Genomic DNA, 57,671 nt, shown 5'->3' on the forward strand with positions numbered 1-57,671 from the left:
TCGCTTGATACAGGGCAGTACTACGTGCATACGCGATTGGGAGCTTGTTCAACTATTTTTTACCTGCTCGGTTCATAAACGGTTTCCGCTCTGTTTTTCTTGCTGCTGGAGTCGCTTTCTTCTTAAAGGGGAAATTCTTCTTGGGTTGTGAAGGTAATGCGGAACTAGGCAAGTTGTGATTGGGTTCAAAATCTTCAATTTCTATCCGTTCCAATTTACGCTTAATTAATTTTTCGATGGCTTGTAATTGTCCGACTTCATCAGCACTAACCAAAGAAATAGCTTGGCCAGAAGCTCCTGCGCGGCCTGTTCGACCAATGCGATGAACATAGTCTTCAGCAACTTGGGGTAAATCAAAATTTACTACACATGGAAGTTGATCTATATCAATTCCCCTAGCGGCAATGTCGGTAGCCACTAAAATGTGTAATTCGCCTGATTTGAAATCAGCTAACGCTTTAGTGCGTTGAGATTGTGATTTATTGCCATGAATAGCAGCAGCATAAATATGCTCTTCTGCCAGCTGTTTAACTAATTTATTGGCTCCATGTTTGGTACGCGAAAATACCAGGGTTTGGCCCCATTTATTTTTATGGATTAAATGACTGAGTAACGCCGATTTGCGAGCTTTATCAACGGGATGAACGGTTTGTTTTACAGCCACTGCAGTCGTATTGCGGGGTGCAACATCTATTTCGACTGGCTGATTCAATATACCTTTGACTAAGGCGCGAATTTCTTCAGAAAAAGTAGCTGAGAACATTAAATTTTGTCTGTTTTTGGGCACTAATTTAATGATACGTTTAATATCGTGAATGAAGCCCATATCTAACATACGATCTGCTTCATCTAAGACCAATGTATCTATTTCATCAAGAAGAATGGCACGTTGTTGATGCAAATCCAACAACCGCCCGGGAGTCGCAACCAGTATCTCTACACCACCACGCAACTTCATCATTTGCGGGCTAATTTTTACTCCGCCAAAAACAACCGCAGAACGTAAGGATAAATGACGTCCATATTGAACAATACTTTCGTGCACTTGAGCAGCTAACTCGCGGGTTGGGGTGACGACTAAAACTCGCGCACGATTACTTTTAGCGCGTGGTTTATCATGGATTTTTTGTAGAATCGGTAATACAAAGCTGGCAGTTTTACCAGTTCCGGTTTGTGCAGAGGCTAATACATCACTACCACGTAACACGGCAGGTATTGCTTGTACTTGAATGGGAGAGGGTTCTGTATATCCCAATTCACTAACAGCCCGAAGTAAGGGTTCTATTAGACCCAAAGATGTAAAATTCATGTTGTTTCCTTAGTGTACCATTCTGACACGAAATGGATGTTTTACTCAATTCAATGTGACTATTTTTGATGCAATTATATCATGGATTTGATTAAAAAGTGCGGTATGAGGAAATTAAATAAAATGAGATAAATTAGTCCCACTTCTGTCTTTTTTTAAACTAATGGAACGACAAAATAAGACCTGGATTTTTTTCTTGACTCTTAATATTTTCTAAATTGTGTGTTTTTTGTTCTTAAAAGGTTTAATCCCAATCTACAAATGTTTCAATATTCAGATCGGTTTTCTGTTTCTTAAGGATCTGTTTGGGTTGCGTTTGGAGGTTTGCACAACGAATAGGATCTTTAAATGTGTTTAAGGCCTCTTCCAGAGTAACAAAAGTGTAACCCTTTTGTTTATAAAAATTAATAAGATCAGGTAAAACATAGGCGTTTAGTAAGTTGGCGTGGATTAATAAGATTTGTGCCTGCTCAGAACGTTGATGATATTGGGTATGTTCTTCGGCCTTTAAGGTTTGCTGCCAGATAAAATCAAGATAAAAGGGTTTTAACTCATTGAGATAAGCACGTCTATCCATTTCCGGTACTGATAATAAGCGTTGATTAAAAACAAAATCTTTGCTGTCAACAGTAATGGGAGCTACTTGATAATTATGCTTGGCAAGATAGCATAAAATTTTATTTTTTTTACTTCCTGAACTCATTGCTAAATAGGGATATCGGAAATATTTTGGTTTAGTTATAACAGGGGATAAAATGGTATCCGCTTCTTTAATCTCATGGATGTAATCTTTAACTTTGAGTTTATTTAAATTTGCATGAGAGAACGTATGATTCCCTAATCCAAAACCTGCATCACGAAATCTATGCAGCGCCTCCCAATTAGAAGAATGTATTTCCCTGGCAATTATAAATCCCGTAGCAGGTACCTGCTGTTCTTTCATTGAATTTATGATCATATTTAAATGAAAATTTCGGTACTCCCCGACGAAAGGAAGGTCATCTATAGTGATAGCAATTGTTTTTTTCTGCGCCGAGCTTACGGTTGGAAATACTAACGGTGATAGGATCAAGAGAATAGATGTTATAAGTGACTTGATTTTCATTGGGAGTTCTGATGAATAGGTTAATATAAAACCACCATTGTAACAAAAATTAAGCTAAATGGCTTAGTTCAAGGTACATAGTAGTAAGGAAAAATAATGGTGATGGTTATTATCGTAGCTGAAGTACATCTTAAGTTGTAAACAACTACGATAATAACTTAATTTAAAAAAAGAAGCATGAACCTAGACTACTAATCCAGTGGATGGTTCATCAACAATTTTCTCTTGCTCTTTTGTTTCTTCTTCCAAATCATTGATTTCATCTTCTACTTCTTTTGTTGCCGTTACGGTTTTCCCAAACAAACCACCTATATTCAGATATCCATAAGCGGAACTGGGCTTTGGAGGCAGACTATCTTCAAGTGCTTTTTTATGCGCGGTAACACATCGGTTAAGTGAGTCGATACGACAGTGTTTAATTAATTTTTCCATTAAATCCAATACGGGAACCAAATTAAAACCGGCCACCTGGCTAAAAAGATGCTTTGCTCTAACACTTTCTTTTACCACACCTCCTTTATATTCGTTATGTTCAACGGACATATGTACCATGAAATGTTTGGCGGAAGTTATTAATGCTTCAGCGTTCTCTCGGCTCATTTCCTTGGTTTTTAATATTTTAGTCAGTCCAGTGTGAACAATTGAACCAGGAATATCATCATTACTAAAAGGATGTTTCCCGTATTCCTGACCAATTTGCTCATGAACAAGCAACATCATTCCTGCAAGGATCCCAATTTTTTCAGGAGCTTTAATTCTAGAGGCGCTAAGCGTTTCGGCCATAGTGAGAAGCGATTGAAATTGTGCTGATCTGGTTTTATTGGCAAGAAGATCTATCTTGACCACGTTTTTATTAGCAATCTCATCCATTCTTAAATTATCAAGCGCTTTGGTTAAGGTATCAAAGGTTTCAAACTGAGCAATAGCTGATTCGGGTATATCATGCGTTACCGTAAGGCTATTAGCATGTCCCTCTGTTTTTCCGTCAGCAAGATAGCTTTCAGTTAGTTTTTTTCTGGCAGTTTCTTCCAGCTGATAGCCTTTAGCGATTAAGGCAGTTAATTTATCTAAAGGAACTGAACTGAGAACATTGGGGATTAGAAGGCCATTTCTGGAGTCGCCTTCTGGATATACAAGTTTTAAGAAATTATTCAATTTACTAATATGTCTGACTTGTTGGTAGAGATCCGGGTGATTAGTTTCTGTAATTCCCATCCCATCACTTAATCTGCCATGTAGTAATCCCTCGCTTTCTCCCCAACCACGGTTATCCTCAATATCTTGTTGGATCAGTGCTTGGGCACCATAAAATATTTCCGCGTAGGGTTTTAAACTTTTTGGAGCATTTTCAGTGATCCGATTTTCTAATTCAGTTAACACTGCTTTTAAGAATAAGGTTTCCTCTTTTCTTTTGGTTAAGTCGTTAATTGTATGTTTTTCTGGCTCTTTTCCGTCACGTTTTAGTAAGACTGTAACTGTATCATTAAAATGTTTTTTTAAAGCTTCAAAATCCTTTGGGGTAAACGTCATGTTAATATCTCCTGGTTCCAAACAAAATAATGTAAGTATTACTTACAGGAATCAGTGTAAACTAAACTGATCCGCTAGTCATGTATTTTCATTATACAATTTTATTTTAAAAAAAATCTCAATTTTTTCAAGTATGTTAGAAAAAACTCGTAAGTAACATTCAGTTCAGAATGACCAGTTTCTCATGCATCTTACCGAAGTTGCGTATTTTCAAACCAAACATTCAAAAACCCAATGAAATTATATGAATGTGTCTAAAGAGTAAAATATGGATATTATTTACCGTTGAAACATTATCGGTTTCTAGTAGACACAGAAAGATGTTTAAGTCAGAAACAAAAATGGCAAGCAACGGCATCGGTTTCAATTTTTCTATCCCCATCCCGCATCAAGTAGAAAATATCTTGCTTCATTGTCCTGTTCTTAATTGTTAACTCATAGTAAAGTAGTCGGCTTGTTTATATTGATGACGTTTATGGCAAAACTTTACTTCTACTATGCTGCAATGAATGCAGGAAAAAGCACGGTATTATTACAATCAAGCCATAACTACAGAGAACGAGGAATGCAGACTTTGTTGTTTACGCCGTCTATAGACACTCGTTATCAATCAGGTACCATCTGTTCTCGTATTGGATTATCCGAGCAGGCTTTTGCTTTTAAAGGAAGTGATGATCTGTATGAACTCACCTTGAGTCTGCAACACAATAAACAGAGTTATGCCTGTGTACTCATTGATGAAGCTCAGTTTTTGACTCGTGAGCAAGTTCATCAATTAACAGAAATTACTGATCAAATGTCAATTCCGGTATTAGCCTATGGACTAAGAACAGACTTTAAAGGAGAACTGTTTCCTGGTAGCCAATTTTTACTTGCCTGGGCAGATGAGTTAATAGAACTAAAAACTATCTGTCATTGTGGACGTAAAGCGATTATGAATATGAGAATTAATGCTCAGGGTGAAACTGTGGTTGAGGGAGAACAGGTATTAATCGGAGGCAATGAAGCTTATGTAGCCACTTGCAGACTGCATTATAAGCAACGTGAGGCGGGCGTTTTGACCTCTAATAAGATATTGTTCAATAAAGATACCAATCTTCTTTAAATTTTGATATAATTTGCCGCAACTTTTAGGCCTTGATATAGGAGTAACAGTGTCACATTCTGTCGCAGTAGATTCGAGGGTTTTTGTTCCTCGTGGTGACTTGATGGCTTGGATTGTGTGCCTGTCAGCCGGCCTGTTCTTTATGTATGAATTTTTTCAGCTCAATATTTTTGATGTAATTAACCAGCCTTTACGTGATGAATTTCATATTGATGCTGCTCAATTGAGTTGGATGTCCAGTACCTATTTGTGGGCTGATATTCTTTTTCTTTTACCTGCGGGTATTCTTCTGGATCGTTTTTCAACACGTCGCGTCATCCTGATTGCCATGCTGGTTTGTGTTTTAGGTACCTTGGGTTTTGCTATTACGGAATCATTTGCTTTGGCTTCGCTTTTCCATTTTCTTTCCGGAATAGGTAATGCATTTTGCTTTTTATCTTGTGTTGTTCTGGTATCTCATTGGTTTCCACCACGGAGACAGGCGCTGGTAATTGGTTCATTGGTCACGATGGCCTTTATTGGTGGCATGATGGCTCATACTCCTTTTGCTTATCTCTACGATCTTTTTGGATGGCGTCGTGCTTTATTAATAGATGCCGCTGTCGGTGCTGTTTTACTTTTATGGATATATATCACTGTTCAAGATAAACCTGCACTTTCTCCAGGACGAATTCATACGAATCAGGGGCAAATAATTGCGGGTTTTAAAAAGGCATTAGCTAATCCTCAAAATTGGCTGGCAGGATTTTATACGTCCTTTCTTAATCTGCCTATTATGGTTTTGTGTGCTTTATGGGGTGCCAGTTATTTGCAGGTAGCACATCATTTGTCGGACATTGCTGCCAGTAATGTGGTCAGTTTAATTTTCATGGGCAGTGTGATTGGCTGTCCCTTGGTGGGGTGGCTATCCGATACTCATGGACGTCGTAAACCGTTAATGATTATTGGTGCTCTTGCTACGCTGATTACGGTGGTTCCTTTATTTCTGCATATAGCCCTATCGCAAATGGTGCTTGGTATTATTTTTTTTGCATTGGGATTTTTTACCAGCACCCAAGTAATTTCCTATCCTTTGGTGGCCGAAAGTAATGAGGCGCAGAATACAGGTGCTGCAACAGGAATTGCCTCCGTTCTTATAATGGGCGGGGGTGGCGTCGGACAGGTACTTTTTGGTTGGCTAATGACACATCATGCAGGCACAACGAGTGCACACTATGCGATTGCTGATTTTCAGTTTGCCATGTGGATGTTCCCTATTGCTGCAATTGCGGCTCTATTCGCCGTATTAATGACCCGTGAAACGTACTGCAAACGATAAGGTTGAGGAGTGACTATGCAGCAGTTAGTAGAGGAATTTAAAGGATCTGATGATATAAAATCATCTTTATTACCTTGGTTAGTATGTTTTGCGGCAACAATGTTTTTCTTTTATGAGTTTATCCAGGGGAATATGTTTGCGTCTATAGCGGCAAATATTATGCAGGATTTTCAAATACAAGCTGATAAAATGGCTTATTTATCGAGTATTTATTATCTATCCAATGTTATATTTCTGTTTATCGCGGGTATGGTGCTTGACCGTTACTCCATTAAAAATACTATTTTAATAGCCATGTTTTTTTGTGTGATCAGCACGTTCATCCTGGCTTTCTCCCATTCTTTTTACATGGCGTTGTTTTGTCGATTTGTCACCGGTATTGGCAGTGCTTTTTGCTTTTTAGGTCCGGTTCGGTTAGCTTCTCACTGGTTTCCCCCCAAACGTATGGCTTTGGTCACAGGAGCTATAGTGACTATGGCAATGACTGGGGGTATGCTTGCTCAATATCCTTTGACTAAACTGGTTGCTTATGTGGGATGGCGTCAAGCAGTTTTAGACATTGGTTTACTTGGATTTGCGATATTGGTTTTGATGATTTTTTGGATAAAAGAAAGACCCGAGGTTGCTGTGAAAAAAGAAGGTCAGCCAATAAAAATTTTATCAGCAGCTAGAAAAGCTTATTTTAACACCCAGTACTTGCGAGCTGCGCTCTTTACCAGCTTGATGAATATGGCGATTGCAGTGTTTGGGGCTATGATGGGTACTTTGTATCTTGAGCAACGTTTGGGCGTCAGTCCTGAACAAGCCTCTGTAGTGAATGGGATGTTATTTTTTGGGGCTATAATAGGCGCTCCTTTAGTAGGTTGGCTCTCCGATAAAGCAGGTTTACGTATCATCCCGATGAAAATAGGTGTTCTTGCATCGATGCTCACTCTATTAGCTGTTCTGTATCTCCCGGTTTCGCTCAACCTAATGACTGTATTATTTTTCCTGCTGGGTCTATTTACTTCAGCCCAGGTGATTAGTTATGCATTAGTTGCTGAAAGTAGTTCACCCATGATGACAGCGACAGCTGTCAGCGTTATCTCCATATTAACTCAAGGCGGTTTCCTGATTTATCAAAATCTGTTTAGTCTGCTTTTAACTAACTATGGTGGAATGCACCTGATCAACGGTGTGCCTGTATATCAGTTGGAAGCTTATCAGCATGCTGCAATTATATTGCCAGTAGGATTATTAATTGCCTTTTTACTACTCTTCGGGTTGAAAGAAACCCGTTGTCGTCAGGTTGAGTATTAAATATGTCGAGAAGAGTTTGTATCTTGTTAATGGATTCTTTAGGTATTGGTGCCAGTCTTGATGCGTTTCGTTATGGTGATGAAGGAGCTAATACCTTTGTTCACATCCAGGAAGCTTGTAACCGAGGCGAATGTGATATTAACGGTGTACGTCAGGGACCATTAACTCTCCCTAATTTAGCGAAATCAGGCCTTTACCATGCTGCGCTTTCAAGCTCTGGTTTGCCATTTGTTAATCTGGCTACCTTACCAGAACCTGTGGGTTATTATGGCTATGCTGTAGAACAAAGCTTAGGTAAGGATACTCCCAGTGGGCATTGGGAATTAGCAGGGGTTCCGGTAACGTTTGAATGGGGTTATTTTCCAGACAAACCTAATTGCTTTCCTCCTGAATTAATTGAAAAATTTATAAAGCAGGCAGGTTTACCCGGTGTATTGGGTGAGAAACATGCCTCTGGAACCACCATTTTAGATGAGTTGGGTGAAGAGCATATTCGCACTGGCAAACCAATAGTTTACACCTCTGCTGATAGCGTATTTCAAATTGCAGCTCATGAGGAGACATTTGGTTTACAGCGCTTGTACAACATTTGTGAGATTGCGCGTCATTTAGTTGATGAGTATCAGATTGGACGAGTCATTGCCCGCCCTTTTACTGGAACATCGGGAATTTTTAAAAGAACTGGAAATCGTAAGGATTATTCAACGCTACCCCCTGATAAAACCTTGCTTGATTACCTTAAAGCTGCAGGTCGTGAAGTTATTGCTATTGGAAAAATTGCAGATATTTATGCCCATCAAGGCGTAACTCAAACAGTTAAGGCTGATGGTAATATGGCCTTGTTTGATGCTACTTTAGCTGCCATGAAGACTGCACCAGAAGGCAGTTTAGTTTTTACTAATTTTGTTGATTTTGACTCTTCTTACGGGCACAGACGTGATGTAGCTGGTTATGCTCATGCCCTTGAGGAGTTTGATGCTCGTCTAACCGAGTTAGATGCACTATTACAACCTGGAGATTTGGTTCTTATTGCTGCTGATCATGGTTGCGATCCAACTTTCCCAGGATCTGATCACACTCGCGAACATATTCCCGTTCTTGCCTATGGACCTGATTTTAAAGGACATTTTATTGGCCGACGTGATGGATTTGCTGATATAGGTCAAAGTCTGGCAGAACATCTGGAGTTGGCTCCCTTACCCCATGGCATATCTTTTTTATAACCAGGTGAATTATTATCAGGCATTTTGACTTGCATCATTACCCTGGCTTTTTAGCCCATAGTTGTCAATTCAAGGGAAAAATCCCGCTGCACCCAGTATAGGCCGAGGATACCTGCGCAGAAATTTTTACCTAATCCCATTGATATTTTATTTATAATCCCCATTTATAGGTTTTCGGTATGATTTGGGGACTAAATTTTGGAACAATTTCGTGGGACAACAATACTATCCGTCAGACGCGGCAATCAAGTCGTTATTGGTGGTGATGGTCAGGTTACCCTGGGTAATACTGTCATGAAGGGTAATGCACGTAAAGTACGACGACTCTATAAAGACAAAGTCATTGCTGGTTTCGCTGGAGGAACAGCGGATGCATTTACACTATTTGAACGTTTCGAAAGCAAATTGGAAATGCACCAAGGTCATCTAGTAAGGGCGGCAGTGGAGCTTGCCAAAGATTGGCGAACGGACCGAATTTTAAGACGGCTTGAAGCAGTGCTTGCTGTTGCTGACAGTAAAGCGTCTTTAATTATTACTGGTAATGGTGATGTGATTGAACCAGAGGAAAGCTTAATTGCTATAGGTTCAGGCGGGCCTTTTGCTCAGGCTGCTGCAAGAGCACTGATGGAAAATACCAAATTATCTGCAAAAGATATAGTCAAAAAATCATTGACTATAGCTGGCGAGATCTGCATTTATACCAATAACAATTTAACCATAGAAGAGTTAAACAATGACAGCAATTAACAGTATGATGATGACGCCTCGTGAGATAGTTCAAGAACTGGACAAACATATTATCGGCCAGGATGATGCGAAACGAGCCGTGGCCATTGCGCTGCGGAATCGCTGGCGGCGTATGAAGATCCAGGACCCTGTTTTACGCAGTGAAATAATGCCTAAAAATATATTGATGATTGGCCCGACTGGAGTGGGTAAAACGGAGATTGCTCGACGCTTGGCTAAATTGGCTCATGCACCCTTTATAAAAGTAGAGGCAACCAAATTTACTGAGGTAGGTTATGTTGGGCGAGATGTCGATTCTATTCTCCGTGATTTAACAGATATCTCTATAAAGCAAGAGCGTGAAACTGCAATGAAGAAGGTTGCCCATTTGGCTGAAGATGCTGCAGAAGAATGTGTTCTCGATGTGCTGCTTCCTCCAGCTCGTGGCGCATTAGTTCCCGCTGAAAAGGATAGTACTGCAAGACAGGTATTTCGTAAGCAATTACGTGAGGGAACTCTTAATGATAATGAGATAGAAATTGATCTGGCTGCTACTCCGGTAGGCATAGAAATTATGGCACCTCCAGGCATGGAAGAAATGACAAGCCAGCTGCAGTCGATGTTTCAACAAGTGGGCACTCACCGCACAAAAACTCGTAAAATGACCGTTGAAAAAGCAATGAAAATATTACGTGAAGAAGAAGCTGCGAAATTGGTTAATGAGGAAGACATTAAAACCAGAGCTATAGAAAGCGTTGAGCAAAATGGAATTGTCTTTATTGATGAGCTGGATAAAGTAGCAAAACGCTCTGAGAACAGCGGTGGTGGGGATGTTTCACGGGAAGGGGTGCAAAGAGATTTACTACCTTTGGTTGAAGGAACTACAGTCTCGACTAAATATGGTATGGTTAAATCAGACCATGTTTTATTCATTGCCTCCGGTGCTTTTCATGTGGCCAAACCATCTGATTTAATTGCCGAATTGCAGGGTCGTTTACCTATTCGTGTCGAGTTAACTGCACTTTCGGTCGAGGATTTTGTGCGTATTCTCACTGAGCCTAGCGCTTCATTGACGTTACAATATACCGCTTTAATGGATACTGAAGGTTTGAAACTGACCTTTGATGAAACAGGTATCAGGCGTATTGCTGAAGTAGCATGGCAAGTCAATGAACGTATGGAAAATATAGGAGCGCGACGTTTATACACTGTTATGGAGCGCTTATTGGAAGTAGTTTCCTTTGAAGCAACTGATAAATCTGGTGAAACAGTTCATGTAGATAAAACTTATGTTGATAAAAATCTTGGTCAGTTGCTGGCTGATGAAGATTTAGCACGTTATATCCTTTGAGATTATTGTGTCGGACCATTTTTAACACACGAGAAGTTAGACCTCTCGTGTGTTTTGTGCTGCTAAATCCGGAATATTCCAGAGTTAGAACCATTATTAGTTATGTTGTGGATTTAAATGACCAAAATCTAGTTTTTATCGCTTTTCTTGAATAATTCCTCCAGGCTAATACTGAGCGATTTTTGTAATTCTTCATCATTTCTTCTAAAAGCAGCTCTCCATTGTTCAGCCAGCGATGATTTTGAATACTGTAGCTCCAGGTCAGTAGGGAGGCGATATGGTAATAGCTGTGTCAAATCATAGAGAGTAACCTGGTTAAGGTCACGGCTCAACATGTAATGTCCTTCTGCAGTAGCATGAATGAGTTCTTGATAAATTAATGCATTGATCATTTCATCTACATCTACCGAAAAAGGTTGGCTACTTGAATCGATAAGCTCATTAAAAGTTAAACCTTTACCAATTTGCTGGACTATCCATAAATGATAAAGCCAGAGTAAGGCATGGGAAAATCCATCAAGAGCTTTGCCCCCACGCCTTTGATGATGTACCGAAAAAGCATAACTGATTTCAGCTCCCAACAGAGTTATAAGCCATACCCAATAAATCCAGATAAAAAATATAGGCACCGATGCAAAAGCACCATAGAGTAACTCATAAGTATCAAAACGAGTTAAAAAATAAGCAAATCCTTTTTTAGCTGTTTCAAATAAAACAGCAGCAAATAACCCGCCCCAAAAAGCATGGCGAAATTTAACTGGACAATTAGGAACAATCATATATAAAAAAGTAAAGCCGACCAAAGAGAAAAGAAAAGGGGTCAAATGAAGCAGAAATGAGGGTGCATGATGATCAATCAAGAGAGGAATAGAAAATAAATAAGAACTGGCAACAAGGCTCAATCCGAGCATCACAGGAGCTAAAGATAAAATAGCCCAATACAATAAAAAAGCAGGTACCCCATGTCGTGAGTTATTAATCCGCCATATTTTATTCATCGCATTTTCAATAGTAAACATGACTAAAAGTGCCGTTATAATCAAAAATACTAAGCCCCAGGTTGAGAGTTTTGTGACTTGTGAAGAAAATTGCTGTAAATAACCCTGAATTATTTTTCCTGTAGAAGGAACAAAATTATCAAAAATAAAATTTTGTACTGGGTCTGCCAAACCATGAAAGACTGGAAATGTAGAAAATATAGCAAACCCAACTGACATCAAGGGAACAACTGCAAGTAAACTGGTAAAGGCTAATGCGGAAGCAATGTAAGCACACTCATCTTGAATAAAATGCTGGATAACAAAACGAAAAAATCGGTCACAAGAATAAAATTGATTAATTATGCGAGCTTTAAATTCCATGAAACACCTTTGATTCTATCTCATACATAACTATAGCGTTCAAGCACCTCTATTGTACACCCTCAACCTCTTTGGTTCTTAAACTAATTCAGTCTCTTTCATGTTCAGAAAATATTGAGAAAAGTATATTCATCATCTTCGATGTCAGGTCATGTTGTTTAATATCCAGATTTTTTGTTATCACCGATAGATTTCACCACGATAAATAATATGTTTATGTAAAACGGTCTTTACAATTCAGCAATTATCAAGCCGATGCTTATTTATTATTATTTTTAATAAAAAATTTTTCTGCTAATAAATATATTCTTTAGTTACAAAAGTCTTAGCTGGAAAAGCCATAAGAAAAAAAAAATTATTGAAATAGTCTAACATAAAATCAAAATGATTTAATTGTTTACTCTTTTGTTACAAATAAAAGTACTTATGATAGCGAGCGTGGGCTATGATTAAATTGGAGAGTTGTTTTGAGGAATGTTGGCATGTCTATCCTGGCTATTATCGGTGTGGTTCGATCTCTAAGTGGATTATTAGAAAAGGTTAATCCCCAAGGAGGAATTCAATTAATTAAATCTGGAGCTCCCATACATCAAGGAGATGTACTCACTTTATTGAGTGGTGAGGCTTATATTCAGTTTATCAATGGATTTCCTGAAGCTTTGTCGTTAAATAAACCGCTAAGTCTGGATAGGATATCTCCATCCTTGAAATTTGCTTCCATTGATATAAACGAAGAGTTGATTAAAGAGGCCATAGCCAAAGGTATTGATCCTTCTTTAATTCTTAATACTCTTGGTGCTGCCACAGCCGGATCAGAAGCTATGGGTTCTGGTGGTAGTACTTTTATACTCGATCCAATGTATAGTTCTGGCCTGGTTACCTCCGGATTTAGCGTTACTCCTGTATCAACCAACTATGCATCAGGATATGATCCGACACCTATGTTTTTTACTGAGGCATCTACATCAGGAATCAGTACTGAAACTGCCTCTCCTTCCCTTACTCCTATTGTTCCTGTTGCTCCGCTCCTTAGCCTTGCAGATGATACAGGATCTTCAGTTTCCGATAGAATCACGAATAATGGTCAAGTCAATGTTAGTTCATTGATTTCAGGAGGCACTTGGGCCTATTCAACAGATGGTGGTTCTAATTGGAACGCAGGCACAGGAGACAGTTTTACCCTTCCAGAGGGAGCTTATGATGCTGTTCAAATAAAACAATTTGATGAAGCAGGTAACGAAAGTGCAGTAACGCGTATGGAGCCAGTGATTGTAGATACCACCCCACCAGCTCCTGTTATCACACTGGATGCGATTACAGCAGATAATGTTATTAATTCAGCAGAAGCTGACGATATGATTGAGATTACCGGGCAGGTTGGCGGCGACGCACAACCGGGTGATGCAATTATTTTGATTGTGAATAAAGTGGAATACACCGGTATTGTTACAGAAGACTATACCCTTAATATCAGTGTGAATGGTTCAGATTTGGCGGCAGACTCAAATGTTAGTGCAAGCATCACCTCTGTAGATGTGGCCGGCAATTCAGGAACAGCAAGAACAGTAGAACCCTACATAATCAATGCTGTCCCAATCGCTGACGATACCACCTCCTCAGGGTTCGAAGATCCTGCTTTGCCTGTAACGGTGTCGTTAACAGGCGCAGACACCGATGGAACTGTTCATTTTTTTACAATCAACAGCTTACCTTCAAACGGTATTCTATACACCGATGTTGGAATGACACAGCCAGTTTTGACAGGAGACACTGTAATCGCAGCGAATAACAGTGCTTCGTTATATTTTCAACCCACGGCTAACTGGAGTGGAGAGACTGCTTTTGATTATACTGGTACCGATAATCATAATGATCAATCTGCTCAAGCTACGGCGACGGTAACTGTTACTGCTGTTGCTGATACACCCAATCTAACCATCAGCGCCACTACACCATCCGATAGTGGCTTTACTAAATACACCTGGAATAATAACCAATTGCAATTCACTCGAAATGGTAATGGTGAAAATCCTGCTACTTTGCAAACCGTTATCGATAACGCTTTCCAAAACGATACTGTACCCCCCGCCAGTACAACGACAGTAACCAATCCTGAATTAACGGGTACTAATGCGGTATCAGTGGGAACCGCATCATTGCAAACAGGCTTTATTTATCTTGTGGCGAATACACCTTATACCTTTAGCGGGTATGGTGATGACAGTATCAGAGTTGTTGTAGGTACCACCGCAGTTGCTAGTGGTACCTGGGGTAATAATCAAGGCCAGTTTAGTGGCACGTTTACACCTGCAACTACAGGTTATTATCAAATTAATATTTACCATAACAATTCAAATGGCCCGGGTAACTATGATGTTAATTTAAATGGTCAAGACTTAAGTACGTCAAATTATGAGATTTATAAAGATGTAAATGACATTACTTCAAGCGGCATTGTGTTATCACCTTCTGAGGATGGTGGATATTATGAAGGGTTTAATTTAAATCATGGTAACGAAGATACGCCTATAGCCTTGAGTAAAATTTCCGCGAGTCTTGCAGATACTGATGGTTCAGAAACATTAAGTGTAACAATTAACAGTATTCCTGTGGGCGCGGTACTCAGTGATGGTACACATACCTTTACATCGACCCCTGGCAATACGGAAGTAAGCGTTACAGGTTGGAACTTAGATGCATTAACTATTACGCCTCCCTTAAATTTTAATGGCAGCTTCATTTTACAAATCACAGCGACTTCCACCGAAGGTTCAAATCAGGATTATGCCTCTAACTCTGCAGATATAACTGTAGAAGTTTATCCAGTTAATGATCCTGCGGTGATCAACGGAACAAGTACTGGGGATGTAGTCGAAGCAGGCGGATTAAATAATGAAGTGGTTGGAACGCCTAAAGCTAGTGGTACGTTGACGAATACAGATGTTGATAATGTCTCCAATCTCTTTACTGCTGTACCAATTGCTACCACGAGCCTTAATGGTCTCGGTACCTATACTGTGACTGCTAATGGGGTATGGACTTATACCTTAGACAATAATAATGCTTTTGTGCAAGCTTTAAACGTTGGTGGATCGCTCACCGACAGCTTTATCGTAACCACTGTTGATGGCACCGCACAGGTAGTAACGGTTACCATTGATGGCACCAACGATGCGGCGGTGATTGCCCCTGCGGTAGTCAGTTTAACGGAAAGCGATGCCGTTTTAAGCACGGGCGGAACTTTGGCGATCAGCGATGTGGACAGTCCTGCGTCATTCATCGCCCAGACCAATGCTGCGGGCAGCAATGGGTACGGTCAGTTCAGCGTGGCTGCGAACGGGGTGTGGAGCTATGTTACCGACAGCGCCCATAATGAATTTGCCCAAGGCACCACCTACAGCGACAGCTTAACGGTGACCTCGGCAGACGGTACGACCTCTACCATTACCGTGAACATATTAGGCACCAACGATGCGGCGGTGATTGCCCCTGCGGTAGTCAGTTTAACGGAAAGCGATGCCGTTTTAAGCACGGGCGGAACTTTGGCGATCAGCGATGTGGACAGTCCTGCGTCATTCATCGCCCAGACCAATGCTGCGGGCAGCAATGGGTACGGTCAGTTCAGCGTGGCTGCGAACGGGGTGTGGAGCTATGTTACCGACAGCGCCCATAATGAATTTGCCCAAGGCACCACCTACAGCGACAGCTTAACGGTGACCTCGGCAGACGGTACGACCTCTACCATTACCGTGAACATATTAGGCACCAACGATGCGGCGGTGATTGCCCCTGCGGTAGTCAGTTTAACGGAAAGCGATGCCGTTTTAAGCACGGGCGGAACTTTGGCGATCAGCGATGTGGACAGTCCTGCGTCATTCATCGCCCAGACCAATGCTGCGGGCAGCAATGGGTACGGTCAGTTCAGCGTGGCTGCGAACGGGGTGTGGAGCTATGTTACCGACAGCGCCCATAATGAATTTGCCCAAGGCACCACCTACAGCGACAGCTTAACGGTGACCTCGGCAGACGGTACGACCTCTACCATTACCGTGAACATATTAGGCACCAACGATGCGGCGGTGATTGCCCCTGCGGTAGTCAGTTTAACGGAAAGCGATGCCGTTTTAAGCACGGGCGGAACTTTGGCGATCAGCGATGTGGACAGTCCTGCGTCATTCATCGCCCAGACCAATGCTGCGGGCAGCAATGGGTACGGTCAGTTCAGCGTGGCTGCGAACGGGGTGTGGAGCTATGTTACCGACAGCGCCCATAATGAATTTGCCCAAGGCACCACCTACAGCGACAGCTTAACGGTGACCTCGGCAGACGGTACGACCTCTACCATTACCGTGAACATATTAGGCACCAACGATGCGGCGGTGATTGCCCCTGCGGTAGTCAGTTTAACGGAAAGCGATGCCGTTTTAAGCACGGGCGGAACTTTGGCGATCAGCGATGTGGACAGTCCTGCGTCATTCATCGCCCAGACCAATGCTGCGGGCAGCAATGGGTACGGTCAGTTCAGCGTGGCTGCGAACGGGGTGTGGAGCTATGTTACCGACAGCGCCCATAATGAATTTGCCCAAGGCACCACCTACAGCGACAGCTTAACGGTGACCTCGGCAGACGGTACGACCTCTACCATTACCGTGAACATATTAGGCACCAACGATGCGGCGGTGATTGCCCCTGCGGTAGTCAGTTTAACGGAAAGCGATGCCGTTTTAAGCACGGGCGGAACTTTGGCGATCAGCGATGTGGACAGTCCTGCGTCATTCATCGCCCAGACCAATGCTGCGGGCAGCAATGGGTACGGTCAGTTCAGCGTGGCTGCGAACGGGGTGTGGAGCTATGTTACCGACAGCGCCCATAATGAATTTGCCCAAGGCACCACCTACAGCGACAGCTTAACGGTGACCTCGGCAGACGGTACGACCTCTACCATTACCGTGAACATATTAGGCACCAACGATGCGGCGGTGATTGCCCCTGCGGTAGTCAGTTTAACGGAAAGCGATGCCGTTTTAAGCACGGGCGGAACTTTGGCGATCAGCGATGTGGACAGTCCTGCGTCATTCATCGCCCAGACCAATGCTGCGGGCAGCAATGGGTACGGTCAGTTCAGCGTGGCTGCGAACGGGGTGTGGAGCTATGTTACCGACAGCGCCCATAATGAATTTGCCCAAGGCACCACCTACAGCGACAGCTTAACGGTGACCTCGGCAGACGGTACGACCTCTACCATTACCGTGAACATATTAGGCACCAACGATGCGGCGGTGATTGCCCCTGCGGTTTCTTCCGGCTTTGAAGATCCTACTTCTCCAATAACAGTAACTTTAACAGGCTCTGATATTGATGGAATAATAAACTCATTTACAATCAATAGCCTGCCATTAAATGGTACTTTATATACCGATGTTGGAATGACACAGCCAGTTTTGACAGGAGACACTGTAATCGCAGCGAATAACAGTGCTTCGTTATATTTTCAACCCACGGCTAACTGGAGTGGAGAGACTGCTTTTGATTATACTGGTACCGATAATCATAATGATCAATCTGCTCAAGCTACGGCGACGGTAACTGTTACTGCTGTTGCTGATACACCCAATCTAACCATCAGCGCCACTACACCATCCGATAGTGGCTTTACTAAATACACCTGGAATAATAACCAATTGCAACTCACTCAAAATGGTAATGGCGAAAATCCTGCTACTTTGCAGACAGTTATTGATAGCGCTTTTCAAAACAATACTGTTCCACCTGCCAGTACAACGACAGTAACCAATCCTGAATTAACGGGTACTAATGCGGTATCAGTGGGAACCGCATCATTGCAGACAGGCTTTATTTATCTTGTGGCGAATACGCCTTATACCTTTAGCGGGTATGGTGATGACAGTATCAGAGTTGTTGTAGGTACCACCGCAGTTGCTAGTGGTACCTGGGGTAATAATCAAGGCCAGTTTAGTGGCACGTTTACACCTGCAACTACAGGTTATTATCAAATTAGTATTTACCATAACAATTCAAATGGCCCGGGTAACTATGATGTTAATTTAAATGGTCAAGACTTAAGTACGTCAAATTATGAGATTTATAAAGATGTAAGTGACATTACTTCAAGCGGCATTGTGTTATCACCTTCTGAGGATGGTGGATATTATGAAGGGTTTAATTTAAATCATGGTAACGAAGATACGCCTATAGCCTTGAGTAAAATTTCCGCGAGTCTTGCAGATACTGATGGTTCAGAAACATTAAGTGTAACAATTAACAGTATTCCTGTGGGCGCGGTACTCAGTGATGGTACACATACCTTTACATCGACCCCTGGCAATACGGAAGTAAGCGTTACAGGTTGGAACTTAGATGCATTAACTATTACGCCTCCCTTAAATTTTAATGGCAGCTTCACTTTACAAATCACAGCGACTTCCACTGAAGGTTCAAATCAGGATTACGCCTCTAACTCTGCAGATATAACTGTAGAAGTTTATCCAGTTAACGATCCGGCGGTGATTACCCCTGCAGCAGTCAGTTTAATAGAAAGTGATGCCATTTTAAGCACAGGTGGTATTTTAGCTATTAGCGATGTGGACAGTTCTGCTACTTTTGTGGCTCAAAATAATGTAGCGGGTAGTAATGGTTACGGCCATTTTACCCTGGATTCCAACGGGGCTTGGACTTATGTCACCGACAGTGCGCACAATGAATTTGTGGCTGGTACTACTTATACTGATACATTGAATGTGACTTCAGCTGACGGTACTACGTCAACGATCACGGTCAATATTTTAGGTACCAATGATGTCCCTGTAGCAATGAATGATACCTTACCGACAATTAATCAATCTAGTATGCTTACTGTAAATGGATTAGCGTCCAGTTTTTACAATTATACTCCTAATGCCAGTGGCCCCGCATTGAATAGCCTGTATCAAGTAAAAAATTACATTAACAGCGGAGCAGAGGCTGATGCTAATTTTGTCGCCACAACTGTGAAGTATGGGAATAGTACCTACTCCAATAATCTCGGCAGTTATATAAATCCTGCCAGTGATAATCTAAAAACATGGTTAGGTACTGATGCCACCTCCTTGGTTAGAAATGATGGTTCTGTACAGTCAACATCTCAAGCAATTGTTCACATGCAAGGGTTAATTCAACTTGAAGCAGGGACCTATAATTTTAGAGTAACCGGTGATGATGGTTATAATATTATAATAGATGGAGTGATAGTAGCTGCGTTTACTTTGAATCAATCACCAGCTACTGCTGTTTATCCATCATTTACTATCGCAACCTCTGGATTGCATCAAATAGAAATTGAATATTGGGATCAGGGTGGCCAATACGTACTTCAGGCTGAACTACAAAAAGGAAGTTCCGGATATCATTATCTGGGTGAGTCTGATGCAAACGGGAATGGTGCTGTGGTGCGTACTGATGCAGTTTTAATTAATGCTTCTGCATTACTTGCCAATGATACGGATGTAGATAACCCTCAAGCCTCATTAACTGTTGCAAACGTTAGTAACTCCAATGTGGGAACAGTTAGCCTTGATAGTAATGGTCATGTGGTTTTAAGTAATCTCCCAAATGGGTATACAGGAAATGTGACCTTTAATTATCAAACAAAAGATCCCGGTGGTGCTTTATCTAATGTAGCTACAGTAACCGTTTATGTGGATCTCATGGCACCTAATCCTATTCTCAATATTGCTCGCAAAGCTATCGGCATTGAGCAGGCTAACACTTCTGTCACTGTTGATTTATTAATTACAGCTTCTATTGCTCATGCAAATCCAGGGGAAGCATTAGCAATTGCTATTTCTGGAGTTCCTGCGGGGGCTATATTGAATCATGGTACTTATGATTCTGTGGCTAATGTATGGAATTTAACCGAAGATCAGTTATCCGGTTTACAACTGACAACCACAACTCCGACCACTGCTAATACGAACAGTAGTTTTAATCTGGGAGTCACTGTTACTGCAAGTGATGCAGCAGGAAACCAAGACGTTATCAGGGATACAATCAATGTAGAAATTGATAGTACCCGCTCTGGAAGATCTACTTCTGGAACTTCAGGTAATGATTATGTTGAAGGTTCGAATCCAAATGCTACCATTAATACTAATGCTGGCAGTGGTAATGATCTTATATTAGGAGGAAGAAAGGTTGATAAACCAGTTGGTGGAGATGGAGATGATATCATCCATGGTGGAGATGGAAATGATGAATTGAGTGGAGGGGCTGGTCATAATATTCTGTATGGTGATGAGGGCAACGATACTTTAACAGTGGGGAATGATGGTGGAAATCTGCTCTATGGCGGGAGTGGAAAGGATACTCTAATTGGTGGTAGGGGAAGCGATTTCCTTATTGGGGGGGAAGGGGATGATAAGATGACTGGCGGCGGCGGGCTTGATACGTTCGTTTGGATGCAGGGAGATAATACCGGTAGCGCTGCAAATGGAAAAGTTATAGATACTATTACTGACTTTAAGCCGAATCCTGTTGGTAGCTCAACTGATGCCAGTATATTAAATTTATCTGATTTGTTATCTGATGAGCATTTAGATGCCAATAGTTTGGATAATTATCTGAGTATCAGTGTTACAGGAGGTGATACAACAATTAAAGTAGATCCTACAGGCAGTGGCAGTTTTGCTTCTCCAAGTCAGACTATAATTTTAAGTGGTGTTGATTTAACTGCAGTATTTTCAACAACCAGCTCTCATGATATTGTTGATCATTTAATTGCCAATGGTAATTTAATAACGAGTAGTTAATGATTTTATAGTTGAGACATCCTGATATATTCAACATCCGCTAAAAATTTTCTATGTTGTTGTATCGACAAAGGATACGATTGTTGGGCTTTTATTTCTCTACCTCTATTGAATTTAATTATCTATTGTATGTTCTTGATCGACAGAAAAATCTACTCGCACCACTTTTCACCCTGCTATATACTCTTCCATATTTACAATAAACATGGAGCTTACTCAATGTCCGATCCTTATATTTTAGTCTTATATTACTCCCGAACAGGCTCAACCGCCCAGTTAGCTCACTATATTGCTCGAGGTATTGAGGGTGTTGGGATTGAAGCTCGACTGCGAACAGTTGCACCTGTATCCACTACTTGTGAAGCAGTGGATAAAACTGTTCCAGATAATGGAGCACCGTATGCCACGTTAAATGACTTACGTCATTGCCATGGGCTTGCTTTAGGGAGTCCCACACGTTTCGGAAATATGGCTGCTCCATTGAAGTATTTTTTGGATGGTACTTCTTCTTTATGGTTAGCTGGCGATTTGGTGGACAAACCTGCTTGCGTTTTTTCTTCTTCAGCAAGCATGCATGGTGGTCAGGAAACCACTTTAATTAGTATGATGCTGCCTTTAATGCATCAGGGCATGATTATATTGGGTCTTCCGTACACTGAGCCCGCATTAAACAATACTGTCACAGGTGGAACGCCTTACGGAGTTACCCATGTTTCAGGTGTGGCAAATGATCATCCAATAAGTCAGGATGAAATCACTTTGGCTAAATACTTAGGATCGCGCTTAGGGCGTGTTGCATTGACTTTAGAAAAAAATAAGCCCCTGTAGCCATATTGGGGCAGTCGGTAATAGCTCATGGGAGTTAAATTATGATCCCATATTATGCTGTTTCAAATAGACTACGTTTTAATAAAAATTGAGAACTCTTGTTGAGGTTAAGCAGATAATGAAAGTTATTAGTTTCAATGCCAATGGCATACGGGCTTCAGCCCGGAATGGGTTTTATGAGTGGCTTGCAGGACAGGCTGCTGATTTTGTCTGTATTCAGGAAACCAAGGCTCAGGTACATCAGTTAGTTCCCGAAGAGGTTTACTATCCACGTGATTATTTTTGTGATTATTATGATGCGCAAAAGAAGGGCTATAGTGGAGTAGCAATTTATGCTCGTCAAAAACCCTTGCGTGTTGTGAGGGGCATGGGTTTTGATTATTGTGATAATGAAGGACGCTATATTCAATTTGATTATCCCAAATTAAGTATTATTTCGCTTTATCTGCCTTCAGGTACTAGTGGAGAAGATCGTCAGTTGGTGAAGTATGATTTTCTGGATCAATTTGCCAAGCATTTAATTAAATTAAAAAATGAAGGGCGAGAGCTGATTATCTGTGGTGATTATAATATTGCTCATAAGAAAGCAGATCTAAAAAATTGGCGAGGGAATCAGAAAAATTCAGGATTCTTACCAGAAGAGCGTGCCTGGATGGATGAGTTGTTTGGAACTATGGGCTTTGTTGATGCTTTTAGAGTTCATAATCAGGACGAAGATCAGTATACCTGGTGGTCTTACCGGAGCAAGGCGTGGGAAAAGAATGTAGGATGGAGAATCGATTACCAGGTGGTTACTCCAGGCCTCACTGAGCATGTAGTTAATAGCCAAATTTTTCGCGAAGCACGTTTGTCTGATCATGCCCCTTTAATGATTGAATATAATGGAGATTGGTGTGTTTAAACTCGCTAGCTGGAATGTTAATTCACTAAAAGTTCGTCTTGATCAGGTTTTGGGGTGGTTAGAGTCTTCTCAAGTAGATGTGCTTGCATTACAGGAAACCAAATTACTCGATGAGAATTTTCCTGCTGCGGCTTTTATAGACAGAGGTTATCACGTGGTTTTCGCAGGGCAGAAAACATATAATGGAGTAGCCATAATCAGCCGACATCCATTGACCGAGGTCATCACGGATATTCCTGGTCTGGAGGATCCCCAGCGACGTATCTTAGCAGCAACAGTGGCAGGGATACGAGTGATTGATTTATATGTGCCTAATGGAGCAGAATTTACTTCAGATAAATATCAATATAAATTAAATTGGCTGGAAAAGGTAACCTCCTTTATTGAACAACAATTAATTTTATATCCTAAATTGGCAGTAGTAGGCGATTTCAATATTGCTCCGGAGGATAGAGATGTTCATGATCCAGCTGTATGGGTAGGGTGTGTTCTGGTAAGTCCTGCCGAAAGAAAAGCGTTTGTTGATTTATTGGGTTTGGGATTACACGATAGTTTTAGAAATTTTGAACAAGAAAAAGAAATGTTCAGCTGGTGGGATTATCGAGCTGCGGGATTTAGGCGAAATAGAGGATTGCGCATTGATCATGTGCTTCTGAGCGATCAGCTTAATATTTCATGTCAGCAATCCATGATTGATAAAGAGCCTCGTAGAGTAGAAAGACCTTCAGATCATGCGCCGGTATGGGTTGAACTGGAACTATAGCGCAGGAAGATTAAATAGGCAGAATAGTCGGATTGAATTTTCTGTAAATTGCGTTAATATTAAAGAGTGAAATTGATCCACTCTGACAGAAAAAATTGATTTGCAGAAATTTTTCTGCTATTGTTTTGTGTCATTTGTTTAGAGTATGGTGCTTGGCAATTAGTTCAGGTGGCGATACTCATTTAGAAGAGAGTAGTATTATGAAAGCATCTGTTCACCCCGATTATAAAGCGGTTAAAGTCACTTGCAGCTGTGGCGAAGTGTTTGAAACTCGTTCAACTTTGTGTAAAGATTTGAGCATTGAAGTATGTTCACAATGTCACCCGTTTTATACTGGTAAGCAAAAATTAGTTGACACTGGAGGACGTGTTCAGAAATTCCGTGATCGCTATAACATGCGTTCTGCTCAAGCTACAGCAAAAGAATAATTGAACCAGGATTTAGATTTATTTATAAAATAAGGCACACTAAAATTGTGCCTTTTTTTGTGATTAATCATTTAAAATCATAGTGTTAATTTATGTTTTTTTACCAGTGGTCTAAAAAGAGAGAGTAAGCACTTTGGATAATGATGTATTTAAACAGCGTGCGTTGGATTATCATGAGTTTCCTGTACCAGGAAAACTTTGTGTTAATGTTACAAAACCAACGAATTCCCAGGATGATTTATCTTTAGCCTATACTCCCGGTGTGGCTGCACCCGTTTTGGCTATAGCAGAAACTCCGGAAGATGCCTACCGTTATACCAATAAAGGTAATTTGGTTGCGGTGATGACTAATGGTACTGCAGTTCTTGGTTTAGGCGATGTTGGCCCCCTAGCCAGCAAGCCGGTTATGGAGGGTAAGGCCGTATTATTCAAACGCTTTGCTGATCTGGATGTTTTTGACATAGAAGTCGATGCTGAAAATCCTCAGGCATTTATTGCTACTGCAAAGCGAATTTCTCCTACTTTTGGTGGTATTAATTTAGAAGACATCAAAGCTCCTGAGTGTTTTGAAATAGAACAGGCTTTGATTGAACAGTTAAATATCCCGGTATTTCATGATGATCAACATGGCACTGCTATCGTAGTTGCTGCCGGCTTGTTGAATGCTCTTGAATTACAGAAAAAAAAATTATCTGAAGTAAGAATCGTCTGTATAGGCGCTGGAGCCGCAGGTATTGCTTCCATGCGACTACTCGTTGCTTTGGGTGCTGACAAAAAAAATATGCTGCTTCTTGATACCAAGGGTGTTATTCATTCTGGCCGAGTTGATTTAAATGCTTATAAATTTGCTTTTGCTCGCACCACTGAACGTCGGACTTTACGTGATGCATTAGTTGATGCTGATGTGTTTATTGGTGTTGCCAAACCCGATTTATTAGATGCGGACTTATTGAAGTTAATGGCTCCTCATCCTGTTATTTTTGCTTTATCCAATCCTGATCCTGAAATCAGACCTGAGCTAGCTCATAAAGTACGTTCTGATATAGTGATCGCTACAGGGCGCAGCGACTATCCCAATCAAGTGAATAACGTATTATGTTTTCCTTATATTTTTCGTGGAGCCTTAGATGTACGTGCTACATGTATTAATCAATCAATGCAAATTGCAGCCGTTGAAGCAATTCGTCAATTAGCGCATGAAACTGTGCCTCAGGTAGTGAAGGATAATTATCCTGGAGTTACCAATTGGGATTTTGGTCCTGACTATATTATTCCAAAGCCAATAGATCCTCGCTTAAAAGAGAGGGTTCCAGCTGCTGTAGCTCAAGCTGCCAAAGCAAGTGGTGTGAGTCAAGTTGATAATTTAAAATAACAAAAACAGAGTCGAAATTTACCTCTTCGAGGAAGAGTGTGCTCGTGCTTAACCCTATCGTTAAGGAGATTACTTTGCATTTTGAAAACCGTAGAGATTACACAATATTTGGTTGGCTCATATGCGGACTTGGGGCTGTATTTTACAGTTATGAATATTTATTACGTATAGCACCCAGCGTAATGGAAGATGCATTAAGAGAGCATTTTAACTTATCAGCTACAGGCTTTGGTTTGCTCTCCTCTTTTTATTATTTTGCCTATGTTCCTATGCAATTACCGGTTGGTGTATTGCTTGATAGATATGGCCCCAGAAGATTACTAACCTTTGCTTGTTTGATTTGTGTTGTGGGGACATTTTTATTTACTGCCACTCCAGTATTTTGGATAGCAGCAACAGGGCGGTTTTTTGTTGGTTTCGGATCAGCTTTTGCTTTCGTAGGGGTATTAAAACTTGCGACCATATGGCTGCCTGAAAACCGACTCGCTATGGTTTCTGGTATGACTTCGGCTTTAGGACCAATTGGTGCTATGTTGGGTGATAATTTCCTGGAAATGTTCGTTGAAAAATTAGGCTGGATTAAAACCCTAAATATAACAGCACTATTTGGTATCGGGCTGGTTTTTGTTTTATGGCTGGGGATTCACGATAAAAAGGGTCAACACAGACAAAGTGGTACTGTTTCCAGCTTTAAAAAAGGGATGATAGATTTAGGGATCATTATCAGGAACAAGCAGATTTGGGTCAATGGAATGTATGGTTGTCTGGTTTATCTTCCGACCACAGTTTTTGCTGAGTTATGGGGCATACCTTACTTAAAACATGCCCATGGTCTCTCTGCGCAGGCTGCTGGTTTGGCAAACTCATTACTCTTTTTTGGGTTTATAATTGGTGCACCATTGATGGGTTATATTTCGGATAAAATATCTCGTCGAAAATTTCCTATGCTCATTGGCGCCACGGGTGCTGCAATAATTATGATGATGATTTTATATCTTCCTGGATTAAGTGAGACAAATATCCAGTTTCTAATGTTTTTCTTAGGTTTATTATACAGTTCTCAGGCTATTGTTTTTGCAGTTGGTCGAGAATTGAGTCCTGGTGAAGCTGCAGGTACGGCAATGGCAGTAACGAATATGATCGTTATGCTAGGTGCTATGTTCCTGCAACCTTTAGTTGGACGTTTATTGGACTTTAGTCTGTCAACCCATTTAGGGAGTGTCTCCGTAACTGGGGTAACAGATAATATACAAAGGTTATACACGATCGATGATTATCAATTTGCCTTATCTGTTATACCACTTGGTATATTGATTGCAGCCCTATTAACATTCTTCTTAAAAGAAACTTATGCCCATGCACCTAAATAATAAAATTACTAAAAAACAGACAATGTACGGTATTTTAATCTGCTTTGTTGGCGCATTATTTTACTGTTATGAATTTATTCTACGGATTATACCAGGCGCGTTACAAACAGAATTAAGTACTGCTTTAGGTCATATTTCTGCCACTACCTTTGGGCAGATATCAGCCTTATATTATTTTGCTTATTCGCCGATGCAAATGCCTGTAGGCATGTTGATGGATAGATTTGGACCAAGAAAACTTCTAACATTTGCATGCTTATGCTGTACTCTGGGTTCATGGATGTTTACCTTAACTTCGTCAATGTTTCTTGTAGGATCAGGACGATTTTTAGTGGGATTTGGTTCCTCATTTGCTTTTGTGGGCGTACTCTCTCTGGCGTTACATTGGTTACCACGTCGTTATTTTTCATTGGTAGCTGGCTTGATTACTACTTTGGGTATGTTGGGTCTAGTTTATGGCGAGGTTAAAATAACTGAGTGGTCGGTCAGTATGGGGTGGGAACGTGTATTACTATTTATCGCTTTCATTGGCTGTGGGCTGAGTGTTTTGATGTTGCTCGTGGTTAGAGATGGGCCAGAAGGTTATCAGCATAATAAATATCCTCTGCCCGAATTTTTTCATAATGTTCTTAAGGTATTGATGTCACCAGAAGTTTGGTTAATTGGTTTTGTCGGTGCTTGTTTGTATACTTCCCTATCTGTTTTTGGTGAACTTTGGGGGAAGACGTATTTAGAGCAGGCCCATCATTTAACCAAAGTTGAAGCTGCTAAAACTGTATCTGCAGTCTTTCTGGGTTGGGCTGTTGGCGCTCCAATTGCAGGATATTTATCCGATAGAACAGGAAGAAGAGTCCTGCCTTTGGTTACCGGTGCTATCTTGGCATTGATTTGCATCAGCATAGTACTGTATTGGCCTGGCTTATCTTATCTTAGTTTAAATATTCTATTATTTTTGTATGGTGTATTTAGCGCTACAGAAATTATTGTTTTTATTATGGCCAAAGAATGCAGTGGCGCCAAGTTGTCAGGTACAGTATTTGCTGCAACCAATATGATAGTGACTCTTGGCGGGGTAATTTTTCAGCCTTTAGTGGGCAAACTACTGGATACCTTTGGCGATAGTGGGATCGTGGGTGGTGAGCATATTTATACAGTAGAAGATTATCAGGTTGCTTTATCAATACTGCCGATATCATTGTTATTGGTTACTATTTTGGCATTTTTTATCAAAGACCACAAAGAACCAACATTCAATTAATTAATCCATAAAGACGGCAATCAACTCCTTAGCTGGTTGCCGTTGTTCCGCATTGCAGTTAATCCAGCGCGAAACAGGAAAACTTCTGATTTGTGCATTTTGATAATGGCGGCGAGTAAACTCAGTATCATGGTTGGAAATAATGACTGGGATCCCTCGCGCTGCTGTTTTCCTGGCTAACTCAGCTAACTCTATTTGATCTTCTTCAGTAAATTTTTTTTGGGTGTAGGGCAGCGGTTTTGTCACTTTGGAAAGTGGAACATAGGGGGGATCACAATAAATGACATCTCCAGGTTGTGCTAAAGAAAAAGTCTTTCTAAAGTCATTCTGAATGAATTGTGCCTCCTGGCTTTTATTGTGAAAGAGGAGCATCTCTTTACGTGGAAAATAGGGTTTAGCATATAGCCCAAATGGTACATTGTATATTCCCTTCGAGTTATAGCGACACAACCCATTATATCCATGCCTGTTGAGATAGAGAAAAAAAGCTGATTTCTGATAAGAATCGCTTAAGCTATTAAAGTCAGTTCTTCTTTCATAATATTTTTCTTTGCAATTGTCATCGGGTTGAAAATACTGTTGGCAATAGTCAATAAATGCTTCGCCATCCTTTTGCAACGTTGTGAAGATCTGAATTAGATCAGGATTACTTTCTGCCAGAATATAAGAAGAGTAATTCGTATTCATAAAAATCACCCCGGACCCAGCAAAGGGCTCAATTAAGCGAAGACCAGAAGGTAGAGAGGAGATAATTTCGTTCAAACAATTATATTTACTTCCCGCCCATTTAAGAAAGGGCCTGATTTTTGTCATGGTCTTTATTGTTATTTATTTTGAGTGAAGTATCGCTTATTTTTAAGAGAAAAAACAGAATAAAATGCGTACTATTTGGCATGGAAGTATCTGTTTATGGAGTCAGTGCTGTCGCAGTATCAAGTTGAGATAATTACAGCAACTGTTTTTTCTGATTTAGATATAAGCTAAAAATTGGGAACAATGTAATTAACTATTTCAGTAGTGCTTCCAACTATTTTCTTGGAGCATGAGCTGAGTAGGCATCCGGGGGGAGCATAGCGATACCTATTACAACAGGTTGCTTGTCCGATAGCCTATAAAAAATATAATTAGGTATTTTTATGAGTTTTGGGAAGCGTTCTAATACTGATTTGGGTAAGTTGGTATGCGCCATACTTCCTTTGTCCCAAGTGTAATAACCACCTTCATCCCAGATAAAAAGTCCACCATATTGATGTAATTCATTTTCATTAATCCAGGGGCTGTCCTCTGAATCCCAGTTTAAATAGGGGATGGGAGTATCTGTCATATAGGGAATAATCCCGGTTACAAGATAATTTGATCCTGCAAGGAAAGGCAGTGGGGTATGATATTGTTCTTGCCATAGCCTGGATAAAGTCATAGCTATTTGATAATTGGGGAGAAAAGCATCACTCTGGGATCTGGGCACAAGGGTTAAGGTGCTCATTCTGGCGAGAAATAATAAAGAACTAAAGAGGATTAGGGTGGCTGTAAACTTTCTTAATTTTTTTTTAGAAAGAGTGGGGCTTAAATGGGCTACGGCTAAAATACCTAGGGGGAAAAAATAGGGAGTAGACCATCGAGGAGGAAAGTAGTCACCGCTGAGGAGACAGAGAATCAGAGAAAGAATAAAAGGTCCTAATCCGAGAAAAATCAGAAATTGCCATTGGAAAGATTCTAACCGCAGTTTAGCTTGATCCTTACTATAAAATGGCCAGAGTAAAAGAAACAAACCTGCTACATTACCGATACTATTTATCATTGAAGCCAAAGGATGAGTGAGCTGAGTAAAAAGGGTTTTGTTTTGAGTGTACTCTGAAGAAATTTGGGCGGCGTAGGTCAGAGTAATAAAATGATGTTGATACAACCAGATTAGATGGGGTGATATTAACAAGAAAAAAGTCCCTAGTGCATAATAAATTCCTGGTTGTGCAAAACTCTTACGAGCAAGTGGATTAATTAAACAAAATAAAAACATTGGTAAAAATAATAAAGCTACCTGATATTTGGTACAGACACAAAGTGCTGCAAATAATGCTGCAGACAGCCAGTTCATTAAATTCTGTTTCGTCAGAGATTGATAGAAAAATAAGCTTAGCAAAGCCCATAACGGAGATTGGAGTGTATCAGGAGTAAAATTAAAGGAATTAATATTATAAAACAGAATCCCTTCCAAGATTAAGGTAGCGATAAGGGCGTGTCTTAGAGGAAGAATTTGTTGAGCCAGTTTCCAAACGGCGATAAAGGTAACGGATACAGCCAGTTGAGCCAAAAGATAAACTGGCCAGCCAACACTCCCAAATAATTTAGTTACGCCAGCACAAAGCCAGGCTGTCAGGAATGGATGTTTGTTATAACCTAGTTGCCATTGAAGACCCCAGGTGATTCCCTCTAAAGTGTCGTGAGAAACAGTTGGTCTTAACAGGGAAGGCCCAACGGTCCAAAGCAGGGTATGGATAAGTATAAAGAGCCAGAAATAATAATGGGGTTTTCCCACAGCTTCGGCCTTGAATTTTTGCGCAAATTCTGAGTATTTTAAGCTGATTGTTTCAGCCGGGTAGTTTCCAGACATTTGTTTGTTAGATTCTTGTTGAAATAATGAACATTTAAATACTTTAGGAATTATCTGTTAAATTGTTCTATTACACAAGTAAAAGCTATCTTAGCCTTTTTCGTGAACTTTAATTTAAGTATGCCTTTATCTTTTCTTTTCATCAAAATCGGGTGCGGGAGTGCGCGTAAGTGAGGTAGGTATAAAAACGGAAAATTTTAAAACCTGAGCCGATTAATAGATTACTGCGATAATAAGCAACCCTATGGCAATAAAACCGATCAGGCCCAGGCTGGGATTTCCCCCGGGGATCATATGGCTTTCAGAAGGTGCGAGTACACAGGTTTTTCTTCCTCTCCATGCCATAATTGCGGGTAACAAGAGCAATAAAACCACGCAGCAAATACCTGCATAACTCAGTGCATGCAAGTAAATTCCAGGATTAAATAAAACTACGGCTAAGGGAGGAAGGAAGGTTAGCGCAAGAGTGTATTTACCCTCATTGCCTGATTTTTTAAGTTTTAATCCATCTGCCAGGAAATCAAATAAGCCAAGAGAAACACCCAAAAAGGCAGTGACCATACAAATAGAGGTAAAAAAACCAAAAAAACCACTTATCCATTGACTCTGCACTGAATGATTTAACGCCTCTGTTAAACCACTGGTTGCATGTTCAGAGTTCATTAAAGCGATTAGGCCATCTGTACCTTCACGTGATACAACTCCCATAATCACTGCATCCCATATAATATAACAAACTAAAGGGATAAGAGAGCCAAACAGGATCACACGTCTTAATGTACGAACATCATTATCAAAATAGTCACGTAAACTGGGTACTATAGAAGCAAAGCCAAACGAGGTAACTAAAATCATGAGTGTTCCCGTGAACGCTCGGGCGGAACCACCAACTAAACCAACAGGCGAGATATGGGGACTTATAATAACAACCAGCAAAACATAGACACCAAGTTTACCAAACATCAAACCACGGTTTACATAATCTACAGACCGTATTCCTTTATAGACAACAATGCTGAATAAAGCGGTAAAAACGATAGAGGTAATCCAGTTAGGTAAATCAATATGTACTTTATGTAATATACTACTAAATACATCACTACCCCCTGAAATATAGGCAGCGAGTAAAGTATAAAGTAAAAACAGATAGGTTATCCAGGCAATAATTTGTCCTGGAACGCCCAAAGTTGATTTAGCCATGGAAATCATATTACTACCAGCAGGTAGACGCAGATTTACTTCAAGAACCAATAAGGCACCGGCAGTCATTACCAGCCAACAGAAAAAAAGGAAAAATAAGGAGTTGCTAAAACCGACTTCCGCTGTAGAGACTGGAAGAGCGAGCATTCCACCACCTATTGATGTTCCAACTATAAGTAAAATTCCACCAATTAGCTTTGAGTTGAACAATTTATAATCCAAATAGTGCAAATATAGAGCAATATGGTACTTAATTTTGCAAAAAAAGTCAACTTATTTCTTGCTGGATGCTGAAATTTGCATCTAAGCTAAGAACCCCCAAACCTCATGAATCAGCAGAGCAATTGACGCGATAATTACTACAAGCTGAGAGACCTTACCGCCTGGAGCTTTGAAGACTGAAGTATAATGTCTTCGACCAAAATAACACATTAACGCCGGTAAAAGTAATAATAATATAACACAGAAGATACCTGCGTAATTCAGAGCATGAATATAGGCTCCAGGATAATAAATTACAATCAGTAAAGGAGGAACGAACGTTAGAAAAAATAATCCTGCGCCATGTGATCCATATTCTCTCAATTTTAAGCCATCAGCAAGAAAACTGTACAAACAGAGTGATACGCCCAAAAATGCTGTCAACATACAAATTGAAGTGAAAAAATTAAATAAAGCGCTAATCCAAGGGCTTTGAATTTCATCCGATAATAAGCTGGCAAGGGCACTCGTTGCACGAGGATTTTGCATCAGGCTTACCAGTCCTTGACCTCCTTCTGAGGGCAAAGCACCCAGGATGATTGCATCCCAGGCTATATAGCAGATCAAGGGAATGAGTGAGCCAATAAATATTACCTTCTTTAGCGTCTTGATATCATCATTAAAATAATCCCTTAGATTGGGAACAATAATAGCGAATCCAAAAGAAGTAATTAAAATCATAATGGTACCGCCAATATAACGCATATCACCATGTTGAAAATGCTGCATTTCAATATGAGGCGAAATAAACAGGACTAATAAACAATAGACAGCTAATTTACCAAACATCAGCACGCGATTGGTTAGATCGACATAATAGATGCCACCATACACTATTAAACCAAAAATTAGTGTAAATAGTGAACTTGCCTGCCATTCACTAAGGTGAAAGCCAGCTTTAAACAGCAAACTGTTTAATACGTCTGCACCTCCAGATATGTAAGCTGAAAGCAGGGTATATAATAAAAAAAGGTAACTGATCCAGGCTGCTAAGAGACCGTAATTGCCTAAAGTGGCTGCTGCCATGGATACCATGTGTTTTCCTTTAGGCAAATAAAGGTTCGCCTCAAGAATAAAAAACGCTCCAAAAGTCATGAATGCCCAACAAATAACCAGAAAAAGGGAGGATTGCCAAAACCCTGTTGCCGCATTAGCTACTGGCAGGGCGAGCATCCCACCTCCGATTGAGGTACCAACTATTAAAAGAATTCCGCCAATAAATCTTGAATGCATTAATAAACCTTATTTTACAAAAACTGCCTGATGAGCTTGGGCAATCAGACCAGTAAACCATTGAATCTCAATACGTCTGTTTTGGGCACTGCCATGAATCAGCTTATTTTCTGATACTGTATTTTTATCCCCATAACCTTCCGGCTTAAGTCGATATGCTTGAATTCCATTGGCCCAGAGAAAAGTAAGTATGGTTTCGGCCTGTGCCTGAGAAAGCATTCTTTTATGATAACGTGATCCTACATTATCAGTGAAGCCAGCAACATAAATAGGGCTTTGTGGATAAAGTTTTATTAATCTCACTATATTATTTAAACCCGGATAACATAATTCCGTAAGACGTGGACTTTGAAACATAAAGTACTTATCGGTAGGGACGATTAAGGTCATCGTATCGCCATATTCTACAAATTGAATATTTTGTTTGCTTAATTCTTTAACAATATTGGGCTTGCTGTCTTTATATGTACCTATAACTGCACCTATAGTCCCTCCAATGGCTCCGCCAAGAAGTGCTCCAGTTAAGGTACCGCTGGTCAAAGCACCAGCCGCAGAGCCAAAAACAGCACCTCCTGCAGCTCTTCGAGCAGTGCGATGATCGGTTCGAAAATTATTATAGGGTGGGTGGAAGCAACTACTTAGTAAGCAAATCATTAATCCATAACATAGGATTCTTGTTTTAGCTAAATTGAGTGACATATCCACTCCAATAATCAATGATTTTATCATTATTAAGCATCTGGTTTAATTTCGCAATGCAACTTGAAATTAAACTTCCTGTATTCCTATGAATATTCCAAACTATTTAATTCCGTTCGAGGAAACGTTTGTTCTGAACATTAGCCTGGTTTTGTTTCAGGTAATAAATACAACTGGTTATACAACTCCTTTTGGTTAATTGGGCTGTGTAAGATCCCGATATATTTATCAGGTCTAACCAAAAGAAGTGATGGCTGTGTTATTCCAAAATGTTGATGTACGTGCTGTTGCTCATCAAGCCAGGTTCTCAATCGTTTATTCGTAGTTTCCAGTTTGCTTTGCAAAACCAGATGTGTTTGAAGGGTATGGGGATATAGTTCTGCTAGAGAGTCTGCAAGGTTCATTACCTCCGAAACTCTTTTTGAATCATCACCGCTAAAAATAATAAGATGATGCTGGGTGCCTTGAATGATGCTATTCACTGGTTCCATTTTTTGTGTTGTCTGATCAAGCAACTGAAAATCAGGTAAGAATATCCCGACTTTCAAATGTTTCAAGGAGCCTGACTGATGCACTATGGAGCTATTTGCGTAGGTGATATCAAGCTCTGCAATATCAGTGATTACCATTTTTCTAATTTTCTTAAAAGAGGTGATAAATTGGATAAAGGCATTACGCAGTCTTGTTACAAGAGGATTGGTCAAGAGTATCATTCGGGTCATTATGTGGGTTTTTTTTAGTACTGCTTGACCCACTGCAAAGCGCTCTTCGTGATAACTGTTTAATAACTCTGGTTTCGCTTTTCCTTTTTCAACCAGGGCGAGTTTCCATACCAGATTATAAATATCCTGAATTCCAGTATTTAAACCTTGACCTCCCATCGGGCTATGGATGTGCGCGGCATCTCCAGCAAAAAAAATCCGGTCATACCTATATTGCTGTATTTGGCGATGATGAATGGAAAATGGGGTTATCCAAAAAGGATTGGATAAGATTGCTGGATCGGAGCTGCGCTCTTTAAATACTCGATCAATATCATCTATTGAGGGGGAAAGAGTGTTGTCTTTGGGAGCTGTCATGACCAACCTGTAACGTTTATTTCCCATTGGAAAACAAGCTAAAGGGCCCTTGCTGCTAATGAATATGGCCATTTGATCTTCTGGAACAGTCCAATCAACTAACAGATCGGCAAGCCACCAGGTTTGTTGATAAGATGAGCCTTTAAATTTTCCATCTACCTGATGCCGTACTGTACTGTGGGCTCCATCGCAGGCGATGAGCCACCTGGCTTTAATAAATTCACTCTGGCCACTCTTTATTACCGTCGCAGAAATTTCAGTTTCAGTTTGGGTTACATGAGTTAATTCAGTTTCCCATTCTACTTGAATGCCCCTGTTTTGAAGATGCTGATGCAAAATAGTCTCAGTTTGATTCTGAGGAAGATCGATCAAATAATGTCTACTTGCTTCAATTTCTTTTAAATTTACGTGAAACAGAGTTTTACCTCTGGATTTAAAAATTGCGCCAATAACTTGTTGGCCTTGCTTTAAAAACTCATCAATCAGTTCACAATCATCTAAAACATCCAAGGTACGAATATGAATACCCAAGGCTTTTGATTTATCGCTGATGGTTTTTTTCTTATCAATGATTCGACAAGATAATCCATGCCGCAACAGTTCATTTGCACAGAATAGGCCTACTGGTCCTCCTCCAACAATAAGGACATCAATGTTATTTTGTACCACGATTAAAATTCCTTGTAATTGTCAATTATCCACATATTTTAGGTATACAGATTAACCATACATTATTTGATGTATTTTTTTAATCGTTTGGAGAAACTGTTTTGAGTATTGGAGATACATCAGACAGTGTAGTTAGCAGGGTTAAATTGATGAGGATCGTGCAGGGCTTGTCGGCAGGATCCTCTGATAGTGGAACACTAAGTCCCGTGGCAAAGCTATGACACGTTAATAAACAGGTTCTATTGGCCATGGGCTAGTACCTGTCATGTATAAATTGTAGAATTATATGAATCTACATTTTCCTCAGCATCTGTTTCGTTTAATTTTGGAGATGGTTGACGACTAAAAAATGAAATTACATCCTTTTCTCTGCTGTTTTCAAAATTAACCCGATCAAAAGTTTTAAATTCATCAAAACAGTCACTTGCATTTGTTATGGATACAGCGAATAAAATAGCGGTTCCTGCCGTGATTGTAAAACCAATAAGCGGTTCAAGAAACATTAAAGGAATGCCCAATGTGAGACCGGCTGAATATGATGCTGCTGCTACAGCAGTCCAAAAAATGAGTTCACATACTTTAAAAATGTTGTACTTGAGAATATTAAATTGTCTGTCTTCGGTTACGTCATCTATTACACGATTGGCTTCTGCAGCTGTTAATTGCCCTAGCTGTACTTCTGAAGCAGTAGTGATAAATTGCTCATATTGTTGAACAATTTTCAGAGCGGTATTTTCATTTGATGTTTTATCAAAAGCTCGTTTATAAAAATATTTGATCTGACTTGCTTGTTCCTTGAGTTTTATATCTGGATTCAAGTTAGTAAAAAGAGAGTCCAATTCGCGGTTACAGTCTACTATTTTTTTTTTCAGTAATTCTGCATTCTCAAATGAAGGCATGATTTATCTCTCTGGGTTAATGAATATTGATTCAGTAACCATGGGATAATGGTTACAGGAAAAATAACACGTGGTTTTATAGCATAAGTAATTCTAAAAATAAAGTTAGCAAAATGATGCAGTTACATGTTCACTTACTCAAACTTTGTTGAATGGCTTTGTTCAAATGACTTAACGATAAGTTGGATTCAAGACTCTTTTTTAAGCGATCTATTTGTAGACATTTTGATCCTTGCATGAATTCGCGCTTCATCGGACTGGCTCTTTCCCATGCTTGTTCCCAGGACTCATAGGGAGCTGGTTTAATACCCAAAGCTTTGGCAACCTGTTGTTGAATAGTTCCCATCGGTTGAGGATCACCATCCGCAATATTATAGAGAAAGTGTGGCCTCTGGCATTGCGCAAGCAAGTAAGAGATGGCTACTAGATCTCTTACGTAAATATGATTGGTATAGGGGGCTTTATCTTTTTCTATTACCGGTGTTTGATTCTTCGCTGCCTCTACAGGTAAACGCTCAGGTCCATAAACCCCTGCAATTCGCAGCAGTATTGGTTGCATTCCATTTTGGTTGCAATAGCTCAGCCATTGTTGTTCCGCATCAAGGCGGCGCAGCTGACGTGAGTTATTAATGAAACAGCGTGAATCTTCATTTACCCACTCGCCTTTATGATTACCATAGACACCACTTGAACCAAAATAAATTATCTTTTTAGCTCTAACCACACTGTGACTGAGAAACTGGCTTAAAAAAGTATCTTTTTCTCCCTGCGAGGGTGGGGGGATCAAATAATAAATAATAGTATCGGATTCTGTCCAGTTTAATGGTTGATTTAAATCATGAATAAGATGCCTTAGTCGGGGCAGTTTCAGCTCAGGATTTAAATGACGAGATAAAGCCGTAACTTGTTGATTTTTATTTAACAACTCTTGGGCTAAATAGTAACCGCAATAACCATATCCCAGGATTAAATGATGCATGATGACTCTCTATTGATTAATTTGAAAACGGCAAAGATTCTGAAAATCACATTGTTGACAAACGATGGAGTTAACAGGTTGTGGCACGATGTGACCTTGTTGAAATTCGTTGGCCAAAAGAGTTAATTGTTGTTGCCAGTTGTTTCGATAATTTTTCCATGTTTCATCTTTTTTTAATGACGAAACGCCACTAAGTTCCAGTTTTTCTTCACTCAAGCCACTGCAGGTAATGTTTCCTGTTTTGAGTTGCATCAGTAATAAGGTATTGATATCTTTATCCAATAAAGCATAAAGCAATAATTGAGGTTCTTTTGGTCTGTCTTCGTTCCAGGGTTTGTTGGACGTAAAGCCGCTTTTATAGTCTATGACCCATTTCTTGTCTGCAACTTGATCCAGACGGTCAACACGAACTTTGAAATCGACACCAGCCAAATTGATAGAGTAAGAGTGCTCTATAGCTGCAATGGTGAAAGGAGGGCGTTTCTTTTCCCATTCCAGGCTTGCAAGTACCAATCGTTTTAATCGAGTGTACTCTACTTCCTCCACTAAATTGGAGAATGAGTCGCGCTGTAATTGTTTGAGAGGACTTAAGGCCGTATGAATTGTTTTGTCAACAAGGTGATCTAAAGCCTTAGAACTCATATTGACTAATTGTTCCTGGCTTTGCAGGGTTTGCCAGAGTAGCTCCATGACTTTATGAATAATCTGACCTTTTTCTAAATTATTCAGGCCATCTGATGCAGAAATGGAGGGTCTTGCTTTAAGTCGATGCTCTGCAAATGCTTTAAAAGGACACTTTGCTTGATTAGCTAATAAAGCCGTACCGCCTGAAACGCGCTCCTCGGAGCGCAGAGGCGCATTATAACTCTCTTCCCTTCTGATTAAAAAGGACTGCACTACGGGTTCAAAAATTGGAGGTAGTGTTTCAAAGTTAGGAAAATGGGTAATTAAAGAGCAAGGCAAATTGGGGTTATCTCCCTGGAGCCGGGAGTAACTGAATACCGTTTCAGAACTGCCTCTTTGTAATCGTTGAAGGGTTTGTCTGGCAAATTGTAATTCGCGTGCTGGAACACTATGCGGCATAAATAAGTCACGTTGCATCTGAGGTGGAATAAAAGCAGATAGTCGTGTTTTTTGGGGCAGACATTGATCAGTTAATCCCATGACCCAAAGACTATTAAATTCACAACCTGATGCTTCCAGCAAACCTGAAATTTGTATGGGTGCATTCTTTTTTTGTGCTTGAAATATAGTGTTATCGGTCAAATGAGAGAATGCATCAATTGCCTCTTTGGTAGTTAAAGTGGGGCTGATGAAACTTAATTGTCGAAACTCATCAAAAATTACGGAAAAACGAGTAAAGCACTGATGGTTTTCTGAGTCCAATCCATAGTCACCGGGAAAACCTATAGAATTCAAGCGTTCTTGAAACAGTTGTATCCATTCTTGAGGTGAGGCTTTATCAGGATAAGGAATGATACGTTGTAAAAGAGTGGCGAGTTTCGGCACAGGTGTATTTAAATCGGTGATTAGGGCATCTAGTGAGAGTTTTTGATTCAGTAGCGTGCTGTCTTGCAAATAGTGTGACCTGGCTATAAATTCTTCTTTTGCACTGCCAATATAAGGGGATTGAAGAAGCAGGGATGCCTGATGGTGGTTTAAGCTTGTACAGTCAAGGTTAATCCAGGTAAGTGCATGAGCAACCAGAGGATACTCACTTAGTGCTTGGCCAAGTGATATATTAAACAAAGTAGAGTCAAAGTGATGCTGCAATATTCTATGCAAAGAACGGGACTCTTGTTCTAAATTTGGAACAACCACACCGATACGCTGCTCCCCTTTGTCTATTTTTAAATTCAACCAAGACATTAATTGTTGATATTCCTCCTTGCTGTCTTTTGCAGCTAATAATTTTGGTATATTCGACTGTTCTTTTAAATCATAACGATACTGGGTTAGGCCTTGATTATTAAAATAGTGCTGCAGACTTGATTGCTGGGGGTTAAACTCGTCAAAACATGCCCAAATGACAGGTTGAAAAAACAAAGGATGATCCGCATTAATCAAATGAGGAACCAATTGCCGCTCCGTGATGGCATCAAGATTTTTGAGTTGATTATCAAAAATTTGCCACCATCGTTGGAATGTTTGAGTTTGCGGGGTGTATTGAAACGCTTGATTTTCAGGATTAATCTGCCATTGTAGGCTGTATTCCCATGCTTGCATTACTGCATTTAGCAAGCCTTCACTGAAAGTGATATGAGCTTCCGATTTTATAATAGTATGCCATAAGTGGCGGCATTGGGCTTCATTTAACAAAACAGGATAAGTCCGTTCGGGACTTAGAAATTTTAATCGTTGATAGGTATTAATAATTAGAGTGTTGTAGGGTACGCATGTAGGCTTGTCTACTGTCTTATGATTGCAATAACTGAAAAAATACTCTAATAGAGCTGCGCTTAATCTATTGTTTGGGGTTATAACATTTGCCCCTTGAACTAATAAATCAAGAAGTTTATTTTTACTATCCAGATCGTGCATTTATTAAATTTACCTACCTGCAATGTTAAGAAAATTTTGCTAAATATCATCTTATCGATGGGTGATACGTACCCTGTCAGAATGTTCTATTTTGCTTTTTTCAATTGGTGATTCTGGTAATTTGTCTATCTGCTCATTGGGTTGATATGTGGATAAAATATCGTAAACCAATTGACCGCGTAAATACATCGTCGCTAATCCTGAGCCTATTGCCAGTGCGATACCGAAAAGAATATAACTGTAGGCCAGAACATAAAGATAGAAATAAACCATATTATGTAGTTGCGCAATGTATAATATACTGGAATTTTCGTGGTACATAAAGAAAACCAGACCCAAATCAAAAATAGGTATAGAGGCGATGACCATAGAAAACCCCATTAAAAATGTCTTGGCTTTGTACGGCTTTTCACAATGAATAATTCGCTCCCCCATCACTGCCCCAGTGCAAGAAGCTATAAGCATCCCTAAAATTATTGATTGATGGACGGGAATTTTTTCTTCAATTCCAAGGGATGTAAGAAAAGCATTGATAAGTATCGTACCTACAACTGATAATAATCCGAAGTAAATGGCTGAGATTAATCTCGGGTTAGGGCATGTTAGTGCTGGATCGTTATTGTTCATGATGCACCTGATATAGTAGTTTCTATCTATAATTTTAGTACATTATTGGTCCCCCAGTTAATTATTGAGATCTATTTTTAACCTGGTCAAAGAAACGTCATCTTGGGATGACGCTTTACCTGAATTTCCTGGCTTTGAGGATGGGGGTTGTTATAAAATTTTTTAATCCTCAAAAATCTTTTTAATTTTTTCTAATCCTAACTCATGGAGAGTAGCACTATTTCTTTGGGGGATTATTTCAGTATCACCGTATGCGGAAATAGCTTTTTCCAGGTTATCTTCTCGTAACAAATGTACCATAGGATAGGGGGAACGATTGGTATAATTGGATATATCTTCAGGTTCGGAATCAGCAAAATAATAATCAGGGTGAAAGGTCGCCAGCTGATACACTCCTTCATAGTCCTGTTCCTGAAGCAATCGTTCGGCTATATCGACAAAATCCAGATAGGTGAAAAAAAGTTTAAATGAATTTGCAAAGACCAATAAGGTTGTTTCTACTTCTGGATGGTTATCTAAATACTTAATTTCTGTCATCAAATCTTCAAGAGCCTGTGCCTTTTTTGAGGTATTCGATACAGCCACTCTTAATGTTCCTTTATTAACAGGTCCCTTGGCAAAGGGACAAAGATTATATTTCATGATAAATGAACGTACCCAGTTGAGGGTTTGTTTCGTAATTAAGGAATCAGATTGAGTCATAGTCAGATTTATTTTTTGCACTAGCGCGAATTGTACAGATCCACTAAGAAATGACAATTGTTTTCCAATCTCTTATTTTTACTAAAACTGATATCAAATTAACTGATAATCTGCTTATACTAAAAAAAACAACAATAGATTTTTATTATGGGAAAAATTTGTCGTTTTATTTTAAAATTAATCGGTTGGAAGATTATTGGGGAGATACCCAAAGATAAAAAATATATGGTTATTGTGGCACCTCATACCAGTAATTGGGATTTGATTATTGGTTTATTAGGTCGTTTTGCAGTGGAAGTCAGGATTAACTTTCTAGCCAAGCATCAATTGTTTTTTTTTCCTCTGGGTAATTTGTTAAGGGCTTTGGGAGGTATTCCAGTTAATCGTTCCAAAAGAGCTAACAGGGTTGAGGAAGTAGTTGAGTTATATAGTCAAAGTGATAATTTAATACTCGCAATCACACCAGAGGGCACTCGAAGTCCTGTGACTCGCTGGAAAGAAGGTTTTTACCATATCGCATCACAAGCACGTATTCCCATTGTAATGATAGGCTTTGATTATTCGACTAAGGAAATTCGAATTCATGAACCTTTTTGGCCTAGCGGGGAGATCAAAAAAGACTTTTCCCAGTTTAATGCCTATTTTAAAACGATTAAAGGCCGTTATCCGAAAGTGATACCTGATTATCATCCTAAAGATAAGGACTCGTAATGAGGCAATTCAAATCAAAAGTGCTTACGCAAAATATCAAGCTCGTTGCGCATTTCTTCCATTTCTTCCAATAGCTCCAGCGCTAAAGCTACACCTGGCAGATTAATTCCCAGGTCTCTATGGAGGCGAAAAGCAGACTCCAGACGCCGCAGGGCCTTTTGATCCAAAGCGACTTGCTCTATCTGGGTGGCTTGATTATTGAATAAACCCTGCTCTATCATTTCAATCAATAGCTCTTTAGGGATATTGTATTTACGACATACTTCATTGAATGAAATAGTAGTAGTTTCTTCAATAAGCACGCCAACTAAAAAAGTGTCTTTGCTCATGTTTATACTCCCATTTTTTCACGTGGATTAAAGGGCATAACCTGCGCCATTTTTTGATACAATTCTTTGGCTTCTTCCGTTGAGGCTGGCGGAGTAATTATTTTTAAAAGTACATATTGGTTACCGGGGGCAGAACCGGGTAATCCGCGATTTTTGATTCTTAATTTTTGTCCTCCCTGAGAACCTGCAGGAATTTTCAAATCAATTTTTCCTCCGAGGGTTGGCACTACTATGGTCGCACCTAAAGCAGCTTCCCAAGGAGTAATTGGAAGGGTGAAGTAAATATCATTGCCCATCACATCAAACAAGGGGTGTTTCATTACTTCTACGGTTAAATAAATATCTCCTCGGGGACCACCACTGATGCCTGGAGCACCTTGTCCAGCTAATCTAATTTGCTGACCTGATTTAATTCCCGAAGGAATCTTCACCTTAAGGGTTTGTGTTCTGGTTTCTGAACCCTGTTCAACGGGAATTTGCAGGCTTTTCGTTGCTCCCTGAAAGGCTTCTTCCAAACTAATACTGATTTTTCCTTCATAGTTTTGACCGGCCATTGGTTGTTGTTGGTATCGGGCGTGGCCAAATAAGGACTCAAAGAAATCGCTGTCGAATTGCCCCCCTTGAGACTGATAGGCTCTTCCTCGATGGCTAGTTGACTGCTGGGTACCTTGTTTTTGAATGAATTCCCTATTTTTAAGGTATTGATCGTATTCAGCCCTTTTTGCCGGATCTTTTAGTACCTCATAGGCCTCACCCATTTCTTTAAATTGCTCTTCTGCATTGGGTTCTTTGCTAATATCAGGGTGATATCTTCGGGCTAATTTTCGGTATGCTATTTTAATATCTTTTTCCGAGGCATTTTGGTTAACACCCATTATTTTATAATAATCTTTGTCCATATTTATTCTCTCAATCTGACAGGTGCCAACACCATTTCATATCCCAATCAGGGCTAAAGTATGCATGGCCATCATTTTTTCTTCATTAGCTGGTATAACCAGTACGGAAAAGGGTTGCAGGCATTGAATCCTGTCAAGAATGTTCGCTCTGATTAACTCAGAATTTTCCCCTATTCCACCTGTGAATACAATACCATCAACACCCCCTAAAGCAATGGCCATCATTCCTATGTACTGAGCTCCTTTAAGACTGAAGTAATCCAAAGCAAAATTGGCATTGTTATCATCACTGTTTTGTAATTCCTTGACGTCATTGGTTAGACCAGATAGACCCAAAAGTCCTGAATCATCATAGAGTATTTTTTCTACCTCATCTAAGGATAAATTTAAATGGCGCAGCATATAAATAATTGCTCCAGGATCCAGGCTTCCGCATCGGGTTCCCATAGGAAGTCCGTCCAAGGCAGTTAATCCCATGGTCGTATCAATACTGACTCCATTTTGCATCGCACATAGACTGGCGCCATTACCCAGATGAGCTGCAATAATCCGGCCTGTAGCCAATGGAGGGTGATCTGTATTCAGGCTATGTGCTATCCATTCAAAAGAAAGGCCATGAAACCCATATCGTCTGACTCCGCGTGTTCGTAGCGATTTTGGCAGCGCATAAGTAGTAAATAAAGAAGAATGATGGGCATGAAAGGCGGTATCAAAACAGGCAACTTGTGGTAATTTGGGATGAAGTTGTTGCATGATTTCTATGGCTGCTAGATTATGTGGCTGATGTAAAGGCGCTAGAGAGTTGAACTGTTTTAACTGGTTAATAATTGCTGGCGTAACTAACGTACTTTTAGTGAACAGTTCACCACCATGAACAATTCGATGCGCCACTGCTTTAATATCCTGGCTTTGATTTTGATTTATCCACCTCAGTATTTCGCATATTGCCTCCACATGATTACAATCAGAATCAAGAATTTTGGGAGAGCTTTGTTGGCTTTGTTTTTCATCGACTACAGAAAACACTGGCTTAGTACCTAAATCAGATACCTTACCTTTGGCTAGTAAAGGAAGCTGGGGGGTATTTGAAAAAACCTGAAACTTTACGCTCGAAGATCCTGAATTGATAACGACTAAGATGGAGCGTGTCATTAGACTTTACCCGCTTTCCGAGCAGCGGTAATTTTAACTGCTAAAGCACAAGACAACAGTCGAGTCCTTAAGGAATCAGCTCTGCTGGGCAAGATAATAGGTACTCGTGCCCCAAGTACTATGCCTGCGGCATCAGCATGCCCCAGAAAAGTAAGTTGTTTCGCCAGTATATTTCCGGATTCAATTTCAGGAACTAATAAAATATCGGCATCTCCAGCAACTGTTGAGGTTATATTTTTTTCAACTGCGGCTTTTTTGCTTATTGCGTTATCAAAAGCCAAAGGACCATCTAAAATACCATCAGTAATCTGACCTCGATCAGCCATTTTACATAACACCGCAGCATCAACTGTAGCCTGCATTTTAGGATTAACCATTTCAATAGCTGCAAGGATCGCAACTTTGGGTTTTCTCCTCTCATCAAATAAAATGCGCCAAAGGTTAATTGCATTCTGACAAATATCGGCCTTGTCAGCAGCATTAGGTGCTATATTGATTGCGGCATCAGTTATAAAGAGTGGTTTATGATAAGTGGGAATATTCATTACGTAGACATGGCTGAAACGATATTTAGTGCGCAATCCGGAGGTGACCGGGACTGCTGCAGACATTAATTCGTCAGTATGCAGAGAGCCTTTCATGATGGCGTCTACCTTACCTGCAGCAGCAAGTTCTACAGCTTTTATTGCCGCGGCATGACTGTGTTCTGTATCAATAATTTCCCAAGGCGTTAAATTTATTTCTGCGTCTATTGCTGCCTCTTTAATTCGTGCTATCGGACCGATTAAAATGGGAATGATGAGGCCAGCTTTCACCGCATCAGCAATCCCTTTAATAACATGTGTTGTTACTGGATGAACAATTGCTGTTTTTATAGGTGGTAAATCAAGACATGAAGCAATTGTTTCATTAAACTTATCGTGATTGTGAATTTCAACATGGGGAAGTTCAGTTCGAGCCACACGAATTTTTTTGGTGGGCGCTATGACTTTTGCAAGTCCCTCAATTACTGTCTCTCCCTTCTGATTGACACCTATGCAGTTAAAGTCAACTGTTTTTTTATTGGAATCTTTATTGCTGACAGTAATGGTTATGATTAAATTATCATTAATGCGCACCGGTCTTTTAAATTGAATGTCTTGCTCCAGGTAAATAGTTCCTGGGCCAGGTAATACAGTACCCAATAAGGTGGAAATCAGGGCACCTGACCACATGCCATGGCCTACCACCTCATGAAAAATATCACTTTTAGCAAAACGTGGATCCATATGAGCAGGATTCACATCTCCCGACATCGCAGCAAACAAATCAATATCATCTTGGGTTAACGTGCGGTTTAGACTGGCTTGCTGTCCAATGGTCAATTCATCAAAAATAATATTCTCTAGAAATTTATCACCCATCATTGCTCTCTTTATTTTTGCAGCACATAAGTTCCTGGTGCTGGGGGTAATTTTTTATTTAGATGGGGTGGATTAACACGTGTGGGTGTTGAATGTTTTACTAACCACTCATGCCAGGCGGTCCACCATGATCCTGTTTTGGATTGTGCTTCGTTCAACCAGGTATTTGGATCAATATAGGGAGAATCTTTTTTTCTTTCACGGATATAATAACTACGTCCAGCATGTCCGGGTTCACTTATTATTCCTGCATTATGTCCACCATTAGTTAGGACAAAAGTGAGGTCCTTATTAATCAGTAAATGAGTTTTATAGACTGATTTCCAGGGAGCTACGTGATCTTTTTCGGTGCTGACTACGAAGGCAGGCGTTTGTATGTTTTCAGCAACGATATGATGTCTATAGTGGACCCCAAAAATGAGACAGTGGTGTAAAATAGAAACCATTGTTAAACGGGGTACCAAGTGGCTAAAAAAAAATTTACATCTGACTTCAAAGCAAAGGTAGCAATTGAGGCATTAAAAAGTCACAAGACGACCAATGAATTGGCATCTGAATTTGAGGTGCATGCAACACAAATCAATCTGTGGAAAAAACAATTACTGGATGGAAGCAAGCAATTGTTTAGCGGCAAGCATGACAAAGACATGGACTCCATCATACAAGAACGAGATCGATTATACACGCAAATAGGCCAGCTAGCGGTTGAGTTAGACTGGCTTAAAAAAAAGACCGGTCATCTAAGTTGAGCGTGCGGGAGAAGCGAGCCATGATTGATGTCAATCACCCTACACTCAGCATCGTACGCCAATGTGCATTGGTTAATTTGTCACGCGCTAGCTACTATCGCACTGCTGGCGAAGGAATATGTACCGAGAGCCCAGAGAATCTGGCTTTGATGGTCTTGATTGATGAGGAATACATGCGCCATCCTTTCTATGGAAGCAGAAAGATGCGTTCTTATTTACGTCGCCTTGGCCATGACGTTAACCGTAAGAGAGTGCAGCGTTTGATGCGGATCATGGGTCTGGTTTCAGTGGCACCAAAGCCGAATACGAGTAAAAAGAACAAGGAACAAAAGGTTTATCCCTACTTGCTACGTGGTTTAGTGATTGATCGACCCAATCAGGTTTGGTGCACCGATATTACCTACGTTAGGATGCAAGGAGGCTTTGTATATTTGGTGGCAATAATGGACTGGTATAGCCGCAAGGTGCTCTCTTGGAAGGTATCAAACAGCATGGATGATGACTTTTGTGTAAGCGCGTTGGAGAGCGCCATCAGGCTCCACGGCAGGCCTGATATTTTTAATACGGATCAAGGCTCCCAGTTTACCAGTAAGGCGTTTACCGATGTTTTAAAAGACCATGACATCAAAATTAGCATGGACGGGAAAGGTCGATGGATGGATAATGTGTTCATTGAACGGCTATGGCGTTCAGTCAAATATGAAGATATTTACATAAAAGAATACGGAACAGTTTTAGCACTACGAAATGGTTTAAGGGTGTATTTCAAGTTTTATAACGACGAAAGACCTCATCAATCATTTGGAATATACACGCCGTCAGAGGTTTATGCTGGCCTATATGAGGCTGCAGCGTAATGGAATGCCTGTGGATATGTGGACGCGTCCTGCGGATCAGCCATCGCCCTTCGGGACATGTGGACAAGCCATGGATAACAAAAAGACGTTATCCACCGCTTGACCACACTCGATGGCTTCGCGCCCACATACCCACAGGCTCAATAACAGGTGTTTCATTAACTGCTATTGTGGTTGACTCGTGTGCTACGCACCCTCGTCAACGAAAGAAAGTAGAATTAAAGTTATATCTTAAATTAAACGGATCGCTGTCTTGACAATGGGGTCCACTGTAGTCCTTCAATAGCAAAGCGGCCTTCGGCAAAGTCATTATTAAGAAATAATTGTTCCAGGTATTCACTGTGCATTTTATAGGGCATGCGCGTTGCATCGGCATTCCAGGCAAGTAGCGCTATCATCCCTCTTTGGGTGCCGTGCATGTAATCCTGAACCATTTTGGACCAAATAAGGTCATAGGAGCGAAGCATTTGGAAGCTTCCTGCCATTTGTTTTGTATCCAGGTATCCTTGTTCCCACATCATACTTTTAAGAAAAGATACTTCGCTTTTAGTGATGAAAAGGAGTAATTCTCCGGCCTCAGTAAAATCACCTTGTGCTGCCAGAAGGGTTAAACTTTTAAGCCGATTGTCGCCATTTTTTGCCATCGCAGCTGCGGTTATCATCGCCAGAGTTCCACCTAGGCAATATCCCATTAAATGAATTTTGGTGTCAGGAATTGCTGCTGAAACTACATCAATTGCCGCCATAGCTCCCATTCTATAGTAATTATCCAATCCAAGATTTCTATCTTCTCCTCCTGGGTTTAGCCAAGAGACTATAAAGACGGTATGTCCTTGTTGAACAAGCCAGTTAATTAAGGAATTTTCAGGTAGAAGGTCAAGGATATAATATTTCATGATCCAGGCGGGTAGCATTAATATAGGCTCTTTATATACTTTTTTTGTTTGTGCTTCATATTGAATCAGTTCTATCAAATGGTTTTTAAAAATCACCTTCCCTTTAGTTACCGCAACATGTTCACCTGGAATAAAATTTTCAACACCTTCAGGAGGAGATCCAGTAATTTTTTCAACAAAATCCTGTATTGCCAGCTCTGTTCCTCGAATTAGATTTTGCCCATTTGAACGAATGGTTTCCTGAAATAAATCAGGATTAGTTAAAACAAAATTGGATGGGGATAACGCATCAAGAACTTGTCGCATACGAAAAGCTACAGTTCGTTTTACCGGAATGGGTAATCCAGGTACTTTGGTTGCAGCTTGCAGACACCAGTCTTCAAATTGGAGAAATTGCTCTGCCCATAAACGCCAGGGGTACATGCTCCAGCTTTCAGTATGAAAGCGGACATCTTCTCCATCGCCCGGTTTTTCATGATGTATCAGATTAGAAAGATACTCTTCTGCATGTAATAGCGGATAAGATGCAAGCCTTGTCAATGTTCCGGGTGATTGGAGAAGTTGTGACATCCATGAGAAATAGGACGCTCCTAAAGCTGCGGGACTCACTCCTGCAGTAATTTTTCCCAGATTAGCCTGATATAATTTATCCATAAATCGAAACAGGCTATCTGATTCTATTTCTATTGGTTCACTTTTTTTCTGCATGGAATCAATAAGGGGTTCTTTACTACGTGTAGTTGGGGAAGAAGTTTTATTTTTTTCAACAGGGTTGTGTTTATTTTTTTTCATATTCTACATCCTGTAGTTATTTATAAAAAATAGTATAGCAGTAAACGCTCCAAGTATACCTTGTCTTTTAGTCATAACATGACAATATCACAAGAAGGTTGATAAGAGGGGCTGTTGAAGCGAGCCTAAACGCTCAAGCCTTGGCTTACTCGCAGCGTCCATAAAAATTTTACATTAACAGAAGATCCAACTATCTCTTAGGGCGTAAAACCTTCAATCAATAAATCAATAGCACAAAAAATCAATAGCACAAAGTATATAAAAAAAGTTGGTTGTGCTAAAATTTTACTAATTTATTAACAGGTTAATAAACTCAATGGAGTTAGATTAAGGGACTAAATGCTTTGGATTAAACCAGATAAACTACAAACGAAAGCTGAGGAAATTGGCAATGCTACAACTCATGCTCTGGGGGGCCTACTGAGTTTGGTTGCTATTCCGTTACTTATATTCTTTGCCAGAAATCAGCATGACCTCTTAAAATTGATTTCGAGCCTGGTTTTTGGAAGTACTTTGTTGCTGATGTATGTCAGTTCTACTTTATATCACAGCGTTAAAGATCCAAAGCTGAAACATTTATTTCGTATCGTGGATCATGCGTCAATTTTTCTTCTGATTGCAGGTAGTTATACCCCTTTTATGTTAGTCACCCTTAAGGGACCTTGGGGATGGGCTATGTTTACTATTGTTTGGTCCCTGGCGTTTTCTGGAGTAGTATTTAAGATATTTTTTGTTCACAAATTTGAACTTCTATCAACAGCAATTTATCTTTTGATGGGATGGATGTCTTTGGTTGTAGTAAAGCCTATTTACGAGTTACTACCTGCAGGTGGATTGGCATGTATTGCCGCCGGCGGACTGTGTTACACTATCGGCGTTATTTTTTACGTATGGGAAAGATTGAAATTTAGCCATCTGCTTTGGCATTTATTTGTTTTAGCAGGTAGTATTTTCCATTTTTTTGCTGTGTTATTTTATGTGATTACTGTCTAACGAAATTCAGCACATGAGTCCACCGGGTAGATTCGGTTAAATTAAATTTTAGCCAAAATTAACAGCATAGACCCTTAATTAGGATTTATTTATCCTCTTTAAGGATAATAATTCAGACTTATTCTCTATTGGAGATTGTGATGCAAAAATATTTAATCAACACAACTGTTGCCGGTGTTTTGCTATTATTGGCTGGTTGTCAAACTGGGACTGGATTATTTAGTTCTTATCCTTCTTACCCATCCTATTCTTCTCAAATGAATTTGGCCCAGTCAGTTCAAGAGGCCTTAATGCGTAACGAAGATCCGTTGATAGCTCGAGTCCAGGTTGCAACGAATCAAAACCTGGTTATCTTAAGCGGATATGTTAAAAAAATTCGCCAAAGTGATGTGGCTGAGCAAATTGCTCGTCAAGTTGCAGGCCCACAAAATGTGCAAAATAACATCATTGTACGTCAATAATTTAAACCTGAATTCAGCAATTTTGGTTCGTAGTAGATCACTGCTGAATCCAGGCTAGTATCATTAATAGTGTGGCATACACTTGAAACTATTTGGCCTTAGTGGTTTTAGTAGTCCTGGTGCTTTTAGGTGTTTTTATTTCTACGGACTCTACCTTTGTACAGCAGGAACAAGCACAACGGTTGAATAAATTATACAGCCACGCAACTACGGCGCCACTTATAAATGCATCCATAAACCCGATGATCCCACCCAGAATACTGCCTTTTATTGAAGGAGCATAACCTATATACAAAACGCCCATGGCCTCAACAAAGGGTTTTCCGTAGCTATGAAAGTAAGCTATTAATCCTAATATTAATACAGATAAACCCCACATCACTCCTAAAGAAAGCCCCAATCCAACAGGACTTAATCTGCAACCTTTCATACTATCTCCTTATAAGAATTTACACATTTATTATAGTTCATTCAAACACTAAGAAAAAAATAAATCTCAAACATTTGCTCTACCACATCTTATAGTGACATATAAATCAAAGTTTAGGTATCGGGGAATTTTTACATTTACTGTCCAGTTTATAGAGAATAAACCTGATGGTCCTATTTTTGAATATAAAGTAAATAAACCATTTAATTTTAAACAAAGATGAAATAAAAAAAGATTCTTCATGCTGCAATTACAAAATCAGATATGGGTGAAGAGAGCAGTGATATGGGTCCGCATGTCTGGAACAAAATTAAGGAAAAATAAGAGCTATTCATCCATCATTTATAGTTAAAAATTCACTCAAATTAACCTATTTAAACCTACTCAATACCGTATGAATAGTGATTGCTACTACGAATTGTCTTAGGTCATTTTACCACAACTCTATCAGAATGACTTATCCACAAGTCCACAGGTCAGGAGAGCTTCACTTTCTCGTATAGGCCTGTGGGCCTTGTGGGTAAGTCATGACGCTCTCATTTAGGGTTTATGGTCTTTTCCGGCCATAATACACCTCTGCGGGCGTTAAATAATTAAAGGACTGGTGAAGCCTTCGGTTATTATAATACTCAAAATACTCCGTTAAGGCCAGCTCAACCTCTTCAATTGTATCAAAATCATACCGGTAGATTTTTTCTTGCTTAACACTACGCCACAATCGCTCGATAAATATATTATCTAAATAACGTCCTCGCCCATCCATGCTGATAGAAATGTGGTGAGATTTTAGCGTATTTATCCAATCTTTTGAGGTAAATTGAGAACCCTGATCCGTGTTAAAGATCTCACAACGCGAATGCAGCAAAGCGTTTCTAAGCGCCTCAATACAAAATTCAGCCTCCATAGTAGGTGAAATAGCCCATCCAATCACATAACGACTATACCAGTCCATAATAGCTACTAAATACACATGCTTTCCTTTCATGCGGATGTAGGTGATATCTGCGGCCCAAACCTGATTTGGTTTGGTGATATCCACCTCTTTTAATAAATAAGGGAACACCTCATGCTCCTTATTGGGAACGCTTGTATTTGGCTTTGGGTAAACAGTCGATAACCCCATCATTTCCATCAACTTTTTTACTCGACGTTTACCAACAGGATAGCCTACTTCTTTTGACAGCCATCTTGCCCGCTTAATTTTACCTTCACATGGATACTGCAGATAGTGCTCATCAAGTAGCGCCATAAGCGCTTCATCTTCGACAGAAATGGGCTTGGCACTATAATAATAACTTGAAACAGGCAAGTCTAATAGCAAGCATTGTTCACGAATGGTGAGCTCGGCAAGAGGATCAATCATGACGCGCTTTTCATCCAGACTAAAGTTCATGCTTTTTTTTTAGCCAAGATAGCTGCGCTTGAAGTCGACCAATTTCTTGATATAATGCCTCAACAAGCTGCTCTTGGGACTTGGCTTCTTTTTCATTAGCCCCAGAGAATAAATCGTTAATGGCTTTGATGGCCGATTGCTTCCAAGTTTTTACCTGCGTTGCGTGAACACCGTATTCACTGGTAATTTGCGCTTGTGTGAGTTTCCCCTCAATCGCAGCTAGCGTTATTTTTGCCTTCTTGGCCGCCGTATAATAAGCTCGCTTTTTAGACATTTTATTCTCCTCTTTGTATTAAGAAGAATAGCTCTTAAAAAACCTTTTTTTGTGTCCAGAAAACCGCGCCTATATTATCATGCAAGTGGCGATGGAGCTTGTTTGTTTAATGCTCTTGCTATAGGTCTTGGCATGGAGATATTAAGCGGAAGACTTGATGCCCAAAAAAATGCTCCGGGATATCAAAGATTACTTGATGAATTTGCCCGTCATCACCCTAATTTTTTGCCAAAAACCTGGCAAAATCTAAAACAATGGTTTGCCTTTTACAATAACTCCGAGGATATGGAGCTCATTTTCGCCCCAGTATTGTTTCGCGTGAATCAACACTATACTGCTGATTTGGATGAACAAATCTTAGAGGAATTGACTAATCTCGTCTGGAAAAATAAAACTCAAATTGAACTGGGAACCGCTTGGCATCAACTGATTAATTCACCATTAAACTCATTTTCAAAAATTGATAATTTGCCGCTACAACAGAGAAAGGAATTACTAAATCAGTTAAAAGAAATTCTTAAAAGATATACCGGAGACTCAAGTAGAACTGATATTAAAGAATTTTTAGTACAGAACGCCAAAGAACTTTTAGCCACTTTAAAAGTAAAAATTAGTAGCGATCCAAACCCATTTCAAAGACAGTATAATTGTATCCTGTCAGAATCGCCGGGTAAGTGTCTGCCACTGAGCCCGGACTAATCCGAGCCGCGCGCGTCAGCAAGCGGAATTATCTCGAGATGCTTATGTGGTGCATGGAACCTGCCGCACTTTAAGTAAGATTAATTCAGCCAATGATGGCATTTCAAATTTTTTAGTCACCCTATCGTAAATATACTGATAAACGTTAACTTTCAGTTTTCTGGCCGTCTGTACAATCGTGGCAAACGTATCCTTTGATTTGGTGCCATTTTGGGAGACCGTTTGGAGATTGATGTCGCGTATCCTTGCTTGAAACCGTGTCCCTAATTCAGAGGCATTGTTGTGCAATGGCAGAAATGGATGGTCTAACACCAATAATAACGCTTGTTTTTTAGCACGTGTCTTTGCAATGCGTTGATCTAAAACATCATAGCCTGTCGTGGTTGCGAACAAAGTATCAAATTGCATTGATAGTTGTTGGGCCATTGATTGAGATGGAGCCGTCTTGTAAGTCAATAATGCATGGTAGAAATCCCATAATTGCTCAAGAAATACAGCCAATATATTCTGATTCATATCTGAGAATGGAGTGAGTTTTTTATAATGACGACCTTCATGGATCCAGCACAGCGCATGATGTAGGGCCAATTTATTAAACTGAGGCGCATCATCTGTCATTAAATAATGGATGAAGTATTTCGAGTGCTGATAATAGGCAAGAGCTGCTGACTCAAGAATTATGCGTCGATTCGTGCTGTGTTTTTTTGGATTTGGAAAAAGTGTTCCCATCAAACTATCGATTGATTCACGTGTGAGGGGTTGTGCATGCAGCATTGGTTTAATTTGATCCAACCATTTTTTTGCGAGACCAAACTCATCCATTAACTCATAAGCCTCCTGATTAAACATAAACTTTAATTGGTCTCGACACAGCAACTCCAATAAGGTCAAGCGATCTTTTTTACGACGAGTGAAGTATGCTGTAAAAAAGTCATTACATAAAACATGGGTGTAGTGATTTTTGCCGTTAACACGACTGCCTGTGTCATCCATCTGCTGGTACAAGCCTGCGTTGCTACCGGCATCGACAATATCTTCTTTTTCCTGATGAAAAATATCATTGCCTTCTGTCAGCATGGAAGCAATTTTACCATGTGATATTTGAATACCACATGTTTTTAAAAAGCGCTCAATGGCGCTCTCCGTCATCCCTGCATCACGGTATAATGTGATGACCAGCGCTTTAACCCCAGGACCAAATTCACTGCCCTTATATTCGCCAGGAATCGGCGCAATAAAGGTTTTTTTCAAAGATGGTGAGTAATACGTTTCCAGCTTGAATTCAACATTATCCGTGATGATTTTTAGATCCTGGATGATTCGAATCTCAAAACCCTTGAACTTGGCGTCATCTGGCAGCGTTGCTTTGTCCAGAGCAATCGTAACACGTCTATCAATACGTACGTTTTTTTTGTCTTTGCCTGTGTTTTTATTGTTCCCTTTACCACGTTTATTGCGATCTCCTTCAGATGAATGATTGGAATTGCCTGTATTATCGCCATTGCTACCTTTGGATTGACCGCGAATATTAGGTTTGCCCTGTTCACCCTTAAGGCGGTTTATCTCATCACGTAATACTTGGTTTTCCTCTCTGAGCAAAGCATTTTCTTCGGCAAGCATTTCGACCAAATTAACCAATACCTTAATGATAGTCACGGCCTTTTTGTCGGCAAGACTATCGATATCTTTTGTTAACTCATCTAAAACTTGTTTGATTTCTTGGCGTTTCATCATCTACCACTGCGTTACTAATGCTGATACGGCAATCATAACATGACTTTTTTTGAACGCATTTTTCGAGTTTTAACGCCACTAAGGGCTAAGAAAAAATCTGACCTCAGGAGGGAGATGTTTTATTAGTGAAAGGGGCTACATTGTGATCTTGGGGATCTTAGGGCATGCATATTGCATGACTTACGTTTGATATGGAAAAACATCAGTTTTACAGAAAAACCGTGTCAATAGGTATTTTGAATATTTTTAAAGAATTCCGCTTGCTGACGCGCGCGGCTCGGATTAATCCGGACTCAGTGGCAGACACTTACCCGGCGATTCTGACAGGATACGTATAATTGTAACGAATTAAAACAGATGGCGGCTTCCCTGAATATAAAATTAGTGGAAAATCAACTGAAATCCCCTTCCGATGCCAGAACAATAATTTCCTTGCAAAAAAAACGAGAGCATTGGAATGTATCTTATGACGATGAAAATGCTTGTTATGTAAATCAGACCGATCGAAAACTTAAAATGACCCTTTACCAGGCATTTCAAGGGGAAATATCTGTTCCAACCCCTACCCAGGATGAAATAGAGACTTTAACGAAACCACGTATCCTGATTAGAAATCAAATTATCGATAACCCGGGTAAGGGCAATTGTGGCTTTTATGCTTTTGCTATTGGTTTAATTCATATAATTCAAGAGGAAAGTACTTATAAAAATAAAACAATGTTTGAACGATGGCTTGCATTGGACTCATCTCTTCTTAATCGATATGACGCTCTACGTGATTTTAAATTCGACCATCCTGATATTGCGTTATTAAATCATTTACAATCTTCGTTAAGATTAATAACCCACCATGGTCAGCTGGAAGAATTAAAAAGTGCGTGCACAGATCCCGCAAATGATTACCAGGTATTAGTTGGAAATAGCACTTATATTAAATTTGCCGAGTTTTATTATGATCGGGCTGTCGACAGACGTTTCAATGAGTTTGCAGCTTCGTCAGAAATTGGATCGGCTTTTAAGAAATTTAAGCTTGAGGTGATCCCTAACTACGAGCATTTGACCCTGGTGCCGCTATTTCTGTCTTTAATCTATGGAACGGATGTGAATCCTAAATCGATCACTTTAGAAACAAATCCAAGCGATCAATCACCAGTAATTTCTGCAATGGGAAGCATCACTCAAGATTATTTTTGGGGAACTCACCATGATTTAAACTTTTTAGCGAATATTTTTAAAGTTAATTTTCATCCTTTAGAAAATGGAGTAGCTCGTTTTCCATTTACAGATCTTGATGATCGTCCAATCATTACGATTAATAATAAAAATAATATTCATTGGACGACTCAAATTACTTTTGCCAAGCAAACATCAGGTTTTTCTTTCATAGAATGTGGCGTTTCATTAGAAAAGCAATCTTTGATTAATAATGCGCCCCTGGCTACACTAGCTAAGAAAAAAAAGAATACAAAAAAGGGTGCTATAGAAGGGGGCAGTCTTGGTGAACTTCAATTGGCCTCAGCTTTAACCCCTGCAATTAATCATCCCTTATCTTCTGCGCCAGAGAGGGTTGATGTTTTGGCTAAATCTCAAAAGAGGAATGTAAGGTTTCACCTTTCTCCTTCTCAATTGAACGATCAAAGAAAACATCACATGGGATTACTGGATTATGAGTTGGGCAAGACCTCTAAAAAAACAGTAAAACCAGCTGAGGATACAAAACAGTTTGAGTTCTTACGAGGGGTGGTTTCGCAAGCGACCATAGATTACACTGAGTACAGTGAGGGTATATGGTTTTCTCTGTTTCATCGACACGGAAACACAGGGAGAGTCAGAGCCAGGAATTTTCACGACAACCTTTTAGCCACTGAAAACCTTACTGATGCCAAAGCAAATTTAATTCGCTTTTTATCTGATGAGACTAATGGGAACACTCACCCCCATTCGTTTCGAACAATGCTGTTGCAAAAACTTCAGAGAGAACCGAAAACACTACAATATACATCAGAGCATTTTGATGAAATGCTCGAAGAATTAGCTGCGGTTTTATGCATGACTACAGATATCCTAATACTTCAACGTTAATGGTTTTCTCAAAAAGCAATTTCATGCAATACCCTTACTACTCTTTTTTTACAGATGAGCCTTTCTGTAACAAAACAGTCAGTACTGGAGGTACTAAAGAGATAAACACAACACCATAAATCACTAGAGTAAAATGTTGCTTTATTATAGGCAGCGAACCTAAAAAATAACCAAGGCTCAAGAGACTACCAACCCATAATAAGGCACTGATTAAATTATATAAGGAGAAATGGAGCAACTCCATTTTTCCAATACCGGCTATAAAGGGC

At 40.0% G+C, this 57,671-nt stretch carries 44 protein-coding genes and 3 pseudogenes (2 of these 47 only partly in view); 20 read left to right on the forward strand and 27 right to left on the reverse strand.

Annotation, left to right across the window (positions count from 1 at the left end; translation table 11 throughout):
* The 4 genes from HRS36_RS04295 to HRS36_RS04310 all read right to left on the reverse strand — a co-directional run.
* On the reverse strand, nt 1 holds a 1-nt sliver of the coding sequence (locus HRS36_RS04295) for a GspH/FimT family pseudopilin (RefSeq protein WP_173238450.1). The gene continues 236 nt to the left of window position 1, outside the view; a 1-nt sliver of its 237-nt coding sequence is all that appears in the window; only part of the start codon is in view: it crosses the left edge, with 1 base visible at nt 1; the stop codon falls past the left edge of the window.
* A 51-nt stretch (nt 2-52) separates the two neighbouring features.
* The gene (locus tag HRS36_RS04300) at nt 53-1,309 is read right to left on the reverse strand and encodes a DEAD/DEAH box helicase (RefSeq protein WP_173236369.1); all 1,257 of its coding nucleotides are present in this window, start codon (nt 1,307-1,309) and stop codon (nt 53-55) included.
* 244 nt (nt 1,310-1,553) lie between these two features.
* The gene (locus tag HRS36_RS04305; RefSeq protein WP_173236370.1) at nt 1,554-2,414 is read right to left on the reverse strand and encodes a polysaccharide deacetylase family protein; all 861 of its coding nucleotides are present in this window, start codon (nt 2,412-2,414) and stop codon (nt 1,554-1,556) included.
* 183 nt (nt 2,415-2,597) lie between these two features.
* Nucleotides 2,598-3,944, reverse strand: coding sequence for a type IV secretion protein Dot (locus tag HRS36_RS04310; protein ID WP_173236371.1), 1,347 nt, complete (start codon nt 3,942-3,944; stop codon nt 2,598-2,600).
* Nucleotides 3,945-4,419: 475 nt separating this feature from the next.
* On the opposite strand from HRS36_RS04310, the gene HRS36_RS04315 reads away from it, so the two are divergent.
* The 6 genes from HRS36_RS04315 to hslU all read left to right on the forward strand — a co-directional run bounded on the left by HRS36_RS04315 (nt 4,420) and on the right by hslU (nt 10,966).
* Complete coding sequence (locus HRS36_RS04315; RefSeq protein WP_173236372.1) at nt 4,420-5,049, forward strand: thymidine kinase; 630 nt, start codon at nt 4,420-4,422, stop codon at nt 5,047-5,049.
* A 49-nt stretch (nt 5,050-5,098) separates the two neighbouring features.
* The gene (locus tag HRS36_RS04320) at nt 5,099-6,367 is read left to right on the forward strand and encodes an MFS transporter (RefSeq protein WP_173236373.1); all 1,269 of its coding nucleotides are present in this window, start codon (nt 5,099-5,101) and stop codon (nt 6,365-6,367) included.
* Nucleotides 6,368-6,382: 15 nt separating this feature from the next.
* On the forward strand, nt 6,383-7,666 hold the full coding sequence (locus HRS36_RS04325; protein ID WP_173236374.1) for an MFS transporter: 1,284 nt from the start codon (nt 6,383-6,385) through the stop codon (nt 7,664-7,666).
* Between the two features lie 2 nt (nt 7,667-7,668).
* Complete coding sequence (locus HRS36_RS04330; RefSeq protein WP_173236375.1) at nt 7,669-8,889, forward strand: phosphopentomutase; 1,221 nt, start codon at nt 7,669-7,671, stop codon at nt 8,887-8,889.
* A gap of 198 nt (nt 8,890-9,087) precedes the next feature.
* Entirely contained in the window at nt 9,088-9,636 is a 549-nt protein-coding gene (gene hslV / locus HRS36_RS04335; RefSeq protein ID WP_173236376.1) for an ATP-dependent protease subunit HslV, read from the forward strand.
* A gap of 4 nt (nt 9,637-9,640) precedes the next feature.
* The gene (gene hslU, locus HRS36_RS04340; RefSeq protein ID WP_173238451.1) at nt 9,641-10,966 is read left to right on the forward strand and encodes an ATP-dependent protease ATPase subunit HslU; all 1,326 of its coding nucleotides are present in this window, start codon (nt 9,641-9,643) and stop codon (nt 10,964-10,966) included.
* A gap of 128 nt (nt 10,967-11,094) precedes the next feature.
* On the opposite strand, the gene HRS36_RS04345 is transcribed toward hslU, so the two are convergent.
* Entirely contained in the window at nt 11,095-12,327 is a 1,233-nt protein-coding gene (locus tag HRS36_RS04345; protein ID WP_173236377.1) for a YihY family inner membrane protein, read from the reverse strand.
* A gap of 482 nt (nt 12,328-12,809) precedes the next feature.
* Here HRS36_RS04345 and HRS36_RS04350 point away from each other — a divergent pair, with 482 nt between their 5' ends.
* From HRS36_RS04350 to HRS36_RS04385, 8 genes are all read left to right on the forward strand, one after another.
* Nucleotides 12,810-21,131: a VCBS domain-containing protein gene (locus HRS36_RS04350; RefSeq protein WP_173236378.1), complete on the forward strand. Its 8,322-nt coding sequence runs from the start codon at nt 12,810-12,812 to the stop codon at nt 21,129-21,131.
* Between the two features lie 219 nt (nt 21,132-21,350).
* Entirely contained in the window at nt 21,351-21,959 is a 609-nt protein-coding gene (wrbA, locus tag HRS36_RS04355; protein WP_173236379.1) for an NAD(P)H:quinone oxidoreductase, read from the forward strand.
* A gap of 118 nt (nt 21,960-22,077) precedes the next feature.
* Complete coding sequence (locus tag HRS36_RS04360) at nt 22,078-22,860, forward strand: exodeoxyribonuclease III (RefSeq protein WP_173236380.1); 783 nt, start codon at nt 22,078-22,080, stop codon at nt 22,858-22,860.
* Nucleotides 22,853-23,623, forward strand: a complete 771-nt coding sequence (gene xth / locus HRS36_RS04365) for an exodeoxyribonuclease III (RefSeq protein ID WP_173236381.1) — start codon at nt 22,853-22,855, stop codon at nt 23,621-23,623. Before HRS36_RS04360 ends, xth begins: the two co-directional genes overlap by 8 nt.
* 200 nt (nt 23,624-23,823) lie before the next feature.
* Nucleotides 23,824-24,051: a 50S ribosomal protein L31 gene (gene rpmE / locus HRS36_RS04370; protein ID WP_173238452.1), complete on the forward strand. Its 228-nt coding sequence runs from the start codon at nt 23,824-23,826 to the stop codon at nt 24,049-24,051.
* Nucleotides 24,052-24,184: 133 nt separating this feature from the next.
* Nucleotides 24,185-25,423, forward strand: coding sequence for a malic enzyme-like NAD(P)-binding protein (locus HRS36_RS04375; protein WP_173236382.1), 1,239 nt, complete (start codon nt 24,185-24,187; stop codon nt 25,421-25,423).
* A gap of 74 nt (nt 25,424-25,497) precedes the next feature.
* Nucleotides 25,498-26,793 (forward strand): MFS transporter, encoded by a 1,296-nt coding sequence (locus HRS36_RS04380; protein WP_173236383.1) that lies wholly within the window; start codon nt 25,498-25,500, stop codon nt 26,791-26,793.
* Nucleotides 26,774-28,051: an MFS transporter gene (locus tag HRS36_RS04385; protein ID WP_173236384.1), complete on the forward strand. Its 1,278-nt coding sequence runs from the start codon at nt 26,774-26,776 to the stop codon at nt 28,049-28,051. The genes HRS36_RS04380 and HRS36_RS04385 overlap by 20 nt, the downstream gene beginning before the upstream one ends.
* On the opposite strand, the gene HRS36_RS04390 is transcribed toward HRS36_RS04385, so the two are convergent.
* The 11 genes from HRS36_RS04390 to HRS36_RS04440 form a co-directional block, all read right to left on the reverse strand.
* On the reverse strand, nt 28,052-28,864 hold the full coding sequence (locus tag HRS36_RS04390; RefSeq protein WP_173236385.1) for a DNA adenine methylase: 813 nt from the start codon (nt 28,862-28,864) through the stop codon (nt 28,052-28,054).
* A gap of 214 nt (nt 28,865-29,078) precedes the next feature.
* Entirely contained in the window at nt 29,079-30,659 is a 1,581-nt protein-coding gene (locus HRS36_RS04395) for a glycosyltransferase family 39 protein (protein WP_173236386.1), read from the reverse strand.
* Nucleotides 30,660-30,872: 213 nt separating this feature from the next.
* Nucleotides 30,873-32,069 (reverse strand): amino acid permease, encoded by a 1,197-nt coding sequence (locus HRS36_RS04400; RefSeq protein ID WP_173236387.1) that lies wholly within the window; start codon nt 32,067-32,069, stop codon nt 30,873-30,875.
* Nucleotides 32,070-32,162: 93 nt separating this feature from the next.
* Nucleotides 32,163-33,353 (reverse strand): amino acid permease, encoded by a 1,191-nt coding sequence (locus HRS36_RS04405; RefSeq protein ID WP_173236388.1) that lies wholly within the window; start codon nt 33,351-33,353, stop codon nt 32,163-32,165.
* A 9-nt stretch (nt 33,354-33,362) separates the two neighbouring features.
* Nucleotides 33,363-34,052 carry a C-OmpA-like family protein CmpA gene (gene cmpA, locus HRS36_RS04410; RefSeq protein WP_173236389.1) on the reverse strand — a complete coding sequence of 230 codons (690 nt, stop codon included), beginning with the start codon at nt 34,050-34,052 and terminating at the stop codon, nt 33,363-33,365.
* A gap of 140 nt (nt 34,053-34,192) precedes the next feature.
* On the reverse strand, nt 34,193-35,800 hold the full coding sequence (locus HRS36_RS04415; RefSeq protein ID WP_226905572.1) for an FAD-dependent monooxygenase: 1,608 nt from the start codon (nt 35,798-35,800) through the stop codon (nt 34,193-34,195).
* A 263-nt stretch (nt 35,801-36,063) separates the two neighbouring features.
* Nucleotides 36,064-36,699: a DUF5638 domain-containing protein gene (locus HRS36_RS04420; RefSeq protein ID WP_173236390.1), complete on the reverse strand. Its 636-nt coding sequence runs from the start codon at nt 36,697-36,699 to the stop codon at nt 36,064-36,066.
* Nucleotides 36,700-36,829: 130 nt separating this feature from the next.
* Nucleotides 36,830-37,678 carry an SDR family oxidoreductase gene (locus HRS36_RS04425; protein ID WP_173236391.1) on the reverse strand — a complete coding sequence of 283 codons (849 nt, stop codon included), beginning with the start codon at nt 37,676-37,678 and terminating at the stop codon, nt 36,830-36,832.
* Nucleotides 37,679-37,687: 9 nt separating this feature from the next.
* Nucleotides 37,688-40,219 carry a PD-(D/E)XK nuclease family protein gene (locus HRS36_RS04430; RefSeq protein WP_173236392.1) on the reverse strand — a complete coding sequence of 844 codons (2,532 nt, stop codon included), beginning with the start codon at nt 40,217-40,219 and terminating at the stop codon, nt 37,688-37,690.
* 51 nt (nt 40,220-40,270) lie between these two features.
* On the reverse strand, nt 40,271-40,846 hold the full coding sequence (locus HRS36_RS04435) for a hypothetical protein (RefSeq protein WP_226905573.1): 576 nt from the start codon (nt 40,844-40,846) through the stop codon (nt 40,271-40,273).
* 162 nt (nt 40,847-41,008) lie between these two features.
* Nucleotides 41,009-41,548: a DUF1415 family protein gene (locus HRS36_RS04440; protein WP_173238454.1), complete on the reverse strand. Its 540-nt coding sequence runs from the start codon at nt 41,546-41,548 to the stop codon at nt 41,009-41,011.
* A 147-nt stretch (nt 41,549-41,695) separates the two neighbouring features.
* On the opposite strand from HRS36_RS04440, the gene HRS36_RS04445 reads away from it, so the two are divergent.
* Entirely contained in the window at nt 41,696-42,259 is a 564-nt protein-coding gene (locus HRS36_RS04445; protein ID WP_173236393.1) for a lysophospholipid acyltransferase family protein, read from the forward strand.
* A gap of 14 nt (nt 42,260-42,273) precedes the next feature.
* Here HRS36_RS04445 and HRS36_RS04450 read toward each other — a convergent pair whose 3' ends face one another.
* The 5 genes and pseudogenes from HRS36_RS04450 to HRS36_RS04470 all read right to left on the reverse strand — a co-directional run.
* A complete protein-coding gene (locus tag HRS36_RS04450; RefSeq protein WP_173236394.1) occupies nt 42,274-42,588 on the reverse strand; it encodes a chaperone modulator CbpM in 315 nt (104 codons plus the stop codon).
* Nucleotides 42,589-42,590: 2 nt separating this feature from the next.
* The gene (locus HRS36_RS04455) at nt 42,591-43,487 is read right to left on the reverse strand and encodes a DnaJ C-terminal domain-containing protein (protein ID WP_173236395.1); all 897 of its coding nucleotides are present in this window, start codon (nt 43,485-43,487) and stop codon (nt 42,591-42,593) included.
* Nucleotides 43,488-43,523: 36 nt separating this feature from the next.
* Nucleotides 43,524-44,639: an acetate/propionate family kinase gene (locus tag HRS36_RS04460; protein WP_173236396.1), complete on the reverse strand. Its 1,116-nt coding sequence runs from the start codon at nt 44,637-44,639 to the stop codon at nt 43,524-43,526.
* A complete protein-coding gene (locus HRS36_RS04465) occupies nt 44,639-46,042 on the reverse strand; it encodes a bifunctional enoyl-CoA hydratase/phosphate acetyltransferase (protein WP_173238455.1) in 1,404 nt (467 codons plus the stop codon). The genes HRS36_RS04460 and HRS36_RS04465 overlap by 1 nt, the downstream gene beginning before the upstream one ends.
* 11 nt (nt 46,043-46,053) lie before the next feature.
* A pseudogene (locus tag HRS36_RS04470) lies at nt 46,054-46,434 on the reverse strand (PHA synthase); the annotation flags it as partial.
* 72 nt (nt 46,435-46,506) lie between these two features.
* On the opposite strand from HRS36_RS04470, the pseudogene HRS36_RS04475 reads away from it, so the two are divergent.
* Nucleotides 46,507-47,648 (forward strand): annotated as a pseudogene (locus HRS36_RS04475) (IS3 family transposase).
* A 275-nt stretch (nt 47,649-47,923) separates the two neighbouring features.
* Here the strand turns inward: HRS36_RS04475 and HRS36_RS04480 are convergent.
* A pseudogene (locus tag HRS36_RS04480) lies at nt 47,924-49,252 on the reverse strand (PHA/PHB synthase family protein); the annotation flags it as partial.
* A gap of 423 nt (nt 49,253-49,675) precedes the next feature.
* Between HRS36_RS04480 and trhA the strand changes: the two are divergent.
* Together trhA and HRS36_RS04490 are read left to right on the forward strand one after the other, a co-directional pair.
* A complete protein-coding gene (gene trhA / locus HRS36_RS04485) occupies nt 49,676-50,329 on the forward strand; it encodes a PAQR family membrane homeostasis protein TrhA (RefSeq protein WP_173236397.1) in 654 nt (217 codons plus the stop codon).
* A 140-nt stretch (nt 50,330-50,469) separates the two neighbouring features.
* Nucleotides 50,470-50,790: a BON domain-containing protein gene (locus HRS36_RS04490; protein WP_173236398.1), complete on the forward strand. Its 321-nt coding sequence runs from the start codon at nt 50,470-50,472 to the stop codon at nt 50,788-50,790.
* An 88-nt stretch (nt 50,791-50,878) separates the two neighbouring features.
* On the opposite strand, the gene HRS36_RS04495 is transcribed toward HRS36_RS04490, so the two are convergent.
* From HRS36_RS04495 to HRS36_RS04505, 3 genes are all read right to left on the reverse strand, one after another.
* The gene (locus HRS36_RS04495) at nt 50,879-51,220 is read right to left on the reverse strand and encodes a bacteriophage holin (protein WP_173236399.1); all 342 of its coding nucleotides are present in this window, start codon (nt 51,218-51,220) and stop codon (nt 50,879-50,881) included.
* A gap of 547 nt (nt 51,221-51,767) precedes the next feature.
* Nucleotides 51,768-52,613: an IS3 family transposase gene (locus HRS36_RS04500; RefSeq protein ID WP_173235473.1), complete on the reverse strand. Its 846-nt coding sequence runs from the start codon at nt 52,611-52,613 to the stop codon at nt 51,768-51,770.
* Entirely contained in the window at nt 52,603-52,887 is a 285-nt protein-coding gene (locus HRS36_RS04505; protein ID WP_173235475.1) for a transposase, read from the reverse strand. Before HRS36_RS04505 ends, HRS36_RS04500 begins: the two co-directional genes overlap by 11 nt.
* A gap of 102 nt (nt 52,888-52,989) precedes the next feature.
* On the opposite strand from HRS36_RS04505, the gene HRS36_RS04510 reads away from it, so the two are divergent.
* A complete protein-coding gene (locus HRS36_RS04510) occupies nt 52,990-53,586 on the forward strand; it encodes a hypothetical protein (protein WP_173236400.1) in 597 nt (198 codons plus the stop codon).
* Nucleotides 53,587-53,628: 42 nt separating this feature from the next.
* Here HRS36_RS04510 and HRS36_RS04515 read toward each other — a convergent pair whose 3' ends face one another.
* Nucleotides 53,629-55,320: an IS66 family transposase gene (locus HRS36_RS04515; protein WP_173235423.1), complete on the reverse strand. Its 1,692-nt coding sequence runs from the start codon at nt 55,318-55,320 to the stop codon at nt 53,629-53,631.
* 357 nt (nt 55,321-55,677) lie between these two features.
* Between HRS36_RS04515 and HRS36_RS04520 the strand changes: the two genes are divergently transcribed.
* Nucleotides 55,678-57,402, forward strand: coding sequence for a hypothetical protein (locus tag HRS36_RS04520; RefSeq protein WP_173236401.1), 1,725 nt, complete (start codon nt 55,678-55,680; stop codon nt 57,400-57,402).
* Nucleotides 57,403-57,439: 37 nt separating this feature from the next.
* Here HRS36_RS04520 and HRS36_RS04525 read toward each other — a convergent pair whose 3' ends face one another.
* Nucleotides 57,440-57,671, reverse strand: the final stretch of a protein-coding gene (locus tag HRS36_RS04525) for a DedA family protein (RefSeq protein WP_173236402.1). The gene runs 425 nt beyond the window's last position; the window shows 232 of its 657 coding nt (coding positions 426-657); the start codon falls outside the window, past its right edge; the stop codon is at nt 57,440-57,442.

The sequence above is a fragment of the Legionella antarctica genome (assembly GCF_011764505.1).
In the GTDB taxonomy this organism is placed as follows: domain Bacteria; phylum Pseudomonadota; class Gammaproteobacteria; order Legionellales; family Legionellaceae; genus Legionella; species Legionella antarctica.

Coding starts and splice junctions, on each gene's coding strand:
- HRS36_RS04315 (WP_173236372.1), top strand. CDS start 4,420: ATGGCAAAACTTTACTTCTACTATGCTGCAATGAATGCAGGAAAAAGC.
- HRS36_RS04450 (WP_173236394.1), bottom strand. CDS start 42,588: ATGAGCAAAGACACTTTTTTAGTTGGCGTGCTTATTGAAGAAACTACT.
- HRS36_RS04330 (WP_173236375.1), top strand. CDS start 7,669: ATGTCGAGAAGAGTTTGTATCTTGTTAATGGATTCTTTAGGTATTGGT.
- HRS36_RS04395 (WP_173236386.1), bottom strand. CDS start 30,659: ATGTCTGGAAACTACCCGGCTGAAACAATCAGCTTAAAATACTCAGAA.
- HRS36_RS04500 (WP_173235473.1), bottom strand. CDS start 52,613: ATGAACTTTAGTCTGGATGAAAAGCGCGTCATGATTGATCCTCTTGCC.
- HRS36_RS04465 (WP_173238455.1), bottom strand. CDS start 46,042: ATGGGTGATAAATTTCTAGAGAATATTATTTTTGATGAATTGACCATT.
- HRS36_RS04300 (WP_173236369.1), bottom strand. CDS start 1,309: ATGAATTTTACATCTTTGGGTCTAATAGAACCCTTACTTCGGGCTGTT.
- HRS36_RS04345 (WP_173236377.1), bottom strand. CDS start 12,327: ATGGAATTTAAAGCTCGCATAATTAATCAATTTTATTCTTGTGACCGA.
- HRS36_RS04455 (WP_173236395.1), bottom strand. CDS start 43,487: ATGGACAAAGATTATTATAAAATAATGGGTGTTAACCAAAATGCCTCG.
- HRS36_RS04425 (WP_173236391.1), bottom strand. CDS start 37,678: ATGCATCATTTAATCCTGGGATATGGTTATTGCGGTTACTATTTAGCC.
- HRS36_RS04430 (WP_173236392.1), bottom strand. CDS start 40,219: ATGCACGATCTGGATAGTAAAAATAAACTTCTTGATTTATTAGTTCAA.
- HRS36_RS04360 (WP_173236380.1), top strand. CDS start 22,078: ATGAAAGTTATTAGTTTCAATGCCAATGGCATACGGGCTTCAGCCCGG.
- rpmE (WP_173238452.1), top strand. CDS start 23,824: ATGAAAGCATCTGTTCACCCCGATTATAAAGCGGTTAAAGTCACTTGC.
- wrbA (WP_173236379.1), top strand. CDS start 21,351: ATGTCCGATCCTTATATTTTAGTCTTATATTACTCCCGAACAGGCTCA.
- HRS36_RS04305 (WP_173236370.1), bottom strand. CDS start 2,414: ATGAAAATCAAGTCACTTATAACATCTATTCTCTTGATCCTATCACCG.
- HRS36_RS04405 (WP_173236388.1), bottom strand. CDS start 33,353: ATGCATTCAAGATTTATTGGCGGAATTCTTTTAATAGTTGGTACCTCA.
- HRS36_RS04515 (WP_173235423.1), bottom strand. CDS start 55,320: ATGATGAAACGCCAAGAAATCAAACAAGTTTTAGATGAGTTAACAAAA.
- HRS36_RS04445 (WP_173236393.1), top strand. CDS start 41,696: ATGGGAAAAATTTGTCGTTTTATTTTAAAATTAATCGGTTGGAAGATT.
- cmpA (WP_173236389.1), bottom strand. CDS start 34,052: ATGTCACTCAATTTAGCTAAAACAAGAATCCTATGTTATGGATTAATG.
- HRS36_RS04495 (WP_173236399.1), bottom strand. CDS start 51,220: ATGAAAGGTTGCAGATTAAGTCCTGTTGGATTGGGGCTTTCTTTAGGA.
- HRS36_RS04390 (WP_173236385.1), bottom strand. CDS start 28,864: ATGACAAAAATCAGGCCCTTTCTTAAATGGGCGGGAAGTAAATATAAT.
- HRS36_RS04490 (WP_173236398.1), top strand. CDS start 50,470: ATGCAAAAATATTTAATCAACACAACTGTTGCCGGTGTTTTGCTATTA.
- trhA (WP_173236397.1), top strand. CDS start 49,676: ATGCTTTGGATTAAACCAGATAAACTACAAACGAAAGCTGAGGAAATT.
- HRS36_RS04350 (WP_173236378.1), top strand. CDS start 12,810: ATGTCTATCCTGGCTATTATCGGTGTGGTTCGATCTCTAAGTGGATTA.
- HRS36_RS04310 (WP_173236371.1), bottom strand. CDS start 3,944: ATGACGTTTACCCCAAAGGATTTTGAAGCTTTAAAAAAACATTTTAAT.
- HRS36_RS04520 (WP_173236401.1), top strand. CDS start 55,678: ATGGCGGCTTCCCTGAATATAAAATTAGTGGAAAATCAACTGAAATCC.
- HRS36_RS04325 (WP_173236374.1), top strand. CDS start 6,383: ATGCAGCAGTTAGTAGAGGAATTTAAAGGATCTGATGATATAAAATCA.
- HRS36_RS04385 (WP_173236384.1), top strand. CDS start 26,774: ATGCCCATGCACCTAAATAATAAAATTACTAAAAAACAGACAATGTAC.
- HRS36_RS04435 (WP_226905573.1), bottom strand. CDS start 40,846: ATGAACAATAACGATCCAGCACTAACATGCCCTAACCCGAGATTAATC.
- hslU (WP_173238451.1), top strand. CDS start 9,641: ATGATGATGACGCCTCGTGAGATAGTTCAAGAACTGGACAAACATATT.
- HRS36_RS04420 (WP_173236390.1), bottom strand. CDS start 36,699: ATGCCTTCATTTGAGAATGCAGAATTACTGAAAAAAAAAATAGTAGAC.
- HRS36_RS04505 (WP_173235475.1), bottom strand. CDS start 52,887: ATGTCTAAAAAGCGAGCTTATTATACGGCGGCCAAGAAGGCAAAAATA.
- HRS36_RS04460 (WP_173236396.1), bottom strand. CDS start 44,639: ATGACACGCTCCATCTTAGTCGTTATCAATTCAGGATCTTCGAGCGTA.
- HRS36_RS04440 (WP_173238454.1), bottom strand. CDS start 41,548: ATGACTCAATCTGATTCCTTAATTACGAAACAAACCCTCAACTGGGTA.